The organism is Candidatus Palauibacter scopulicola (assembly GCF_947581915.1).
Classification (GTDB): Bacteria; Gemmatimonadota; Gemmatimonadetes; order Palauibacterales; family Palauibacteraceae; genus Palauibacter; species Palauibacter scopulicola.
This window is the reverse complement of sequence record NZ_CANPWG010000021.1, coordinates 57,672-115,342: the sequence shown is the minus strand read 5'-3', so window position 1 is coordinate 115,342 and position 57,671 is coordinate 57,672. Positions and strand designations below refer to the sequence as shown.

Sequence of the window (57,671 nt, the reverse complement as noted above, 5' to 3'; positions counted from 1 at the left end):
GACACGAACATGAGGTCCGGCATGACGCCTTCGCGCGTCTCAGGGAACTCGACGGCCGTCATGGTGATGAACATCTCGCCGTATCCCTGATCGTCCAGGATGTCGCCCAGCGCCGTGAGGAGACGCCCGCTGACAATCTGGTGGCGCGTGCTCGGAGCCGGCGTGCCGTACAACTCGCCATCGACCGCTTCGTGGCGACGTCCGTCCTCCGGCATCAGGAGGGCATCCTGCCAGGTGATGTAGGGAAGTGACATGGTCTACTCACGATAGGCCTGCTGGCGGACCGCAGCCACTTTCGAGTCGCGGCCTCCGGTGGCTCTGGGCGGGGCGGACGGGTCTTGTCAGCCGGGCTTGCCCGGCGCACCGTGCTTGCCCGGCACATTCCCGGCATTCGTTCAGCTCAACCCGGCGAGGCACAACATGCGCGTCCGACCTTTCTGCGCGTTCTTCGCGCTTCTCATCCTCTCGCTTCCGGCCGTCGCGCCGCTGGCGGCGCAGGCCGCTCCCGATCCGGCGGCCTACGAAACGCTCCGGTGGCGGAACATCGGTCCCGAGGGGAATCGCTTCAGCGCGGCGGCGGGGATCCCCGGCCAGCCGTACACCTACTACGTGGGCGCGGCCTCGGGCGGGATCTACAAGACGACGGACGGCGGCGTGAACTGGGACGAGATGTTCGACGACCAGCCGGTGCAGTCGATCGGCTCGCTCGCCGTCTCTCCGACGGACCCCAACATCGTCTGGACGGGGACGGGGGAAGGGAAGATCCGCAGCCACGTCTCGGTCGGGCAGGGCGTCTACAAGTCGACGGACGCGGGGGAGACGTGGACCCTCATGGGACTCGAACCCACGGGGCGGATCCCGCGGCTCGTCATCCACCCCGCGAACCCGGACATCGTCTACGTGTGCGCGTTGGGCCACTCCTACGGGCCGCAGCCGGAGCGGGGCGTCTACCGGACGACGGACGGCGGAGAGAGCTGGGAGCACGTCCTCTTCATCGACGAGGACACGGGGTGCTCGGACATCGCGATGGATCCGACGAACCCGCGCATCCTCTTCGCGGGCACGTGGCAGCTCGAGATCCACACCTGGGGGCGCACGAGCGGCGGCCCGGGCGGAGGTCTGCACGTGTCGCGCGACGGCGGGGATACGTGGGAGAAGCTGAACGGGCCGGACAACACGATCGGCCTGCCGAAGAAGCCCGTGGGCAAGGTGGCCGTGGCGGTCGCGCCCTCGAACCCGCAGCGGATCTACGCGATGCTGGAGACGGGGGACGGGATTCCCTGGGACGGCGAGCCGACCGAGGACGGCCAGCTGTGGCGCTCGGAGGACGGGGGCCGCACGTGGTCGCTCATCACGCGCAACCGGAACGCAATGGGGCGGCCGCACTACTACTCGCGCGTCGTGATCTCGCCGGATGACGAGGACGAGGCCTACTTCCTCACCGCCTCCTTCACGGTGTCGACGGACGGCGGGCGGACGCTGGATGTGACGCCGCGTCCGCAGGCGCCCGGCGGCGATCACCACGACATGTGGATCGACCCCACGAACCCGGACCGCATGATCGTGGCGCACGACCAGGGGCTCTCGATTTCGATCAACCGCACGAAGACGTGGTTCCGGCAGCGGCTCACGAACGCGCAGATGTACCACGTGACGGTGGACAACGCGGTCCCCTACAACGTGCTCGGGAACAAGCAGGACGAGCCGACCTATCGCGGCCCCAGCAACAGCCGGATCCTCGGCGTGCGGGGCATCAACCACATCCCGCGCGGCATGTGGCACCACGTGGGGGGCGGCGAGAGCGGCTTCGCCACCCCGGACCCGACCGACCCCGACATCGTGTGGTCCTCGGCCTCGGGGTCGGGGATGGTGGGAGGGATCGTCGTCCGCTACGAGGAGGAGCGGCGGCAGTACCGCGCCGTCGAGGTGTGGCCCGAGCAGAGCCGGGGGCCGGCCTCCGGCGTGCGCTACCGCTTCATCTGGGACGCGCCGGTCCACATCTCCCCGCACGACAACGAGACGGTCTACGTGGGGAGCCAGCACGTGCACCGCACGCGGAACCGCGGGCAGAGCTGGGAGGTGATCAGCCCGGACCTGACGCTGAACGACCGCAGCCGGATGGGCCTCTCGGGCGGGCTCACGGGCGACAACATCGGCGTGGAGTACGCGGGCACCGTGTTCGGCATCGCGGAGTCGCCCATCGAGGCGGGCCTCATCTGGGCGGGCACGAACGACGGCAAGCTCCACATCACGCGAGACGGCGGGGAAAACTGGACGGACGTGACGGGCAACGTCACCGGGCTGCCGGAGTGGATCGGCGTGCGCAGCATCGCGCCCTCGCGCTACGACGCGGGCACCGCCTACATCGCGGCGGACGGCCACCAGGTGAACATCCGCGACCCGCACGTCTACCGGACGCGCGACTTCGGCGCCTCGTGGGAGAGGATCGTCGACGGCATCCCGCCCAGCATGCTCAGCTACACGAAGATCATCATCGAGGACCCGGTGCGGCAGGGACTGCTCTACGTGGGGACGGAGAACGCGATCTACGTCTCCTTCAACGACGGGGACGACTGGCAGCCGCTGCAGAACAACCTGCCGGCGGCGCCCGTGTCGGGGATCGTCATCCAGGAGCACTTCAACGACCTCGTCGTGGGCACGTACGGGCGCGGGTTCTGGATCTTCGACGACCTGTCGCCGATCCAGCAGTTGACGCCCGAGGTGATGGCGTCGGCCTCGCACCTGTTCGCGCCGCGCGACGCGTACCGCTTCCGGCCGATTACGCCGCCCTCGATTCCGTACGACGACCCCACGATCGGAGAGGATCCGGAGTACGGGGCCTCGATCAACTACTGGCTCGCGGGGGAGACCTCCGAGACGCCGACGATCGAGATCCTGGATGGGTCGGGGGCGGTCGTGCGCACGCTGGAGGCGCCGAACCGCGCGGGCGTGAACCGGATCCACTGGGACCTGAGGGACGAGACCAACGAGCCGATCCGGATGCTCACGTCGCCGATGTATGCCGAGCACATCGAGGTCGGGGAAGAGGGACGGCCGGCGCCGGGAGGGGCGCAGATCTCGGTGCTGATGCCGCCGGGACAGTACACGGTGCGGCTCACGGTGGACGGGGCGACGCACGAGCAGCCGCTCACGGTGCTGAAGGACCCGCATTCGGCGGGGACGGAGGCGGACATCGCCGAGCAGCTCGCCTTCATCCGCGAGGTGCGCGAGGACGTCGTGCGGGCGGGCGAGGCCGTGCACCGCGTGGAGGCGATGCGCGTCCAGCTCGGGACGCTGTCGCGGTTCGCGGAGGACGAGGAACTCTCCGCGTCGGTCGAGGATCTGAGGCAGAAGCTGATCGAGCTGCAGGAGACGATGGTCGACCTGCGCCTCACGGGGCAGGGCCAGGACGGGGTGCGCTTCGAGGCCCGGCTCCTGCAGAAGCTCGGCTACCTGGTCGGCGCACTGGCGATCGCGGACTTCCAGCCCACGGACCAGCAGGTGGAGGTGAAGGCGCTGCTGCGCGAGCAGCTCGAGGCGCACCTGGCCGAACTGGAGGACCTGGTGAGGACGGACGTCGCGGCGCTCAACGAGACGCTGCGCGGGCTCGGCATGCTCATCATCACCGACGACGCCCCATGATAGACCGTCGAGGCTTCATCGGAGCCACCGTTGCTGGAGGACTCGGTGCGGTGGCCGCGGCCTCGGGCTGCGCGCCTGAGGGTGGGTCCGACGACCCCGCCGCCGGCGCGGCTGGCGACGCGGGCGCCGCAGCGGCGGTGCCGCCCTTCGAACTGGACGAGGTGACGGTCGACGAGCTCCAGGCGAGCATGGCGTCGGGCGAGCGCACGGCCCGCTCGATCGCGGAGATGTACCTGGAACGCATCGAGGCGCTGGACGGCCAGGGACCGGAACTGCGCTCGATCATCGAGACGAACCCCGACGCGCTCGCGATCGCGGACGAACTCGACGCCGAGCGCGCGGCGGGGCACGTGCGCGGGCCGCTGCACGGCATCCCGGTCGCGCTGAAGGACAACATCGACACGCACGACCGGATGACGACGACGGCGGGGTCGCTCGCATTGGAGGGCTCCATCCCGCCGCAGGACTCGTTCGTGGCCGCGCGGCTGCGCGAGGCCGGGGCCATCGTCGCGGCCAAGGCGAATCTCTCGGAATGGGCCTATTTCCGAGGAATCAGGGCGACGAGCGGCTGGTCGGCGCGCGGCGGCCAGTGCCGGAACCCCTACGCGCTCGACCGGAACCCGTGCGGTTCGAGTTCGGGCTCCGGCGTCGCGGCGTCGGCGAACCTCTGCGCGCTCACGGTGGGGACGGAGACGGGCGGTTCCATCATGTGTCCCTCGTCGAGCAACGGCATCGTGGGCATCAAGCCGACGGTCGGACTGTGGAGCCGGGCCGGGGTCATCCCCATCTCCCATTCGCAGGACACGGCGGGACCCATGTGCCGGACCGTTCGCGACGCGGCCGCCCTGCTCGGCGCCTGCACGGGCGTGGACCCGCGAGATCCGGCCACCGCCGCGAGCGAGGGCCGCGCGCACGCCGACTATACACAGTTCCTCGACCCGGCCGGGCTTCAGGGCGCCCGCATCGGCGTCGTGCGCAGCTTCCCCGGCTTCGACCCGCGCGTGCTGGCGCTGTTCGACGAGGCGATTGAGGCCATGCGGGCCGAGGGCGCGGTCATCGTGGATCCGGCCAACATGGACGCGGCGGCGTGGAACGACCCTCTTTCGCTCGTGCTGTTGGAATACGAGTTCAAGGCCGGCCTCAACGCCTATCTCGCCGGCCTGGGTCCGGACGCACCGGTGAAGAGTCTGGCCGAAGTCATCGAGTTCAACGAGCGAAACGCCGAGCGGGAGATGCCGCATTTCTGCCAGGAGCGTCTGATTGCGTCCGAGTCCAGGGGGCCGCTCACGGACCCCGAATACTTGAACGCCGTCGCCACCATCCAGCGCGCGAACCGGGAAGATGGCATCGACCGGCTGGCGCGGGAGCACGACCTGGATGCGATCGTCGCTCCGACGCGCGATCTCCCGTGGCCGACCGACCACATCAAGGGGGACAGGCTCGACGGCGGATCGTCCGCCGCGCCCGCCGCGATCGCCGGCTATCCCGACATCACCGTGCCGATGGGCTTCGTGCGCGGACTCCCGGCGGGCGTCTCGTTCTTCGGGCCCGCCTGGACGGAGCCCACGCTGCTGCGGATCGCCTACGCCTACGAGCAGGCCACGAACCAGCGCCGTGCCCCGACGTTCGCTACGACCCTCGGCTGAACGAAGCCCGAAGTTGCTTCGGGTGCCTGCTCGCCAGTAGGCTCCACCCTCAGATACCCGCCGGCAGCGTGCTGTCGGCTCAAGGGCCGCTCCTTATGGGGCGGCCCTTGCTTTTTTGGGGTGACGACCGCCGTTAGCCTCCGCGTACGAGGGCGATGCCGCCGTTGACCGTACCCAACGTGATCTCGGGGCCGCCGTCGCCGATCTCGCCGGAGGCGGACCTCGGTCCCCAGCGCCCGCGGATCGTGAGCGGGAACTCCGTGTCGATGGCGCCGTTGACCGTCCGGATTGAGACATCCGCATCGATCCCAGCGGGCAGGACGAGCCGGATTCCCCCGTTTACCGTGACGAAACGGAGATCGTCCGAGGGCTGACTCGCCAGCCGCGCCTCGATCGAACCGTTGACCGTGGTTGCGGACACCGGCCCCGCCCCCGCGACCGAGATGTTCCCGTTGACGGTTCGCGCCTCTACTTCGTCGGAGATGTCCTGCGTTTCGATCTCCCCGTTCACGGTCCGCGCCTCGAGGTCGACTCCAGGCGGGACCTCGACGGTGAAGTGGACCTTCACATCGTTGTCGCGGACGTTCATCTCGTAGTCGCCTTCCCGCCCGCACCGGTTCGGGTCGCGCCCGCGCCTCGACGGGTAGACGGCGCAGATGAGAACGCCGCGCCGGTCCTCGACGACCTCGATGCGGACCGCGTCCGGATCGTCGTCGTCCCACTGCTTCGTGGCACGAACGCGGACTTGGCCGCCGCTCGCCGCACTCGCCACGATCGAGCCGTTCACGCCCCGGATCGTGACCGCGTCTCCGGGATCCACCGACCCCTGCCATTCGAAGTCCTGGGCCCGCGCTTCCACCGCCCCCAGGCACACAAGCCATGCCGCCGCCGCGGCGAGTTGTCGCACTGTATTCCGCATCATGCTGCTCCCGATTTCGTGGGTTACTGGCTATTCGATTGAGTTCGTAGCTAGTCGAGGTCGGGGGTACGCTCGCCCGGTCGGACGAGAAGGATGTCTCCGTCGAACGACTTCAGCGTCACGGCGGCCGAGCCGTCGCCGACCGTGAACTCTCCTCCGCGCACGCTGCCTCCCCGGAACTGGATGGGGAACGAGGGGTCGAGTTCTCCGTCGAAGGTGGACACGGAGATGCGCGCGCCGGCGTTCTCCGGAACGGCGAACGTCACATCGCCATCGTGGGTGCTGAGCGAGTACGTGCCGTTGCCGTGAAGGGTGCCGTCGTACCAGACGTCGCCGTCCACCGTGGCGACGGAGATGGCGCGCGTATCGGCGTTCGTGACGATGATGTCGGCGTCGATGCCGCTGATGCTCATGGCTCCCGCGACCTGATCGAGCCACACGTCGCCGTCGGTCACGCTGACCGTCGCGGCTCCGGCGTTCGATATCCTCACGGAGCCGTCCAGCGTGGCAACGCTGACGCCGCCGGCGCCGTCGATCTCCACGTCTCCGTCGGCCGTCCTCACGGACACGGAGCCGCCGACGATGCCGGCGACCGTGACGTCGCCCTCCTGTCCGACCACGCTCACGTCGACGTCCTCGGGGAGGTAGATGAGGAGGTCCGCGCCGTCGCCACTCGGGCTCGAGCCGAGCCGGATCGTGCCGCCCGAGGATTGCACGCGAATCCGGCCGTCATCGTCGTCGAGCACGGCCCGCGCCTCGCGGTTGGCCGCGCCCATCACGCGGATATCTCCCTCGCGGTGTTCGATCTCGATGCGCGCGCCCTCGGGCACGACGAACGTCGTGTCGCGCGCGCCGGGGTTCGTCGCTGCGAGAGCGGCCAGGACCACCGTCGCCGGGGCCATCAGTCGGTCGCCGCGAGTTGAACGGCCTGGGCAAGGAACTCCGATTTACGCCGCATCGTGTTCTCCATGTGTTGCTGGATGTAGGGGTCATCGGGCAGTTCGAGCAGCGCCGCGCGGGCGTCCTCGATGGCCCGGTCGATCGTCACGAGCGCGCGGCGGATGCGCGCCACGGTCTCCGGCGGCAGCGGCCGCTCCGCGTCGAACAGCACGCGCTCAAGCTCGCCGATCAGACGGGCGTACTCCTCGGCGCTCGAACCGCCGTCCTCCAGCGTCGAGGCGCTTTGCGCGGCCGGGGGCAGGAGCGACGGGAGGCCGAGCCCCGGCGTCGAGCCCTGGGCGCCGGGCGTTCCCTCGACATCGTCCCGCGCCACGGCCGTCCACACGAGGGCCCCGGAGAGCCACGCCAGCGCGATGCCGGCCGCGAGTTGCGGCGCGAAACGCGTGATGAGGCCGGCGGGCGGTCGGCGCCGGGCCGGCGCTTTGGAGGTGTCGGGCGCCGCGCCCGCGAGGCCGGTGGGCCGGGCGCCGATCCGCGTCGCGATGCCGGGCCAGAGGTCCTCGGCCGGTTCGCGCGGCCCGAGGCTCGCGGCCCGCTCCACGACGGCTTCGAGCTCGGCGAGCGTCCGGGCGGAGTCCTCGCAACGCTCCAGGTGCCGCTCGATCAGGACCTCCTCCTCGACGCCGAGGCTGCCGTCGATGTACTCCGAGAGACGGTCCCGAAAGCGATTCTTCCGCTGTTCTCGATCTGTCATCGGCTCAACTACCTCTCCAGGTGCCGTCTCAGAATCATCCGCGCCCGGTGCAACTGGGATTTGGACGTGCCGGCCGTGATGTCCAACTGCTCCGCGATCTCACGGTGCTTGTACCCCTCGACGTCGTGCAGGACGAAGACCTCGCGCGCCCCATCCGGCAGCCGTTCGAGCGCGACCTCGAAGTCGAGGCGGATCTCGATGCTGTCGTGCCGCGCCCGGGCCACAGCCAGCGGAATCTCGTTCGCCATCTCCCGTTCCCGTTGCAGCTTCAGCGCTCGCAGCCGGCTGCACAGGAGGTTCACCGCCAGCCTGTACAGCCACGAACTGAAGGCCGATTCGCCGCGGAAGGTCCCGAGCTTCTCCCACGCCCGCACGAAGACATCCTGCGTGAGTTCGTCCGCCCGTTCGCTCCCGGCCATTCGGCACGCGAGTCCGTAAACCCGCGAGACGTGGGCGCGGTAGAGGCGCTCGAACGCCTCCGCATCCCCGAACGTCGCCGCCCGCACGTCCGCCTCGACGCCGGTGGAAGGCTGCCCCTCCGCCCGCGCGTCCGGCCCGTGTTCCCGGGGTTTTCCGTTCGGTTCGATCACGTCCTGGTCCGCGTTCCCGTTTCGATCTTGGGACGCGCCCTGTGTCCGAAAGGTTGGAGCGCCGCCCGGCCTGTCAGGGGTGGCCATCGGCGATGTCCGGCGGGATATCCGACTGTGGCTCCAGCCGGAGCGAGAGGACGCCGGCGAGGATGAGCGCGGCGCCGAGCCACTGACCGGCCGAGAGGCGGTCGCCGAGCACGGCCGCGGCGAGCGCGAGCGTCACGGCGGGCTCCATGGTGGCGGCGGTCGCCGCCCGGCCCGGGCCGATCCACTGGATCCCGATGAGGAAGGCCGTGATGGGGACGGCGGTGGAGAAGAGGCCGATCGCGCCCAGGAGGAGCAGCGGGGCGGGCGCGAGCGGCACGCCGATGCCCCCCGTGGCCAGCCCGGCTACCGAGATCGCGATGGCGGTGGACGTCAGCGCCACGGCCGTCGCGGAGATGGGCGGCAACCCCGCGAAGCCGCCGTGGCTCCTCACGATCCACAGGGCCAGGAACACGACCGCGAGCATGACGAGTCCCACGCCCAGCGGATCGCCCCCTCCGAATCCGGTTCCGACGGTCAGCGCGCACCCGGCGGTCGTGAGCGCCAGGGCGGCGATGCGGCGCGGCGTCAGCCGTTCGCCGACCCAGAGCCGGGCGAGGAGCACGGTCATCGCCGGATAGGTGAACAGGACGAGCGTCGCGACCGAAGCCGGCAGGCGGTCGAGCCCCAGCATGTAGCACGCCGAGTTGAGTGCGTACAGCAGACCGAGCAGGACGAGGCCGGTCCGCCGTCCGCGCGGGGGCCGGGGCCGCCCCGTGGCGACCACGAAGATCCAGAGCAACCCGCTCCCGAGCAGGAAGCGCCAGGCCAGCAGGGGCAGAACCTCGACGCCCTCCGCGAGCGCGAGCTTGGCGAAGATCGGCAGGGCCCCATACCCGAGGGAGGCAAGGAATACGACGAGGAGGCCCCGAGTGATCTTGCGCATGGCCGAATCTCGCTTCGCCAACCGCGAGTCGCCACTTTCAGGGCCCGGGCGACACCCCGTACGGCCCACCGGACGACGCCCCCGCGGGGCCCACCGGACGGCCCGCCAGGACGCCCCGCAACGGCTCGGCAGGGAACGGAGAGTCACATGACGATTTCGGAGCTTTCGCGCGCGGCGGCCGCCGCCCTCGTCGGGTGCGCGGCGGTGGCCTGTTCGGTGTGGGTGGAGACGCCCGGCGACACGCCGGCCGCCTCGGAAGACGCGGGCTCCGAAGCTCCGGGACCGCTCGACCTGGCGGGCTACGACCTCGTCGACCTCAGCCACGCCTTCGGCGACGAGACGGTCTACTGGCCGACGGACACCGCCGGGTTCGAGTTGCAGGAGCTGGCCTTCGGCGAAACCGAGGGCGGCTACTTCTACTCCGCCTACTCCCTGGCCACGGCCGAGCACGGCGGCACCCACATCGACGCCCCCATCCATTTCCTCGAGGGAGGGCCCGATGTCGCGTCGATCCCGCTCAGGCGGCTCATCGGCCCGGCGGCGGTGATCGATGTGACCGCCCAGGCGGCCGCGGACGCCGACTACCGGCTGACCGTCGCCGATGTGGAGGCGCACGAGGCGGAGCACGGTCCGATCGAGCCCGGGAGCATCGTCCTCCTCAGGACGGGGTGGAGCGCGCGCTGGCCCGACGCCCTCTCCTACCTCGGCGACGACACGCCCGGGGATGCGTCGCAACTCCACTTCCCGAGCTACGGCGAGGCCGCAGCGCGCCTCCTCGTCGAGGAGCGGGGGGCCGCCGCCCTCGGAGCCGACGTGGCTTCCATCGACTACGGGCCGTCCACCGACTTCATCGTACATCAAATCGTCGCCGCGGCGAACGCGCCCGGTCTCGAGAATCTCACGAACCTCGACCGTCTTCCGGCCCGCGGCGCGACCGTCATCGCCCTGCCGATGAAGATCTCGGGCGGCTCGGGCGGCCCCCTGCGCGCCGTCGCGCTCGTGCCGCCGGGAAATTGACCGCCCGCTCTTTCCGGCCGCGCGCAGTCGCCCGACATTGCGCGCGACTGCGCGACATTGCCCGCGAAACCCTCGAGGAGGCCCTTCGATGCCCAGGAAGCATGCGCTAATGCCCCGGAAGCAAGCGTTCGCGTTCGCCGCCCGCACCCTCGCCGTGTGCGTGTCCGCCAGCATGGTTGTCCTCGCGCCGCTCGCCGCCCAGTCGGGCCGCATGGCGGCGCCGTCGCGGGGAGGCATGGTCGTGAGCAGCCACTACCTCGGCTCGGAAGCGGGCCAGGAGATCCTCGACAAGGGCGGCAACGCGGTCGACGCCGCCGTCGCCACGGCCTTCGCCCTCGCGGTGACCCTGCCCTCGGCCGGCAATGTGGGTGGCGGCGGGTTCCTCGTATACCACGGGGCGGACGGGGAAGTGACGACGTTCAATTTCCGCGAGAAGGCGGCGCTCGCGGCGACGGAGCGCATGTACCTGGGCCCGGACGGCGAAGTCCGGGACAACTCGAACCACATCGGCCTGCTCGCCGTCGGCGTGCCGGGCACCGTGGCCGGGATGTGGAAGGCGCACCAGCGCCTCGGCCGCCTGCCCTGGGCGGATCTCCTCGAGCCGGCGATCCGGCTGGCCGAGGACGGCATGCCCTCCACGTGGGCGATGCAGAACTGGCTCCGCTCCCTGCCCGGCCGGGCGGGGCCGCTCTATGACGCGACGCGCGCGGCCTTCCTCAAGGACGGCGTCCGCATGTACGAGCCGGGGGAGACCTTCCGGCAGCCGGACCTCGCCGAGACGCTGCGCCGCATCCAGGCCGACGGGCACGACGGCTTCTACCGCGGGGAGACGGCGAAGCTGCTGGCCGATTTCATGGCCGAGCACGGCGGGCTGATCACGGAAGAGGATCTGGCGCGTTACGAGGCGGACGAGTTGACCCCGATCCACGGCACGTACCGGGGCTACGACGTCTACTCGATGCCGCCGCCGAGTTCGGGCGGAACGGGGCTCGTGGAGATGCTCAACATCCTCGAGGGGTACGATCTCGCGGAGATCGGACACAATTCGGCGCTCTACCTGCACCTGCTCACCGAATCGATGCGGCGCTCGTACGCGGACCGGGCGCTCCATCTCGGGGATCCGAAGTTCAATCCCGACATGCCGATCGAGCGTCTGACCTCCAAGGAATACGCCGGCAGCCTCCGGGCGAGCATCGACATGGAGAAGGCCTCGAAGAGCGATTCGGCGGCCTTCAACGGGGCCTTCCTGCAGGCGAGCGAGGAGACGACGCACTACTCCGTGGTGGATTCCGAGGGGAACGCGGTCTCGGTCACGTACACGCTCGAGTTCGGCTACGGGTCCAGCGTCGTCGTCCCCGGCGCGGGTTTCCTGCTCAACAACGAACTGGGCGACTTCAACGCGGTCCCCGGCCGCACGAATTCACTCGGCACGATCGGGACGCCGCCCAATCTCGTGGCGCCGGAGAAGCAGCCCCTGTCCAGCATGACGCCGACGATCGTCGCGCGCGACGGCCGGCCGGTGCTCGCGATCGGGAGTCCGGGGGGGCGGACGATCATCAACACCACCCTGCAGGTGGTGCTCAACGTCATCGACCACGGGATGACCGGATCGCAGTTCGGCCGGGCCATCGAGTCGCCCCGCATCCACCACCAGTGGCTGCCCGACGTGACCTCGTTCGAGGAGTGGGGCTTCTCGCCCGATACCAAGCGTCTCTACGAAGGCATGGGACACGTGACGCGGACCCGCGGCGGGCAGGGGCAGGCGATGGGGATCTACATCGACTGGGACACGGGACTCCGCTGGGGCGCCTCCGACAGCCGCGCCTTCGACGGCGGCGCCCGCGGGAACTAGCGCCGGGTCACGGCCTGGCCGGAAGCCGGGCGCCGCGTGCGCGCCCCGCGGTTGAACTTCCGCCGGTACTTTCGGGTCCAGATGACGATGGCCGGGACGCCGATTGCGGTCGGGAGCAGCCACGGGACAAGCGCGAACGGCCCTTCGATCGCGTAGTCCCACAGGCGCGGCGCGCCGAAGACGGCGAAGGCGGTGTGGAACGCGATGCCGCCCGCTAGCATCGACGCCATGTGGCTGTAGAACCAGCCCATGGGCTCCTGGCCGGGCTTCCTCATGAGTCGCAGCATGCGCGACCCCGTGAGGAGGCCGATCGGACTCAGCCCCAGCAGGATCGGCGAGACGCTGGACCACAGCCCCAGCGCGAACGCGATGACGGCGACGCTCCCCGCGATGGACGCCCACGCGAGGACTTCGTGGAACGGCGTTCGCAGCGTTTCCGGCGCCCGTCGTGTGGCCACCGCCCGTATCGCCTGGCGCACCGCCGCGAACGTCGTCACGCCGAGGTAGCCGAGAAAGAGCGGGAGGCCGTAGAGGTCGGGCCGTTCCGCCACGCCGATACCCTGACTCAGCTGGTACGCGAACCGTCCCGCCGCCAGGACGACTGCCGACAGCGTCACCACGTAGGCGCACCAGGTGTAGACGAGCCCCGCCCGCACGTGCGCCCGGCCGCCCTTGCGGGCGAACACCGGAACCCAGAACGCCACGAGGCCGACGAAGCCCGCCGCCACGTGTATCCGGAGGAGCGCGTCGAGCAGCGGGTTCATGGTGCGGCTTCCGGCGGGCAGGCGAGGCGCCGGTCGATGGCCGCCAGCGTCAGGTCGCACCAGTTCACCTTCGCCCCGATGGAATCGATCCCCATGCGCAGCGTCGCGAAGCGGTGGAACCCGTCGTCGCTGTAGCGCTCCGGCCGGTCGCCGTGAGCCGCGAAGATCCTCCGTTCGATCGCGCGCAGTTCCGCGAGCCGGTCCGCCAGGTGGTCGCGCAGGTCCACCATGAAGGCACGCGTCTCGCGGAGGTCGTCGACCGCGCTCATGAAGTAGAGCTGGGCGAGGTAGGCGAACCGTTCCGCCCCGACTACCGGCCCGCCGCGCACCCAGCGGCGCAGTTCCGCCCGCCCCTCCCCGGTCAACGCGTAGACGCGGCGGTCCGGTCCCCTCGGGGAGGGTTCGAGTCGGCTTCGGAGCAGCCCGCGCTCTTCGAGCCGCTTGAGGGTGGGGTAGATCTGGCTGAGTTCGGCCGACCAGAAGTGCGCGACCGTCTCATTGAAGGCGGCCTTCAGGTCGTACCCGCTCGCGGGCTCCCGCAGCAGGCCGAGAAGGATGTGATCGAGGCTCATGGCACCGTCCGGGGCACGCTATATCAAGAACGATATACCTACTATATAAACGCCGTCATACCGAGTCAAGGCTGCCCGGAGCTCACGAATGATGCTCCCGCGCGGGGTGTAGCAGACCGTGCGGTCGCGCCGCGAGGTGGGAAGGGCGCGAGCGCGGGCTTATCTTGTAGTGAACGCAAACAAACACCGTCCGCGCGGCCCTGCGCCCGCGGGCACTGTCTCGGTTTTGGGAGGACGAGAATGGCTCAATCAGTGAAATCGCTCCGCATCGGCACGGTGGCCGCCGTCGCCGGGGTTCTCTTCGTGCTCATCCTGTTCGTGTTCGGCTTCAACCGCGTCGACGAGTACGAGGTGGCGGTCAAGCGGAACCCGGTGACCGGCGCCGTGGCGCCCCGCCCCTACACGCAGGGGTTGTACCACAACGTCCTGCGCTCGTGGACGAACTATCCGCTGCGCGAGGTCCAGTACCCGGCGGGCGGACAGGCTGAGCGCCTGGACGCCCTCACGTCGGACCAGCTCCAGATCGCGGTCGACGCGGCCTACCGCTACCGCATCAACCCGGACAGCGCCGTCCATCTCTATCTCACGGTGGGGAACGAGAACGCCGTCGCCTCGTTCGTCTACAACACGTATCGCTCCGCCATCCGCGACGCGATCGCGGAGATCGAGGCTTCGGACATCCTCTCCACCAACCGGACGGGCATCTCCGGCCGCATCGAGGCGCTGATGACGGACCGCCTCAACCCGCGCGGGCTCGAGATCACCGATTTCTTCGTGCGCGAGGTCGTGCCGCCGGAGACGATCCGCGAGGCGATCGAAGCCAAGCTGTCGCGCGAGCAGCAGGTGCAGTCCGAGGAGTACCAGACCCAGGTCGTGGTCGAGCAGGCGAACCAGCAGCGCGCGGAGGCCGAGGGGATCCGGGATGCGCAGGACATCATCGCGGAGAGCCTCGCCGGCATCTCGGGCCAGCGCTACCTGTACTGGCGCTACCTGGAGATGCTCGGACGGATCGGCGAGGGGAGCAACAACATGGTCATCGCGCCGACCGAGGGAGGCATCCCCCTCTTCTTCGCCCCGGACCGCTAGCGGCGCCCCCGCAGCCGGGTCTCGCCACGGGTCGCCGGAGTCGGGCAACCGGCGGCCCTCTCCGGAGTGTCCGACCCCTCAGGAAAAGAAGGCCGACACGAAGGCCGTGATTCACAACCTGGGGGAACGGTCCCGAGGGAGGATACATGAAGAACTGGAGAGATTCGCTCGCCGTCGGGCTTGCGTTGGCGCTGGTTGCCGGGTTGTCCTCGGGTTTGGCCCCGGCCGCGGCCCAGGAGGAGGATGAGGACGATCGGCGCGAACAGGTCCGGATCGCCTTTTCCGGGGGTGGGGCATACCTCGGGGTGCAGATCCTGGATGTCGACGGGGAGCGCGCCTCGGAACTCGGGATGTCTCGCCCGTACGGCGTCTATATCGACGGGGTCATGGACGGTGAGCCGGCGTGGGAAGCCGGCGTCGAGGAGGGCGACGTGGTCGTGGCCTGGTATGGCGAGCGCGTCGAGAGCGTGGCGGAACTCCGGCGGCTGCTGAGCGAGACCCCGCCCGGACGCGTCGTGGATCTGACGGTGCTGCGCGACGGAGCGGAGCGCGACGTATCCGTCGAACTTGGGGAGCGCATGGGCGTCTTCTCGGGCGGCCGCGGTTTGACGTTCATGTCCCCGCAGATCGACCTGTCGAGCCGCGTAGTGGACGCTTCGCGGGAGCGGGTGCGCGCCGCGGAGCTCGCCGAGCGAGCGCGCGAACTGGAGGTACGGGTCCGGGAGGCGCAGGAAGGCGTGGCGGAGGGGTTGAGTCGCGTCGTCTACCTGTCGTCGGGGCTGCGGCTCGGCGCGAACACGCAGCGCCTGGGCGATCAGCTCGCGGAGTACTTCGGCGTGGAAGGCGGCGTCCTCGTCACCTCGGTGTTTGAGGACACGCCGGCGGAGGAGGGCGGTCTGCGGGCGGGAGACGTGATTGTCGGACTCGGCGACGAGGAGGTCGACGACCCCAACGACCTGCGCCGGGCGCTCGTGGACCTGGAGCCGGGGGAGGTGTCGCTCCGCATCGTCCGCGACGGCGTGGAGCGGACGCTCACCGTCGAGTTGGAGGACGAGCGTCCGTTCAGGTGGCGGCGCGGCCTGGACGACCTCGGCAGCTAGCGCGGTTCGCCGCCGGACTCGTCGAACAGGCCCAGTTGGGGCCCGGCCCGCGGCGGCCGGAAGTGCTCCGCCGAGAGGTCGTAGTCGCGCGGCTCGATCCCGTGCTTCGCACGCGCGAGTGAGAAGAGCCGCGCGACCTGTTCGGCGAACGGGCCGCGCCCGCGCATCCGCTCCCCGAAGGTCGACGCATAGAGGCTCCCGCCCCTCAACTCGCGCATGCGGTTGAGCACCTTCCCCGCCCGGTCCGGGCAGTTGCGTCGCAGCCAATCCTCGAACAGGGCCGCGACCCCGAACGGCAGGCGAAGCATGATGTAGATCGCCCGCCCCGCCCCCGCCTTCGCCGCCGCCTCCAGGATGGCCGGGATCTCATGGTCCGTGAGTCCGGGAATCACCGGCGCGACGTTCACGCCCACCGGGATGCCCGCATCCGCCAGCCGCGCGATCGCGTCGAGCCGCCGCTCGGGGGTCGAGGCCCGCGGTTCGAGCTTTCGCTGCAGCGAGCGATCCAGCGTCGTGATGGAGAGTTGGACCCGCACCGCGTTGTAGCGCGCGAGTTCGCGCAGGAGGTCGATGTTCCGCGTCACCCGGTGGTGCTTGGTCACGATGCCCACCGGGTTCCGGGCTTCGGCCAGCACCTCGAGGCAGCGGCGGGTGATCCCGAGGCGGCGCTCCACGGGCTGATACGGGTCCGTGACTCCGCTGAGCACGAGCACCTGCGGCTTCCAGCGGGGCGAGGCCAGTTCCCGCCTGAGCAGCGCCGGGGCCTCCGGCTTGGCCAGAATCCGGCTCTCGAAGTCGAGTCCCGCGGAGAGCCCGAAGTACTCGTGCGTGGGTCGCGCATAGCAGTACGAACACCCCGTCTCGCAGCCGCGGTACGGGTTCAGGCTGGCGTCGAAACCGAGGTCGGGACTGTTGTTGTAGGAGATGATCGAGCGGGAGCGGTCCTCCAGAATCTCCGTCCGCGGGTCCGGATCGGACGCGAGTGTCCAGGCCTCCCGCTCGACCGCGAGAGGGAGGAAGCGGTTCGCCGGGTTGTGCGCGCTTCCGCGTCCCCGGATCGAGCGTCGCGGCTCCGAAACCCCGAGCATCGTCTCCCGTGCGACATATTTCGGTGTTTATTCGGTATTCGGAGTCATAATGGCGAAGGTGCGGTCCAAGGGTCAAGTGGCGCGAGTCCCCCCGGCCGCCGCGCCGGGCGGACCGCGGCACGAAGCTGGCCGCGCCTTGCCGCTAGAAGCTGATGCCGAGCCGGAGAGTCAGGGCGTCGTGCCGCGGCTCTCCATCGCCCCGAAGCACCTGCGACCCGACGGCGACATCGGACTCCATCAGCGCACCGAGCCCGAAGCCGTACCGCACCTCGGGCCAGAGCCGGAAACCGACGTCGAGTTCGAGGCCGACGCCGAACTCCGCGCGAACGGGACGTGCCGCGAGGAGGTCGTCCACGCCCGAAAACGTGCTGGACGGGAACGTCAGGACGGGCCCGCCCAGCACGTAGGGCTGAACGGCCGGCAGGGGGAGCCGGATGCGGAAGTCCAGCGGGATTTCCAGCAGGTCGATGTCGAACCGGACCCGTTCGTCCCCGGCCATCGCGACGAGTTCCGGCATGCGATGGTAGATCAGGGCCGGACGGACGGAGAAGGTCGCGAGATTCACGTTCAGGAACACCCCGACGTGATACCCATCGGTGAACTCCGTGAGATCGAATCCGTTCTCCGGCAGAAACTCCGCGAGCGTGTCGCGATTGTAGCCCGCGAGGATCCCGATCTGGGCTCCGGCCTCAGCCGGAAGGGCGCAGGCGAGGCCCAGCGCGAGGCTGGCTCCCCATCTTCGAGCGGTGCGTCTTCCCCCCATAGCGTTGGCCTGCTCTCACCTCGTTTGCGGAAGTTCCGGGGAGCGCCCGGGCGCCCGGCGGACTCCCGTGGAACGTACCCGCGCGGGCTCGGGCGGGGTAGCTGGGAGGACGGCTCCCGGCCGCGGCCTGTGCGCCGTCGTTAGCGCGCCGCTATGATGAGCCGCACCGCTCCAGGCGAGGCCAGTGCAGTACACGAGGGATACCATGATTCGACATCGCGAAGTTCCGTCCGTTTTCGTGCAATCGTTTCTTCTTCTGGCCCTCGCGGCCTGCGCGACCGACGCCGGGGACTCGGCGGCAACGGGCGGTGCGGCGGCCGGGGATCCGCCGGCGGGGGCGGCTGAACTCGTCCTCACGAATGGGAAGATCGCGACCCTGGCGGGCGAGGGAGGGGAGGTGGTCAGCGCCCTCGCGTCGAGGGAGGGGAGGATCGTCGCGCTCGGGGCGGACGACGAGGTCTCCGGATGGATCGGGGAGAGCACCGAGGTCATCGATCTCGGGGGCCGGCTCGCGATCCCGGGGTTCATCGAAGGCCACGGTCATTTCATGGGTCTGGGGAACGCGCGCATGATTCTCGACCTGACGACCGCCGACACCTGGGACGACATCGTCAGCCTGGTGGGCGAGGCGGCCTCGAGCGCGGAGCCGGGCGCCTGGATCAGCGGCCGCGGATGGCACCAGGAGAAGTGGAGCGAGCCGCCGGATCCGATGGTCGAGGGGCAGCCGGTCCACGACGGCCTCAGCGCGGTGAGCCCCGCCAATCCGGTCATTCTGACGCATGCGAGCGGGCACGCCTCCTTCGTGAACGAGAGAGCGCTCGAGTTGGCCGGAATCGACGCCGACACGCCCAACCCTCCGGGCGGCGAGATCGTGCACGACGCGACGGGACGGCCCACCGGCGTCCTGAGGGAGACGGCGCAGCGTCTGGCGCGGGCGGCGTTCGCCGAGGAGGAGGCGAACCGCTCCGAGGCCGAGCGCGACGAGCGGGCCCGCGAACAGGTACGGCTCGCGAACGAGGAACTGCTGCGGAAGGGCGTCACGAGCTTCCAGGACGCGGGTTCCGGATTCGGGACGGTGGACCTGCTCAGGACGCTCGCCGACGAGGGCGCGCTGCCGGTGCGGCTCTACGTGATGCTGCAGGGCGGGATGGAGACGCTCGAGGGGCGGCTGGACGACTATTACATGGTGGGATACGGGGGCGACCGGCTCACCGTGCGGTCGATCAAGCAGGTCGCGGATGGGGCGCTCGGGTCGCACGGCGCCTGGCTGCTCGAGCCCTATGCGGACATGCCATCCTCCATCGGCCTTCCGACGACGCCGCCTGAGGAGATCGAACGCATCGCGCGGCTCGCGATCGAGCGGGGCTATCAGGTCAATACGCATGCGATCGGCGACCGTGCGAACCGCGAGGTGCTCGACCTGTACGGGCGCACATTCGCCGACCACGCGGAGATGAGCGACCTGCGCTGGAGGATCGAGCACGCGCAGCATGTGAATCCGGCGGATATTCCGCGCTTCGCCGAACTCGGGGTCATCGCCTCCATGCAGGGCGTCCACGCCTGCTCCGACGGTCCCTGGATCATCCTCCGGCTCGGGCCGGGCCGGGCGCGCTCGGGCGCCTATGTGTGGCGGGACTTCATGCGGGCCGGAGTCATCGTGACGAACGGCACGGATGTCCCGGTCGAGGACGCGGACCCCCTGGCGAGCTTCCACTGCACGGTCACGCGCGTGATCGAGGGGGGCGAGACCTTCTTCGAGGGGCAGGCGATGACACGCGAGGAGGCGCTGCGCTCCTACACCTGGGCCAACGCGTACGCCGCGTTCGAGGAAGACCTCAAGGGGACGCTCGAAGTCGGGAAGCTGGCGGACATCACGGTCCTGTCCCGCGACATCCTCACGATTCCCGCGGACGAGATCCTGGAGACCGTGGTGGACTACACGATCATCGGCGGTCGCACGGAGTACAGCCGGGGGAGCTGACGGCCCCGTGTTCGACCTGACTGCGGAGGACCCAGTCGTAGTCGGCGGCGAATAACGCCTCCCGGGGATCGGCGGCGGGCCAGGCCTCGAGCGGGATGAAGGCGCCGGCGACGGAACCCATGCCGCCGTCCTCGATCACCGCATCGAACGGGTTTCGGTACTCGACGGTGATCCGGTAGCGGTGCTCCGGGACGACGAGCGCGCCCACGCCGCGCCCCCGGTGCGTGAGCGCCGGGATGTCCACGACGTGTCCATGCTCGTCGAGCCGGGGCCGGATGTCGTACAGCACCTCGCCCGTCGACAGGTTCTCGAACCGGAGCCGGGAGGCGTGCGCGTGCAGATGCCCGCCGAGACCGACGATGAGCCCGCGGATCGCCGGACTCGCATCCCACGTCTTGACCGAATGGCCGGGCGGAAGGTCCCATGCTTTCGTCGCGGAGACCTCGGGGTACATCGCGTCGAGATGAAACGGCGCCACCGGGTAGATGGGCAGGCGGGCGAGGCGCTCGTACTCGAGCGTCAGGTGGACCGTGACGCCCTGGTAGTCCACGTCGCTTGGATTGTGCAGCATCGTGAGCGCGAGGAATCTCGACCCGCCCTCCATCGGAATGCCGAACAGCCATCCGGGAAAGCTCACCGGCCTGGTCTCGTGGCTCGCCGCCAGGACCCGCAGCATGATCGGCAGGAACAGCTCCCGCCGCCCCGGGTCGAGCAGGTTCATGTGATGCAGCACAACGCGCGGGACCGGCTCGCCGTCGCCGTCGATGATGTGCGTGCGATAGCCGCGGATGGTCAGGTCGAAGGGGATGACGCCTTCCTGCACGGGCAACTGGGCCATGTGATGGGATGAGCCGGCGGGGAGGTCGATGGGCCCCAGGATGACCGCGAGTTCCTTGCGTTCCGGGTCATCCACGACCCGGATGCTCGCCGTCGACGCGGTCGGCCGGCCACCTTCGGGCGCTACGCCGTGGCCCGCATGCATCGCCTGCGCGCACACGGCGGGGACGACGCTTGCGAGCGAGGCCGCCGCCAGCATCGCGGCCGCCGCGGCCCGTCCGCCCCGCGGCCGGGATGTTGGCGGGCGCGTCATGGGTTCCGGTGCCGTTGTCCCGGCTCCGGGCGTTAGCGGCCGCCCTCGAACTTCTGCAGATCCTCCAGCAGATCGAGGAGCTTCTCGATCCGCTCCTTGATCTTCTTTCGGTCGAGGTTGGCATCGACTTCCAACTGGACTTCCGCCTCGTTCAGCGCGGATCCCACCTCCGCGGCCTTGAGGGAGAACGTCTCCCCGTGTCGCGCGGCGCGCAGCCTGACATCCCCCGCGGACGACCCGGCCGGGGCCTTCACGGTCTGGTCGATCCACAGTCCCCCTTGGCTCGCCGGCGACGGGGCTCGCGCGGCGAGGCGCAGCGCACCGAGTCCCTCGACATGAGCGATCCGTGCGCCTGCCACATTGGATGTCACGTCCATCCGGATCGTGATGCGGCCATCGTCGCTGACGGCCACCCGCGGAGTCGGTTCGGCGACCAGCACGGCGGAGCCGACCCGGTGGTTTCGAACGTGGGCGTCGTCGTGCCCGAGGCGGTCCAGCCACGCCCCGATGGCGCGCTCGACGCCTCCGTTGATCCGCCCGGCCGTGTGCGCGGTGCGGCGCAATTGCTCGGCGGCGAATTGGGGGGTGCGAAGCGAGCCCGGCGGATCGGCCCGTTCGACGAGGTTCGCGATCCCCTCCAGAGTCGCCGTACTCGCCTTCGCCGGTCCGGGCACGCTCGTGAGGTGGGAAAGGGCGGCCCAGACGCAGATCGCGAGGGCCCAGAGGGTGAAGGCGGCGGCGACTCTTCGAATGAACATCACGTCGGCTCCAGGGGGAGGTTCGAGTGTCCGCGATCTTCTAACGTACGCTCACGCGCGGGCTCAGGTTCCAACCCATACGACCGGGTCCCGAGCCGAAAGGTTGTCCACGGCACGGCCTGCCAGCAGTCCGTGGCACGGCCTGCTACGGCGGGGAGTCCTCGGCGGGCCCGAGGAGCAGCGTGCCGGTCACGCGCGTCGGCCGCAGCCCTCCGTCGCCGTCGAAGAGCCGGAGCAGCGTGACCTGGACGCGAGCCGTCACCTCCGCCCCGGAGATGTCGAGCCGCAGGGAGTCCGGCGGCAGTTGCACCCTTCCGGGCGCCGTCGTGGTCCCGGAGCGCCCGGCGCGCGCGATGAGTTCGGCGAAGGACACCGTGGCCAGTGCGGCGCCGCCGAGCCGGATCGTCGTTCCGAGGCTGTCCGCGGCGGCCTCGAAGGTGAGGGAGTCGCCCTCGAACGGGTAGCGCCCCCCGAGGAGGTTCCGCTCGAACACGGCCCGGTCGAAGCCGGACACCTCGACCGCCTCGTTCCGCCCCCCCGGCGCCGAGATGTCGACGAACCCGAAGGGATCCGCGAGCAGCCCCTCGGAGGGCGCGAGCCCGAAGTGGTCCGCGATGGCCGTCGCCCGCCGTCCGGCCTCCGCAACCCTCGACGAGGCCGCCATTCCGTCGCCGACCGTATCCACCGTCGCCACGCCGCCCTCGAACCACTCGTCGATGGCCGAGGTCCCGTGCCACGAAATCAGGTAGAGGAGGACATCGTTGATCTGCTGCCAGTTCTCGGGCGGGATCTCGACGGCGGCCGGCGAGACGCGGCCATCGGCCAGCACGCCGTGCGTCGAAAGTAGATCCTCGAGCCGGCCCACCTGGCTCCGTTCGGCCACGGCGTAAGCGGACCAGGGGCCGACGAAGGTGACGGCGCCGATGACGGCCAGCGTCAGCGGAATCCCCTTGATCTCGCGCGACCGCGTCACCGTGTAGAAGACGGCGGCTCCCGCAAGCCAGACGCCGAGGAGGAGCAGGAGATACCGGCGCTCGGTGATCCCGTACTGTTCGATGCGCTGCCCGATGGCGAGCAGGAGCATCACGATGGAGGGGATGATGAGAATCCAGAAGATGCGGGCGTACGTGTCGATCCACGCGTGGCCTTCCCGCCCGCGGCGGGGATGCACGAGGAGGAGCGACAGGATGCCGAAGGCGGCGAGGGCGGACACGAGGAGGCCGATCCAGCCGCTGGGCCAGGTCGTCGTGATCACCACGCGCCCGAGGTAGGCGGTGAGGATGATCAGGTAGACGGCGACGAGCGGGAGGAGCACGTACTGGGCGAAGACGCGCAGGCCCGCCGGATAGTCGTCGCGGCGTTCCAGTTGCTCGAAATCGTCCGGCACGCCCGCGAGCACGAACCACGTCTGGAAGACGAAGCCGAGGAAGAAGAAGAGCCGGCCGTAGTTCTCATCGGCGATGTCGACGTTGAACAGGTTCTCGATGCCGAACATGGCGATCGAGAGTCCGGCGAAGAGGACGCCGGTGTAGATCGCCCCGAGGCCGAACCGGAAGAAGAGCGTGCGGTTGAAGTGCCAGAAGCCGTTGGGCTCGCGGACGCCGACGTAGGCGATGAAGGCGACGAGCAGATGCAGGGTCGCGGTCAGGTGAAAATGGCGCAGGCCGGCGATGTTCTCGCCCCAGTTCGGCCACTGCCAGTAGTAGAGGGCGAGCACCGCCACGCCGAGTCCGCGCAGCGCCCAGTGCCGCGGCCAGGCGAACTTCCAGCGCTCCGCCAGCAGGGTGAGCCCGGTGATCAGCGGGAGGCCGAGAGCGGCGGTGGCGACGAGGCGAAGTTCGAGCGCCGTTTCCGCGTTGATCGCCCGCATCGCGGCGATGGCGGCGACGACGGCGCAGGTCAGGACGACGGGGAACCGCCGCGCCGTCACCCACGCCGCCGCGGCGAGCCGTTCGACCGAGGGGAGCTTCACACCCGGGCCCTGACCGTCACGAGCCGCTCGGCGGCCTGTTCGAGCAGCGCCTCCGTCTTGCAGAAGGCGAACCGCACGAGCTTGCGCCCATCTTCCGGGTTGTGGAAGAAGCTGGATCCGGGGACGGGGGCCACGCCGACGGTGCGCGTGAGCCAGAACGCGAATTCGTCGTCGGGAAGATCCGAGAGGTCCGAGAAGTCGGCGAGGACGTAGTACGCGCCCTCCGGCTTGCGGCACTGGAACCCGGCCTCGACGAGCGCGGGATAGAAGAGGTCCCGTTTCGCGCCGTACACGTCCGCGAGCCCTTCATAATAGGAGGGCGGAAGCATCTCGAGGCCGGTGGCCACGCCTTCCTGGAGGGGCGCGGCGGCCCCCACGGTGAGGAAGTCGTGGACCTTGCGGATGGCGTCCGACAACTCCGGGTGCGCCACGACCGTCCCCATCCGCCAGCCCGTGACCGCGAACGTCTTCGAGGCGGCGCTGATCGTGATCGTGCGGTCCCGCATGCCGGGGAGCGTCGCCATCGGAATGTGCCGCGCCCCATCGTAGAGGATGTGCTCGTACACCTCGTCGGTGATCGCGTAGGCGTCGAACTCCTGGCACAGGATCGCGATCTTCTCGAGTTCGTCGCGGGTGAACACGCGGCCCGTGGGGTTGTTCGGCGTGTTAACGATGATCGCGCGCGTCCGGTCGCTGAACGCCGCCCGCAGGCGGTCGAAGTCGATGCGCCACTCCGGGGTCAGCGGCACGAACACGGGGGTTGCGTCGCAGAGCGTGGTGTCCGGCCCGTAGTTCTCGTAGAAGGGCTCGAAGACGATGACTTCCTCTCCCGGGTCCACGACCGCCAGGAGCACCGCCATCATCGCTTCGGTCGCCCCGCACGTGATGGTGAGGTGCGCCTCCGGGTCGACGTCGAGCCCGTACCAGTCGAGATAGCGCGCGGCGAGCGCGTCGCGGTACCGCTTTGCGCCCCACGTGATCGCGTACTGGTTCACGTCGTCGTAGATCGCGCGCGCCGCGCCGATCTTCAACGTGTCGGGCGACTCGAAGTCGGGAAAACCCTGCGACAGGTTGATGGCCCCGTGTTCGTTCGAGAGACGGGTCATCATCCGGATCACGGATTCCGTGAAGCCGTGCGTACGGCGGGCGGTATGGATTTTCATCGCTCCGAATCTGGCCCCTCGCCCGGAAGCGTGCCACCGGCGTCGGGGGCGTCTTCTTCGGCCGTCTCCCCGCCGCCCTCCGGACGTTCAATGTCCGGGCGCCGGAAGCCGGCCCGCGCGAGCCGCGATTCCGCGAGTTCCGCCTGTCCGCGCAGCCAGCCGAACCAGACCACGTCGCCGGGCTTCAGCATCGTGCCGCTCGACACCGGCTGCTCACGTCTGCCGCGGCGATGCACGAGGGCGAGGGCGGGGAACCGGCGGTCGGCCAGCGTCTCGATCTGGGAGATGCGCCGCCCGGCGAGGCCCTCGAAGATGAGAGGTTCGATCTCCACGCGGTCTCGCCGGAACTCGTGCGCCCAGCGCTCGTGGTCGAGCCCGAGCCCGAACAGCACGGAAGCGCCGCTCTCGTCGACCTGCTCGGGTTCGACGCCCGGCGTGAGCGGATCGATGGCCACGAGGCGGCTCACGCCCGGGCAGCTCTCCTCGACCCGCTTGGCGATGAGCAGGTTCACGCCTTCGTTCGGCGTGAGGGCGACGAGGGCGTGCCGCGATTCGACCCCGGCCTTGAGAAGCGCGCGCGAATCGTTCGCGTTGCCGAGCACGACGCGGAAGCCGTCGCTCTCCGCCGCCCCCGCCTCCGTCGGGTTCGTGTCGATGAGAACGATGGGGGCATCGCCGCCGCGGGCGGCGCGCAGGGTGCGGGCGAGCGCGCGTCCGATGGGGTTCGCCCCCACGATGGCGAACCCGTGGTTGGACGGTTTGCGTACGCCCAGCAGGCGCGCCACGAGCCCGCCCGTGCCGCCGAGGACGACGACGGTGACGGCGATGACGAGGAAGACCATCGCCCTCAACTGGTTGCCTTCCACCTCCATCCCGCTGTGCGCGAGTTCCGCCGCGAACAGCGACGAGACGGCGAAGGCGACGATCCCGCGCGGGGCCAGCCAGGCGAGAAACGCCTGCTCGTTGCGGCTCAGGCCCGCGCCCCGGGTACAGAGGAGAACGCAGAGGGGGCGGATGACGGCAACGAGAACGATCACCGTGACGATTCCGCCCGCCCCGAGCGCCCGCACGTCGGCGAGATCCACCGCCGCCGACAGGAGGACGAAGAGGAGCCCGACGAGCAGAAAGGTGAGTTGCTCCTTGAACTCGACCAGTTCGCGCGCGTGCCGGGGTCCCATGTTGCCGACGACGAGGCCGGCGATGGCGACGGTCATGATCCCGCTCTCGGGCAGGATGGCGTGCGAACCCTGGTAGAGCGCGAGGACGCATGCGAGCGTGAAGATGTTCCGGAGATCGGAGGGGATCGCGCGCCGCATCCTCAGCAGTCCGCCGATGATGAACCCTCCCGCCACGCCGATGACGGAGCCGAGGCCCAGGCGCGTGACGAGGCCGAGGAAGCCGGCCCCCACGTCCCCCGCCGTCGACGCGAGCGCCAGTTCGAACGCGACGACCGCGAGGATCGCGCCGACCGGATCGATGAGCACGCCTTCCGCCTCGAGGATCGTCCGCAGGTTGCTTCGGAGACGGATCCGGCGCGTGAGCGGGTTGATCACGGTCGGGCCCGTGACCGAGACGAGTGCCCCGAACAGCAGCGCGATGCGGAGGCTCCAGCCTAGCGCAAGCATGGCGGTGACGGCGGCCCCGGCGATCGTGACCAGAGCGCCGAGCGTGATCAGCCGGCGGATCGTCAGCGCCTCGCGCCGCAGCCGGTCGAGGTTGAGTTGCAGCGCGCCCTCGAAGAGGATCACCGCGACCGCCAGCCCGACGATGGGATTGAGGCCATCGCCCAGCGTGTCGGGCCGCACGATATTCGCGAACTCGGGTCCGAGGAGGATGCCGGTCGCGAGCAGGAGGAGGATACCGGGAACGCGCGCGTGCCGCGCCAGCGACTGCGCCACGACGCCCGCCGTGATGGCGAGGGCGAACGTGAGTGCCGGATCCTGGAGGTTCACGACGCGGCGGTTTGCTCCATCGCGAGGAGGAAGTTCGTGAAGCCCTCGTCGTAGTCGGAGAGGCCGTTCTGCCCCGTGAGCTTCATGCGGGCGTCGTAGGCGTTCTTCATCAGCGGACCCACGACGCCGCTCACCGGACCCTCCGCCGGGTGGCGCACGGCGAACGCGTCCTTCAACTCCTCCCGGAGTCCGAGGTCGTCGAGGAGGCCGTTGTAGGCGGCGGCGTCCCGCTCCGCCAGCACCCAGAGGTGGCGGTCCAGGCGTTCGGCGTGCGCCGACTGCTCGAGGACCGGTTCACCCGAACGCACGAGGGCGAGATAGCCGAGCACCTGCGCCTCGACCTCCTTCAGGTATCCCTTGCGGTGGCAGAACTCGTGCGCGATCACATGGGGCTCGAAGATGCCCGTGCTCCTGAAGATCGCGACGTCTCCCGTCAGCGGGTCGGCCGCCCCGAGCGCGAAGGGAAAGACGATCTGCGCGAGCATGAACTCCCGGACCTGCGAACTCGTCTCCAGGCGCTGGCCGGTGAGTTCCGCGAGGAAGTCAGTGAGGCACAGGTCGACCTGCTTCGCCAGTTCCTTCCGCGGCGTATCCATCGGCACGTAGTTTGCGTTCAGCCGCTCCACGAGACCTTCGACATCGCGTCGCCGCTCCTCCTCCGGCGCGGCTGGCGGGGAGAGCGGGTCGAAACCGAACGCAGCCTCGAAGTCCACGCGGCGGGCGTCCGCCCGAACCGCCCAGTCGATGAGCGCGCTGCCCGCGTACACGCCGAGCGCGGCCGCCTGCACCGCGCGTCCGGCCGGGCTCAGACCGAAGAGCACCCGCGCCGCGACGGGGGCGGCGAGAAGGAGGTCGGAAGGCGCGACCGGGAGGTACGTCGCCAGGTTGGGGATGCGGAGTCTTTCCATGGGTCCTCGTACGGGGGTCGGTGGACGAAAGTTCGGGATCGACGGGCCGGGTGCAACCGTCCGGCCCTTCGCGGCGTCCCACTCCTGTCGAAGGCGGGGAGGAGACCGGGACCGATGGCGGGGAGGAGGCGGAGGCCGATGGCGGGAATGAGAGACGGAGGGGGGTACATGCGTCGAAGCGGACCGGGATCGCTTGTCGTCCTGTTCGGAGTCGTCCTGTGCGGGGCACCGCTCGCCGCGCAGGAGGTCAAGGCCGGGGGTCAGGTCACCTTCGGCGACGACGCCGACTTCGGCATCGGCCCGCGCGTGCAGATGTCGCTGCCCTGGATCGCTCCCGGGATCCGGGTGGCCGGTTCCTTCGACTACTTCTTCCCGGACTCGGGTCTCGGCGACCCCGGCGGCGATTACGATTACCACGAACTCAACTTCAACGTCCTCGGGGACCTCTCGTTCCGCGACGTGACGAACCTCGTCCCCTATGTCGGCGGCGGGCTGAACGTGGTCTGGCAATCGGTCCCATCGGACGGGGCGGCGGATCCTGACGAGCGGCTCTTCGGGATGAACCTCGTTGCGGGCTTCCGGTTTCCGCTCGAGGGGTTCACGCCCTTCGTCGAGGCGAGGTACGAACTCGAGGGAGGACAGCAACTCCTCATCGCCGGCGGCATTCTCCTACCCTAGCGGCGCCCTTCCACCCTGGAAGGGCTGCTAGAATCGTAAGCCGCCACCGGCGCTGAAGGCCCACCTCGATCTTTCGCTGTCGCCGATCCCGCCGCCGAAGCGGTAGCCGATATTGAGGTTCGTTACCTGCGCGAAAGAAGAGAGCGGGGACCCTCCGAACACAGTTATTCCGACGTTCCCGCCCAACCTCCGATCCTGGTCCGGATACCAGGCGCCTCCATAGTCGACGAACGCGCCCACGCCGAGCCCGAACAGGTTGTAGAAGTTGTCCACCAGGTAGGAGCGATGTTCGAGCGTGGCCCGCATCGTGCGAGTCCCGACGAAGGCGTGCGGACCCCAGAGTCGCGGCAATACCTGGAAGCCGATGTCGTGCTCGGAGCCGGGGCGAGGCCTTTCCTGAATCCCCGCGGACGCTTGCAGGAACGTCGTATTCCGCTCCGTCTCCCGAACCGCCGCCGTTCCCGTGCCGAAGACGTAGCCGGAGTCGAGGCCCGCCGAGTTGAAGAGGCCGCCGCCGTCAAGCGCACCCTTGAGAATCGCCGGGCCCGCTCGCCTTCCGGACGACAGGAGGAGGCGCGTTCCGATGCCCGTCGACCTGTATCCCAGCCGTTCGTGCGCGAGCTTGAAGGACACCCACACGCGGTCGCTGAGGTCCTGGTCTTCCTCCGAGAATCCGTTGAAGCGTTCCACGCGCTCGAAGCGGGCGCGTCGCCACTCGGCATACACGCCGATGAGGCCGTACACCGAGTCCGGCACCGTGGCGTCCAGGCTGTCCAGGTTGACGCCGGGATGTTCGATCCGGAGGTGCTCTTCGTGCCGGACCTCGAGCGTCGCCCCGATGCGGAAGACCTCCCGTGGATTCGCGACCGGCGCGATCGCCCCGGTCAGGCGGTGGATCTGGGCTCGCCGCCGCCATTCGATCGTCTGGAGGTCGTCGGGGTTGTGCCGCACATACTGCGGGATCCGTCCACGGAAGTCCCGCCCCTCGTAGTAGAACGCCGAGCGGTCCGAGAGCGCGCGGAAAGGACTCGACAGGTACCACGCGAGGACATCGCGGTCCGACAGGTTCAGCCACGTCGCGTTGGCCGCGAGCCGGGTGGAGGCCAGCCGATTCGAAGTCAGCCGGAGGTCCATTCCGTCGCGGTCGGTTTCGCGGACGTACCACACCCGCATGGCGTTTCCGCTGCCCGCGAGGTTGATCTCGGTGACCCCGAAGGTGCCCGTCAGCGTGCCGTCCGCTGCGAGTCGCCCCGTGAAGCGGGGCTGAAGGCTCCACGCGTCGCGCGTTCTCACGTTCAGCGCGAGTCTTCCGTCGACCCGCGTCGAATCCACCCGGACCCGGCGAAAGAGGCCGAGGCGCCGGAGGTTTCGTTCGCTCTCGGCGGCCAGGAGCGAGTCGTAGGGCGTCCCCGGCCCCAGGAGCAGTTCACGGCGGATGACCCAGGGCTGTGTCGTGCCGTGCAATCCGTTGCCGAGCCGGTAGATGATGTTTCCGGCGGCGGCTTCCTCCGGGAAGACGTCCTGCCGGCTGATGACGATGGTGTCGATGGTCGTGGTCGCGGTGCTGCCGGTCCCCCCGGCGGGAGGGGATGCCTGCGCGTGCACCGCGGGTGCGGCGACGATGCCCAGAAGAAGCAGGGTGTGGGCGACGTTCTTGCCCCGGACCGGGGCTCGGCGGGTCCCCCGGATCGGGGGCGCCGTGGACGGAATCATGGGGCCGGAAGGTACGGTCGCGCGGGGTTCACGGCCACCGGACATCGTCGCGTCTCGCGAGCCCCGGTTCGTCGCGGAAAGGGGCCGCGATTTGACCCAGGGTGAGTCCGAGGCGGGGATGCCGGAACTCCGGCGCCACATCCGCGAGGGGCACCGCCAGATGCGCCCGCGTCGGGATCTCCGGGTCGGGCAGCTTCAGCTCGTCCTGATCGACGACCAGACCCTGCACGGCGGCGATGTCGATGTCGATCGTGCGGGGGGCGTTGGGGTCGGCGGTCCGGACACGTCCCAGGCGGCGCTCCAGCGGCCGGATGACCTCGAACTTCAGTTCTCCCGGGGAGAGGTCGGTCGTGATGCGCACGGCCGCGTTCAGGAAGCGGGGCATCCCCGGGTTCCCGACCGGGTCCGCTTCGTAGATGGGCGATGCTCCCTCGATGCCCAGCAGTTCGTCGAGCGCTTCGAGGGCCGCGACGATGTTCCGCTCGGGATCGATGTTCGAGCCCAGCGTGAGGAGGATGGCGCGGGGGGAGGCGTTCACGCGTAGTCCGCCGCCGTCCGTTCGACCTCGACCCCCACGGAGCGCGCGTAGCGCAACGCGCCGGGCTTCTCCACGCGGACCTTCGCCTTCGCCGCGCCGAAGTCGACGATTGCGATCCGCGCGATCTGGTGCGCGAGGGCTTCCACGAGATACGGCTCGGCGGTTTCGACGTGCGCGATGATGCGCTTCGTCAGCGTCCGGTAGTTCAGCACATCCGCGACGTCGTCGGATTCGCCCGCGGCCCGGGCGTCCACCGATAGGGACAGGTTGATCACGATGTCCTGTTTCTTCTCTCGTTCCCAGTCGTTGACCCCGATGATCCCCCGGATGAGGAGATCGCGGATGAGGACCGTATCCGACGCCATCAGCGCGCCCCTCCCGTCAGCAAATGTTCGCCGCCGTCCACGTGGATTGTCGCTCCCGTCACATAGTCGTTCTCGGCCAGGAACCGCGCCGCGTGCGCCACGTACCGCGGATCGCCCGTCCGCCCGAGCGGGATCCTGCGGCCCTTCTCCCGCCAGGCCGGGTCCTCCGCCGTCTCCCCGGGAGGCGGAAGAATCGGACCGGGCACGATCGCGTTCGCGCGCACCTCCGGGCCCAACTCGCGGGCCGTCAGCGCCGTCAGGTGCAGGAGTCCGGCCTTGCTGACCCCGTGCGGCGCGAACCCCTCCCAGGCGGCAAGCGCCGACATGTCCGACATGTTGATTATGACGCCGGGCGCTCGATGTTCCCCCTGCGTTCCTCGCCGCTCGGTCGCGGTGCGCATTCGGACGGCGGCCCGCTGCGTCATGAGGAATGGAGCGCGCAGGTTGAGCGCCAGTGCGGCGTCCCACTCGGCGACCGTCGCCTCGCCGAAGGGAGTGCGCTCGAAGCTCGCGGCGGAGTTCACGAGGATGTCGAGACGCCCGAACGCCGTGTCGAACACCTCGAACAGGTCGTCGACCTGCTCCGGGTGCGAGAGGTCCGCCGCGGCCGTCGCCGCGTGGCGCCCCAGGGCGCGCACGTCGCTCGCCGTGCGGCCGGCCGCCCCGGCGGAGCTCCGGTAGTGGATGAAGATGTCGCATCCCGCCTCGGCCAGGCCCAGCGACAGCGCGCGGCCCAGCCGGCGCGCGCCCCCCGTCACGAGTGCGACGGCGCCCTCGAGTTTCACGGCAGTCCTCCGTTCACGAGCGTCTCCCCGGCAGCCCCACGCCGGCGAAGCCGGGAATGTACAAGGTTCGAGAACGGATGGGGCGTTGCACGCACGGGCGCCGCGCGCCCCATTGGCGGCACCACCCGCGTCGTGCGAGGGGATGCAACCCGGAGGAGACGCGTGAAAGCGATCTGGTACGAGCGGACCGGCCCCGCGCCGGACGTGCTCCAATTCGGGCGGCGGGACGCGCCCGTTCCCGGAGCCGGAGAGGTCCGGGTGCGGCTGGCCGCCTCGGGAGTGAATCCATCGGACACCAAGCGGCGAGCCGGCTGGATCGGCCTGTCGATGCCTCACCCGCACATCGTACCGCACTCCGATGGGGCGGGGACGATCGATGCGGTGGGGGCGGGGGTGGACGGGTCTCGCGTCGGCGAGCGCGTCTGGCTGTGGAACGCCCAGGGCGGCGGGCGTCCGTTCGGCACGGCGGCGGAGTACGCGGCGGTGCCGGCCGCGCAGGCCGTGCCGTTGCCGGACGGCGCATCCTTCGCGGACGGAGCGGGGCTCGGAGTGCCGGGCTGCACCGCGCACTACGCCGTGTACGGGGACGGGCCGGTGGGCGGCAAGCGGATCCTCGTGCAGGGCGGCGCCGGGGCCGTCGGCCACCTGGCGGTGCAGCTCGCCACGCTGGGCGGCGCCGAAGTCATCACCACGGTGAGCGGCGCCGCCAAGGCGGAGGTCGCGCGGGGCGGCGGCGCGCGGCACGCGATCGACTACCGGCGGGAGGACGTCGTCGGCCGGGTGCTCGACCTCACCGATGGGGAGGGCGTGGACCGCGTCGTCGAGGTGGACCTCGCCGCGAACCTCGAGACGGATGTCGCGGTCTTGCGGGAGAACGGGACGATCGCGTCGTACTCGTCAACCTCCGGCCCGGAACTGCCGCTCGCCTACTATCCGCTCGCCTTCAAGGACCTGCGCATACATTTCGTGCAGGGCTACCTGCTCCCACCCGCCGCCCGCCGCGCTGCGGTCCGGGACCTCACCACCTGGCTCGCGGCCGGACAACTCGACGTGCGGATCGCCGCCACGTTCCCTCTCGCGGAGACGGCATCCGCCCACGAGGCCCTCGAGTCCGGCCGCGCGGACGGAAAGATCCTCGTCGAGATCCCGCTGTAGTCGCCAGCCGACGAAGAGGTCGCGCTACTGCACCCGTTCGAAGCGCAGGTCCCAGACGCGCCCCTGGCTCAGGCTCGCCTGCGTGACCCGGCCGGCCTCGTCGCGCCGGAAGATGAACGTGCTGCCTCCCTGCCTGAACGCATCGGGATAGACCGGCTCCAGCGACGGTCCGTCCCCGTACCGGTCCCTCAGTACGAGCCCGCCGTCTTCGACCTCGACCCAGTAGGTCACTTCCGCCTCGTCGCTGTGGTAGGCGCCCACGTAGGCGGCCAGGTCCGACGCGCTGGGCTCGAATCCCTCCACCGGTTCGATCCTCACGTCGTCCGCTACCGGCGTGTCCATGGTGGCCCCCGGCCTCGCTCCGTCACCGGTCGCCGCGTCGAAGACGATGGACACGCCCGCCGGGGAGGCGAACTCGGTCTCGCTCAGGGCCGCGAGGGACATCCCGCCCGGTCCCATGCCCAGGCGGAGCGCGGCGCCGTCCGCCGTCAACTCCATGAACTGGCCCGTGCGCGTGTCGCGGTATCCGCCCGCGAACGCGGCGACGCGGGCTGGATCGACGTCCGCCCCCGCCGGATCCTCCGACGCCTCCTCGTCGATGGCGTCGCCGAGGTAGAGTTCGGCCACCGCGCGGGCGAGCCCGCCGGGGTTGGCCTCGCCCACGTTGCACATCACCGACACCGCGAGCCCGTGGTCGGGGAAGCGGGTGAGGAAGCCGCGGTACGCCGCGGTGCCTCCCGAATGCTGGACCTCGCGCACGCCCTTGTACTCGCCGACGAAGAGCCCGCCCGCATAGCTGATCTGCCGCCCGGAGTCGAGCATCCCCTGCTCATGCATGAGCCGGATGAACTCGGGCCCGCCGACCTCGCCCGTGTCGAGGTTGCGCGTGAACCTGAGGAGGTCGCCGACGGTCGTGAGCAGGCCACCGTTCCCGTGCACGTTCTCGAACGGCATCAGCATGTGCCATTCGCCGTCGTCGCCTCGCCGGTATCCGATCGAGCGCTCCTCGACGATCTCGGTGAAATCGTCCCGCCACTGCGTCTTCGTCATGCCGAGGGGGCGGAAGATCCGCTCCTGCGAGAACTCGTCGAACGTCTGTCCGGTCACCCGCTCCACGAGCATCGCCTGGAGGTTGTATCCCGTGTTCGTGTAGGAGTAGTAGCGGCCCGGCTCGTAGTTGAGGGCGCGCTGGCGGCTCGCGATGTCGAGCGCGTGCTTGTGGGTGTGGATCCGGGTCGTCCGCGCCCAGCCGTGGATGCCGGCGACCGACCCCCAGTCGCGGAGCCCGCTCGTGTGATGGATGAGCATCCGCACCGTGATGGGCTCGCCGTAGTCGGGCATCTCCGGGAAGTACTCCCGGATGTCGTCGTCGAGGTCGATACTTCCGTCCAGCGCGAGCAGGATCGTGGCCGCCGCGGTGAACTGCTTCGAGACCGAGCCCGGCTCGAACACCGTCTCGGGCGTGTTCGGCAGGTCCCACTCGAGGTTCGCCCTGCCGTACGCGCGGGTCATGACCTGCTGCCCATCCCGCGAGACCGCGAAGGCGCAGCCGGGGCCGTCCGAAGCGCCGTAGTCCGCGAACACCGCGTCGAGCGCCGCCAGTTCGACGGTGCCCGAGGACGAATCGTCCCGGCTCGCGTCCGCGCAGGCGAGTCCCGCGGCCAGCGGAAGGATGAGGGTCCAGGGTCGTGTCTTCATCGTCTTCATCGACTGCCTCCTGACGAAACTGCAGAAACGCGATTTCATGTCGCTATTCCGCCGGCGCCGCGGCGAGAATGCGTGCGGGATCGAGGGGGCGTCCGGCGCGCACTACGGTCCGGATGCGCCTCGTGTTACGGATGTCCTCGAGAGGGTCCGCTTCGAGGAGCACGAGATCGGCCTCGAGCCCGGCCTCGACGGCGCCGCGGTTCTCCTCCTCCTTCAGAATCCGCGCGTTCTCGAGCGTGGCGGCGGAGAGGACCTCTCGTGCCGGCATGCCGGCCTCGACCAGAAACTCCATCTCGTGGTGCAGCGACGCGCCCGGCGCGACCTGCGGCTCCGGGGCGTCGGTCCCGACGAGCAACTGCACGCCGGCTTCATGCAGCATGCCGGTGAGCCGCAGGTACTTCTCCCACGTCCCCTGGCGCACCGAGACCGGGGCCGCGCCCCAGTCCAGGCTTCGCCGCTCCCGATCCTTGTCCCAGAACGCCTTGAGTCGGGCCGGCATGGGGTCGTGGTCGGGGTGTCCGTAGACCTCCGGGAGGTCCATGAACAGGAGCGTACCCCAGAAGACCATGAGCGTCGGGTCGACGCGCGCGCCGTGTTCGGCGATGATGTCGATGAGGCGGCGCGCCTCGTCCGAGTCGAGGTTGATCGAATGGCGGTCGTCGGGGTCGTCGAGCAGGAAGTTGGACACCGTGTAGATGTGCTCGACGCAGTCGAGCCCGTCGCTCACGGCGTCCGCCGTGTGATAGTCGAGGAGGTGTCCGCTCACGACGAGACCGTGTTCGTGGCCGACCTCGATCACGCGGCGCCCGATCTCGCGCCCGGCGCCGACATAGAGCTTGAGCGTCTTTACGCCCCACGCCGCCATGTCCGCCACGAAGGGCTCCACGTCGGCGGGGGTCGCCAGGTACCAGCCGACATCGGGGTGCCAGGGCGGGTTGCCGTCGATGAGGAAGCTGCACCGGAAGACGTTGGGGGAGATCTCCGGGTGGTCGTCGGCGTAGCGCTCGATGAGGCGCTGGGCCGGGACGTTGTCCCCCGTGCTCCGGATCGAGGTCACCCCGTGTCCGAGGTAGAAGGGCAGGACCTCGTCGCCGGTCATGTACGACTGGTAGAGGATGTGGGTGACGTGCACGTGCGCGTCGATGAGGCCGGGGAGGACGAAGATGCCGGCCCCGTCGATGCGCGCCGCGCCCGCGGCGGCGTCGGCATCGGCGTTCAGCTCGGCGGCGGGGGCGACGGCTTCGATGCGGCCGGCCCGGACGAGGACGCTCGTGCCCGGGCGCATGGCGCCGGCCCGGACATCGAAGACGCTGGCCCCGTCGATGAGCAGAGGAGGAGCCGGCGCGCCGCCGGCCGATGGGTCGGCGGCCGATGGCGGTCCCGCGCGACGGCCCTCCCCGCCGCAGCCGAGGGCGAGCCCGGCGCCGGTCAGCGCGGCGCCCCGCACGAAGTCGCGGCGGTCGATGGCGGCCACGGGCGGCTACGCGGAGACGAAGCGGTACGGGAGGGTCATTTCTGAGGATCGTCCGCGGCCCTCGGCGGCGTCAAGCAGTGCATCGTTCGCGGGGCGTTGATGGCGCGTTGCGATCGCGGCGATAGGTTGTGGACATGTCTGCTCCTTCCGCCCGCTTCATCGTCTCCCCGACCGCCGCCGTGCGCTTCGGCGCCGCGCGGAAATGGCTCGAAGAACAACCCTCCGGGGCGGGCGCGACGGTCATCGGCGAGACGCTGTCCGGGCCGCACGAACTGCTGCTGCGCGGGGCGCGGACGGCCGGGGCCGCGATGGGCTGGCGCCGCACTACGCTCTCCCTCCTGGCCCGCGACGTCGCGCTCTCGCGGCTCGCCGCCGATGGAAGGGCGACCGGAGAGGCGGTGGCGCGCGACGCCATCGTGGCGCGGGCGCTGACGGGGCTCGATCGGCGGCAACTCGGCCGCCTGGCCGCGGTGTCGGACACGCCCGGGTTCGTTCGCGCCGTGGGAGACGCCGTGGACCGCCTTCGCATGGCGGGGGTGGCGCCGTCCGGGGTCGCTCCCGTCGACGGGGACCTCGCCGCCCTCTGCGAAGCGGTCGAGGCGGAGTGGAGGGCGGCGGGACTGGCGGATCGAGCCGCCGTCTTCGAGGCCGCGCGGTCGGCGCTCCGCGATCCGGACGCCCGGCGGGGCATCGTGGACGACCGGTTCCTGATTCTCGACGCCCGGATCTGGACGGAGCTGGAGGGACGGTTCGTCGCGGCCCTCATCGAGCGCGGCTGCGACCTGCTCGCGACCGTGCCCGAGGGGGATGACCGCACGCTGCGGGCGCTGAAAGAAGCGGGTGCGCACACCTCCGAGCCCCCCCGGACCGATGGGGCCTCCGTGGGGGCGATCCGGCGCCTTCACGCGAACCTCTTCGGCCCGGCGCCGCCCGAATCCGTCGCGGACGATGCCGTGACCGTGTTCTCCGCTCCCGGAGAGGGCCGGGAAGCCGTGGAGATCGCCCGGCGGCTCACCTCGCTCGCCGAGGCCGGAACGCCCTTCGACCGGTGCGCGATCCTCCTCCGGCAACCCGAAGACTATCGGCCGTACCTGGAGGAGGCCCTCAATCGTGCGGGAATCCACCCCTGGTTCGCGCGCGGCGTCCGGCGTCCGAATCCGGCGGGCCGGGCCTTTCTGGCGCTTCTCCGTTGCCGGGCCGAAGACTACTCGGCGCTTCGTTTTTCGGAGTACGTCTCGATCGGCGAAGTGCCGGACGAGGGGGAGGACCCGGATCGGGTGCCGCGGCGGTGGGAGCAACTGCTCGTCGACGCGGCCGTCGTCGGCGGCTTGGAGCGCTGGGAGCGGCGACTCGACGGTCTCGACGCGGAGCTCGAGTCCAAGCGCGACGCGCTTGAGGCGGAGGACGGCGAAGACCCGCGTCCCGCGCGGATCGATGGGACGCGCGCCAATCTCGCCTTCCTCCGGGCATATGCGCTGCCACTGCTGGCCGAGCTGTCCGAACTGCCCGCTGAGGCCCGCTGGGCGCGCTGGCTGGCCGCGCTGAACGCCCTCGCCGCCCGCGCGCTGCGGCGGCCCGGCCAAGTGCTCGGCGTCCTGTCCGACCTCACGCCGATGGGGCCGCTGGGCCCGGTCGAGCTGGACGAGGTCCTGCGCGTGCTCACGCCCCGGCTCCTGGAGGTCGCCGAACGTTCGCCCGGGAATCGCTACGGCCGCGTGTTCGTCGGGCCCATCGACGCGGCACGGGGGCTCGCCTTCGACGTCGTGTTCGTCCCCGGCATGGCCGAGCGCGTGTTTCCTCCCAAGATCGGGGAAGACCCGATCCTGCTCGACGAGATGCGCGAACGGCTGGCCCCCGGCCGCCTCGAGACGAACCCCGGCCGCGTGCGGCGGGAGCGGCTCGCGTTCAGACTCGCGGTCGGGGCGGCGCGGAAGCAGGTCGTCCTCTCCTACCCGCGCATCGACGCGATGAAGACCCGGCCCCGCGTCCCCTCCTTCTACGCGCTCGAGGCGATGCAGGCGGTGGAGGGCCGGCTGCCCGGCTTCGAGGAACTTGCGCAGCGGGCGGAAGAGGTCTCCGAAGCGCGGATCGGATGGCCGGCGCCGAAATCCCGCGCGCAGGCGATCGACGAGGCGGAGTACGACCTCGCGGTGCTCGACGAACTCGACAGGCACGATCTCCGCGGCGAACGCGCGGTGAAGGCCGCGGGTCATCTCCTCCACTCGAACCCCCATCTCGCGCGTGCCCTCCGTTTCCGCGCCTACCGCTGGGAGGTGCCGCGCTGGACGTGGGCGGACGGACTCGTTCAGCTCTCGGAGCGAGCCGCGGAAGCGCTGGCGGAGCAGTCGCCCGGCGCGCGTCCCTACTCGGCGACGGCGCTGCAGCACTTCGCGGCATGCCCGTACCGCTTCTATCTGCAGGCGATTCAAGGCCTGCGGCCGCGCGAGGCCCCGCTCGGGATCGAGGCGCTCGACCCGCTGCAGCGCGGTTCGCTCGTACACCAGGTCCAGTTCGAACTCCTGACCCGGCTCCAGGCCGAGAGCACGAAGGACCGGCCCCTCCTTCCCGTGGGACCGGAGAACGATGCGCGGGTGTCCGAACTCCTCGAGGAGGTGCTAGAGAAGGTGGCGGGGGACTTCCGCGACCGTCTCGTGCCGGCGATCGACCGGATCTGGGACGACGGCATCGAAGCGATCCGGCAGGACCTGCGGGAGTGGCTGCTGCGCGAGCGCGACAGTCGGTCGCCCTACGAGCCGTGGCGCTTCGAGCTCTCCTTCGGCCTCCCCCGGGACCCCAACCGCGACGCGCACTCCGTGGGGGAACCCGTCGACCTGGCGGTCGGGCTGAAGCTCCGCGGCGCGATCGACCTGATCGAACGGACGCCGGCCGGCGTCCTGCGAGTCACGGACCACAAGACGGGTCGGCACCGGGCCAAGGCGGGCGCGACGATCCAGGGAGGCGAACTCCTGCAGCCGGTCCTCTACGCGCTCGCCGCGCAGTCGCTGTTCCCGGAGCAGCGGGTGGAATCGGGCCGGCTCTACTACTGCACCGCGGATGGCGAGTTCCGGGACCACGTCGTACCGCTCGACGACCGCGCGCTCGAAGCGGCGGGGCTCCTGAGCGAGATCGTGAGCGGGGCCTTCGAGGCCGGGAGTTTCCCGGCGCTCCCGCGGGAGGACGCGTGCCGCTGGTGCGACTACCGGCAGGTGTGCGGGCCCGACGAGGAACGCCGCACCCGGCGCAAGCCTCCGCCGGTCGAGCTGCGGCGCCTGAGGGAATACCCGTGACCCGGCCCGTCGGACTTGCCGACCAGGAGGCCCGCGACGCGATCCGGTACGATCTCGATGACACGCTCTTCGTCGAGGCGGCGGCCGGGACGGGGAAGACGACCGCGCTCACGGACCGAATCGTCGAGGTGCTGAGACGCGGACCGGACACGCTGGAGGACATCGTCGCCGTCACCTTCACGGAGAAGGCGGCCGGCGAGATGAAGCTCCGACTGCGGGCGGCCATCGAGGAGGCCCGGCAGGCTGAGGGCGAGGGGGGCGCCCGTGACCGTTTCTCGCGTGCGCTCGGCCACCTGGAACTCGCGCACATCGGCACGATTCACGGCTTCTGCGCCGACCTGTTGCGCGAGCGGCCGATCGAGGCCGGCGTCGATCCGGCGTTCCGGGTCGCCGCGGACGACGAAGCCGGCCGTCTCCTCGATGGCGCCTTCGAGGGCTGGTTCGAGGGCGCGCTGGCGGACCCCGGTCCCGGCGTGAGGCGGGCGCTGCGCCGTCACTATCGGCGGAATTCGGGCGGTCCGCGCGCGGCCCTGCGGGCGGCCGTCGGCAGTCTCGTGGACCAGCGCGACTTCGATGCGCCGTGGTCCAGACCCGAGTGGGACCGGGAGGCCCAACTCGACCGCGCGCTCGACCTTCTGCGGGAACTCGCCGCGTTCGCCCCCTTGGCCTCCCGCCCGGACGATTTTCTCACGAAGAACCTGCGCCACATCGAACGCGGCGTGCGCGAGATCGAACGGCGGGAGCAGACTCGCGGGCGCGATCATGACTACCTGGAAGCCTGGTTGCGGTCCTTCGTGGGCGCCCGCTGGCGCGGCTGGTTCTGGCGCGGGTTCCGCTCGCGCGATTTCGGCGGCGGCCTCGCGAAGGCGGATGTCGTCGCCCGCCGCGACGAGGTCAGGGCGCAGGTCGAGGAGATCCTGCAGACGGCGGACGCGGACCTGGCGGCGCACCTGCGGGGCGAACTCTGGCCCGTGACGGAGCGGTACGAGAGGGCGAAACGCCGCGACGGTTGCCTCGATTTCGTGGACCTCCTGCTCCGGGCGCGGGACCTCCTGCGCGACAATGCGGAGATCCGGGCGCACTACCGCAAACGATTCATGCGGTTCTTCGTCGACGAGTTCCAGGACACCGATCCGCTGCAGGTCGAGATCCTCCTCCTCCTGTGCGGCGAGGACCCGACGGAGACGCGGCCGGAGCGCATCGTGCCCGCGAGGGGCAAGCTCTTCGTCGTCGGCGATCCGAAGCAGTCGATCTACCGCTTCCGCCGGGCGGACGTGATGCTGTACGAGAAGACGAAACGGCGCCTGCGGGACGCGAATGCCCGCGTGCTGCACCTGTCCACGAGCTTCCGGTCGCAGCCGCGCCTGCAGGCCGCGGTGAACGGGGCGTTCGAGACCCGCATGAAGGCGAGCGAGGACGGCAGCCAGGCGGCCTACGTGCCGCTCGCGCCCTTCCGCGCGGACACCGCAAGCCAGCCCGCCGTCATCGCCCTGCCGGTCCCGAAACCGTACGGACGCTTCGGCAAGGTGCGGGGCATCGAGATCGAGGAATCCCTCCCCGTCGCGGTCGGAGAGATGGTGCGCTGGCTGGTCCGCGAGTCGGGCTGGGTCGTGACGGAACGGGAGCGCCCCGAGGATCCGGTTCCGGTCCAGGCCCGCCATATCTGCCTCCTCTTCCGCCGCTTTCAGAAGTGGGGAGAGGATGTGACGCGCCCCTACGTGCGTGCGCTCGAGGCCCGCGCCGTTCCCCATGTGCTGGTCGGTGGCCGCTCGTACCACGATCGCGAGGAGGTGCTCGCCGTCCGGAATGCGCTCACGGCCATCGAGTGGCCGGACGACCGGCTGGCGGTCTACGCCGCTCTCCGGGGTCCGCTCTTCTCGCTCGGCGATCGCGCACTGTTCGAGTTCGGCGTCGATGTGGGTCCGCTGCATCCGCTCGCCGGGTGGCGGCCGGACGGCGAGACCGGCGGAAACGGACGAAGAGAGGACGGAACGGCGCTGAAGCCCGAACTGCGGGATGTGGCGACGGTGCTCGGGCTCCTCGGCGACCTCCATCGGCATCGGAACCGGCGCCCGATCCCGGAGACGGTCCGGCGCCTGCTCTCGGCCGCCCGCGCCCACGCGGGCATCGCGATCTGGCCGACGGGCGAGCAGGCGCTGGCCAACGTCCTTCGGCTCGTCGACCGGGCGCGTGCGTTCGAGCGCCGGGGCAGCGCTTCCTTCCGGGCGTTTCTCGACCGCCTCGAGGACGAAGCCGAACGCGGGCAGTCCGAGGAGGCGCCGATAGTGGAGGAGGGGACCGAGGGCGTGCGGATGATGACGGTACACAAGGCCAAGGGGCTCGAGTTCCCGGTCGTCATCCTGGCGGACATGACCTGCGCCGCGGCCCACGATCCGCCGTCGCGCTACGTGGACCCGGCCCGGCGCCTCTGGGCCCAGCGGCTCTGCGGCGCGACCCCGCGCGACATCCTGGACAACGCCGAGATCGAGCGGCGCCGGGAAATGGCCGAGGCGGACCGGCTCGCGTACGTGGCGGCCACGCGGGCGCGCGATCTGCTCGTCGTGCCGGCCCTTGGCGACGGCCGAGACGGGCTCGGAGGCTTCTCCGGGGAAGACGGCGAATGGTGGCTCGAGTCTTTGAATCCCGCAGTATATCCATCACGCGGCGCGCGGCGTCAACCGTCCTCCGCCGAGGGCCTGGGAGCTCCGGCCTTCCGCGCCGAGTCGGTCCTCGATCGCCCGGATCGGAAGGGTGGTCAGCGCCCGACGCCCAGCGACTCGGTCGCGCCGGGGCTGCATACCGCTGAAGCGGACACGGACATCGTGTGGTGGGATCCCGCCGCGCTCGATCTGGACCCGGATCCGCGGGCGGGCGATCGCCAGCGCCGATTGCTCGAGGTGGAGAGGGAGGAACAGCCCACTCTGGATGTCGAGGCGGGGCGCGGCGCGCACCGGGAGTGGCAGGCGTCTCGCGCGGCGAGGTTGAAGGCCGGGGGAAGTCGGACGATATCCGTTACTACGGCCCGGGCGATCGCGGGCCGCGCCGCCGAAGCGGCCGATGCCGGCGAGCCGCCCCCCTCCGACGTCCGGGTCTCGTGGATCGACGTGCCGAGGCCGGAAGCCGAGGGGCCGGACGGGGCGGGGCGTCCGGGCGGCGAGCGGTTCGGCGATCTCGTCCATCGCATGCTCGCCGCGGTCCGCCTCGACGCGGACTCCGGCGTCGTCGAAGCGCTGGCCGGTACGCTGGGTCGCACGCTGGGGAGTCCCGAAACCGAAATCGTCGCGGCGGCGGCGCTCGTGGCGCGCGCGCTGGACCACGAAGTGCTCGACCGGGCGCGTGCCGCGCTGGCCTCCGGGCCCGGTGCGGTTCAGCGCGAGGTCCCGGTCTTCCACGTGGGTGAGGCCGTGGCGCCGGATGGAGAGCAGGGCCGGGAGCGAGGCGCGGGCATCGTGGAGGGGGTCGCGGACCTCGCCTTCCGCGAGGTCACCGGATCCGGCCCCCGGTGGACGGTCGTCGACTACAAGACGGACCGCCGCCCCGCCGCGGCGCGTACCGAGTACGAGGTGCAGGTCGCCTGCTACGTCGAAGCGATCGAGCGGGCCAGCGGAGAGCCGGCCCGAGGCATCGTGCTGGCGCTCTAGTTCGGAGATGCGCCGATGCTACGTACCGTACTTCCGGCGATGGAGTTCGGCCGCCCGCTCGGACCACTCCTTGAGCCGGATCCGTGCGCCGAGCCCCCTGCCGAGGGCGTCGAGGTCTTCGGAGGTCCACCGGGCCAGATCGAGGTACGTCCGGTAGCCCATCGCGTTCAGGCGTGCCTCGAAGGTGGGGCCGATTCCCTTGATGCGCGTCAGATCGTCGCGCTCGCGCGTGGCCCCGACGCCCACCCCTTCCACGGCCAGGGGACGCGCAGTGCGCCTGCGACCCGCTCGCGTCCGGGGGAGGCCGGCGCGCCGCGCCGGAGCCAGCATCCGGCCCACCTCGGGGTCCAGCTTCGAGAGGCGGGTGTAGAGGCTGTCCCGCTCGGCCTCGACCTTCTGCCGCGCCGCCTCCGATTCGATCCGCGCGCGCTCCAGCACCCGCCGCGAGTCCTCTTCAATGGCGGAGAGGCGGTTGTCGAACCGACGCTTGAGCGTCAGCTCTCTTCCGGCGATCTGTCGGCCTCGGATCCACCAGCCGACGAAAAAACCTGCCAGCGCGGCCAGCATCAGCCCCAGAACGACGATCGGGGTCAGGACATCCATCATCTTCGATCGGACTCCCGGTTCCGGCGTATTCCCGCCGCGAGGTGACGCGAAGGGGAACCCAATGTAGGGTGACGGAGGACACCGCCCAACCCCGGCGCGACCGGGAGCGGGATCCGGATCCGCCGGCCGGAAAGGAGAGGCCGATCGAGACCCCGCTGACAGCACGGTTCGACGGCATCATGGCATCCCCCGACGTTCCCGCGGGTGCAGGGTGCGTCCTCGGGTCGTCCCGCGAAGGGCGGCCCGTGCCGGGCTACCGCTTCGGGCGGGGGCCCGAGGCCGTGAGTCTGCTCGGCGGCTGCCACGCCGACGAACCGGTGGGTCCGCGCCTCCTGCGTCGTCTCGCCGGCTACCTCGCGGGACTCGACGCCGAGGATCCGATGCTCACCCGCCATCAGTGGTGGATCATCCCGCACATCAATCCGGACGGCGAGCGCCGCAACGCGCCGTGGCAGGATCCCGATACGGCAACGTACGACCTCGGGCGATACCTGGCGGGCAAGGTGCGGGAACTGCCCGGCGACGACATCGAATTCGGCTTCCCGCGCGACGACGCCGATCCCGGCGCCCGGCCCGAGAACCGCGCGGCCTACGACTGGTGGCGCACCTGCGATCGACCGTTCGCGCTGCACGCCTCCCTGCACGGGATGGGGTTCGCCGCGGGTCCCTTCTTCCTCATCGACCGCGCATGGGAGGACCGCTGCGAAGCGCTGAAGGCCTCCTGCCGCCGGCGCGCACGGGCGCTCGGTTACCGGCTGCACGACGTCGAGCGTCACGGCGAGAAGGGTTTCTTCCGCTTCGAGCGGGGATTCGCCTCACGGCCCGACTCGAGACGGATGGCCGCCCACTTCGAAGCCCTCGGCGACTCCGAGACGGCGTCGCGCTTCTGGCCGAGTTCGATGGAAACGCTGCGCTCCTTCGGCCACGACACGCTCACGCTCGTCTCGGAGATGCCGCTCTTCATCCTCCCGGGTGTGGGCGACAGGCCCGGCCCGCCGGATCCGGTCGCCGAACGCTGGAAGCGACGGCTCGACGGCTGGAGGCACGACCTGTCCGAGGGGGCCGCACCGGACGCCGTCTCCGCCGACGCGAGGAAGAACGGACTGGTCCCCATGCCGGTGCGCGACCAGATGCTGCTGCAGTGGACGTTCATCGCCGCGGGGTTGCGTCAAATGCGCGCTTCGGCGTCGTGACCGCCCCGGGCCGCCGGGCGTCCGGCTTGCTCATGATGCGGCGGGCGAACAAGGTGGGCAGCGTGAACAGGCGATTTCTACTCGCGGTCCTCGCGGCGGCCGGCTGCAGCGACCTGGCATCGCAGCCCGAACGGGTTCCGGGCGCGCTCGAGCTTCTCCCCGCCGACGCCACCGTCCTCGAAGGTGAGGCCGTCCGGTATCGGGTGCGGGTGCTGGACCAGAGCGGCGCGGCCTTCAGCAGTATTCCGGCCTGGGCGTCTCCGCGCTGGTCCGCGGCCGATCCGTCCGTCGCCTCCGTCAGCTCGGACGGGGAGGTCATCGGCCTCGAGGGGGGGTACGAGACGCGGGTGGCCGCGGAGGTGGCGAGCCTGCAGGCCGGAGCCTGGGTAAGGGTGAACCCGTTGAGCGTGAAGCTCGAGGCGTCCGCCGTGCACCTGACGCAGGCGGTCCAGACGCTGGGCGGAGATATTCCTCTGATCGCGGGCCGGCCCGCACTCCTTCGCGTCTTCGTCACGGGTGACAAGACGAGCTTCTATCGTCCCCGCCCGCTGGCGACCTTCCATCACGCTGGCGCACCGATCCACACGATGCGGCTGGACCCGGCCTCGGACCGGATCCCGCTGGAGGCCGAGGAAGGCAGGCTGGACCGATCGTTCAACGGAGTGGTCCCGGGCCGGGTCCTCCAGCCCGGGGTCGAACTCGTGGTGGAACTGGATCCCGACGGCATCGTGCCGGCGGATCCGGGAAGCGACCGGCGCGTGCCCGCCGAAGGGCGCCTGAAGCTGGATGTGGTGGCCGTTCCCCCGCTGGGCCTGACGGTGGTGCCGGTGTTGCACTCCGCGGATACGCAGGCGGCGCTGAGCTGGGTCGACGGGATGACCGCCACAGACGCCAGGATCGGGTTCGTGCGCTCGATACTCCCGATCGGTGAACTGGAACTCACGGTACACGAGCCGTACCAGACGACAGTGGACCTGAAGACGGCGGAAGGCTGGTTGGGGCTCCTGCGCGAGATCAGCGTGCTCCGGCTCACGGAGCGGCGGCGCGACTACTACTACGCCGCCCTTGCGGCGCCTCCCGACGCCCCCTTCAAGGGCCTGGGCTACATCGGCAGGCCGGTCGGCGTGGGGATCCTCGATCTCGACACGTTCGCCCACGAACTGGGGCACAACATGGGGCTCCGGCATGCGCCCTGCGGTTTGGCCGTGAACCCGGATCCGGACTTCCCGTACGAGGATGGCTCCATCGGGGTCTTCGGATACGAAACCCGGCGCGGGAACACGCGGATGGTCGATCCGGCCGAGTATTGGGACCTGATGACCTACTGCGACCCGAGTTGGATCAGCGACTATCACTTCGTCAAGGCCATGGAGTTCCGGCGGGAACACGAATCGCTGATCCTGCGGGACGTCGATCCCGAACCGACGCTGCTCCTGTGGGGGAATGCCGGCGCCGGAGACCTTCTGCTCGAGCCCGCCTTCGTCATCGACGCGCCCGCGACGACACCGACCGCGGAGGGTCCGTATCGCCTGGAAGGGTTCGACGTGGCGGGCCGGTCCCTGTTCTCCTTCTCCTTCACGCCGGACGAAGTCGAGTTCGGCGGTGGTCAGTTCGCCTTCGCGATTCCCTGGGAGGGCCGCTGGGGCGGTCCCGATGGGCTGAATCGGGTCGAACTTACCGGTCCGGACGGCGCGGCCGCGATCGGACGCTCCGGGGGACGCGCGACGGCCCTGGCCCTGGACCCGGACACGCGCCGCCTGCGCGGCATCCTGCGCGACCCGGGGCAGGCGCCTCCGTGGGCGGAAGGGTTGGATCTCATGGTCAGCGACGGAGTCCCGCGCGAGGGGATCCCGCGGCCGCGGCAGTGAACGGCCCTGGGCTCCGCGCCGGCTTCGTCCTGGCGCTGATCATGGCCGCCGGAATGTTGATCGCCGGCCGCGCCGCCGCCCAGACATCCGTCGAAGCGCGGAGCGGCCTCGCGGTGGGGAGTCACACGTCCACCGCGGCGGGTCTCGAATGGACTCCCGCCCTCTCGTACGAAATCCGGATTGCGCGACGGCTGCGCCCGCGGGTCGCCGTCTCCGCCGGGTATGTCCGGACCGCCTTCGGCTGCAGGGAGGGGTTCTGCCGCGGGAGAGAGCCGACCGTCACCGGCAGTCACGCCGCCCTCGGTGCGGAACTGTCGCGAGGCTGGCTGTGGGGCCGGGTCGGCATCCTCTACGGCACGACGCGCGTCGGGACGGAAGGCGAGACCCCGCGTGCGGGCCCCGGTCTGGAGGCGGGCGCCGGACTCCGATTTCGCCTCGGCCGCGCGCGCATCGGGCCGGGCCTGTCGTGGCGGCGCATGTCCGCCGACACCCCGTCAAGTACCGACCACGCCGTCGCGCTCGGCTTCGATCTGGGCGTCGTGTTCGAATTCGATTAGTCTCAACACCACGCTGGCGTCGCTTGGCCCACAGATCCCGGAGGCTCGGATGCGCCGCCCACACCGCCGGTCCTGCGCCCCCCGCCGCCGCTTCCACGCGACGGCAGTCGTCTCGATCCTGATCCCGGCCGCGTGCGGGGCGCCCGGAGGTGCGGCGCCCGGCGGGGGCGCGGCGGTGGAGCTTGACCTCACGCTCGACAACATCCACCGCAGCAACACGGGGGTGCGCGGCGTCTCGATCTCGCCGGACGGACGTCACCTCGCGGTCTCCGGCTCGGGGCCGGACGGTGCGGGGCTGTATCTCGCGACGCGCGGCGAGGAAGGCGGCTTCGGGACGCCGCGATTCTGGCTCCAGGGTTCGAATCCGGCCTGGGCGCCCGGCGGCCAGCGAATCGCCTTCTCGGCCGGCGGCCAGGTCCACGTCGCGGAGGTGGGCGATGTCGAAGCGCGCCCGCTGATGGACCGCATGGAGGGGGTGCGGGCGCCGGCCTTCTCCCCGGATGGACGGACGATCGCCTTCTACTCGACCGCCAGCGGCCACCAGGACATCTGGCTCGTGCCGGCCGACGGCTCGACCCCGCCGCGCCAGTTGACCGAGGCCGCGATGGCCCTCGACGATCCGCGCTTCGCGCCCGCCTGGCGGCCGGACGGCCGCGAGATCCTCTACGTGTCGAACGCCTCCGACTACTGGCACGACGACCTCTGGGTCGTCGACATCGAGACCGGAGACCGCCGGCAACTCACCCGCACGCTGATGGCGATGTCCACCCCGGTGTGGTCGCCGGAGGGCGACCGGATCGCCGTGTTCGGCACGGCCAAGGATGAGTACTGGTACGAGGACCTCTCCTACATCTACGTGGTCGAGGGCCTGGAGGCGGGCGCCGGGGCGTCGGAGCGCATCGTGGACATGCAGGTCTATGCGACCGACGCGGCCATGCGGCACGCTCCGTCGTGGTCGGCGGACGGCGCGTTCATCTACTTCCCCTACCTCGAACGCGGCACCGTCAACGTGTGGGCCGTGCCGGCCGCCGGAGGGGTAGCCACCCGCGTCACGCACATGGAGGGGACGATCTCCTCCGTCAGCCACACCGCGGGCGCCGGGACCGTCGCCTTCGTCCACTCGTCGCCGACGGGGGGAGGGGAAGCGTACGCCCTCGATCTGATCGGAGGCATCCCCCGGCGTCTGACCTCGTTCTCGCCGTCCTGGCGGTCCGTCGCGGCGCCCCGGGAGATCGCCTTCCCGAGCTTCGACGGACTCCGGATCCAGGGCTTCCTCTACGACCCGCCACAACGGGCGGCGGGGGCCGTGTGCCCGGCGCTCGTCCAGGTCCACGGGGGCGGGACGAACTCCTACCAGCGGGGCCTGAACCTCACCGAACAGTACCTCGCCTCGAAGGGGTTCGTGGTCCTCGCCATCAACTACCGGGGCGGTTCGGGCTTCGGGCGCGAGTTCCAGGATCTCTCCGTCGAGGACTGGCTGTGGGACCAGGCGCGCGATGCCGGCGCGGCGGCCGATTTCCTGCGCACGCTCCCCGGGGTGAACGGGAAGGTGGGGATCTACGGCGGCAGCTACGGCGGCAGCATGTCGCTGTCCGCGATCAGCCTGACGCCGGACAGGTTCGATGCGGCCGTCCCCATGCGCGGCGCCTACTCGAAGCTGAACACGCTCGAGTACACGGACCGGCTGGGGAAGATCTTCTCCGTCACCGGACACGGCGGGACCCCGGAGGAGCGCCCCGACACGTACGCCAAGAGCAACGTTGTGTCGCGCATCGCCGACATCACGGCGCCAGTCCTCCTCATGCACGGAGAACTCGACCGCCGCGTGCCGATCCAGAACTTCGAGAACGCGGTGGCCGAATTCGAGCGGCTCGGCAAGAGCGTCGAGGTGAAGACGTACCCGGACGAAGCGCACGGTTTCCGGAACCCGGACAATCGCGTCGACACCTGGTCGCGCCTGGAGGAGTTCTTCACGCGGCACCTCGGCGGCTGCTCCACGGGCTGAAGGCCGCCGGTCCGGAAACCCGTATCGCCGACCCCGCGTAGGAGGTCACGGCGCGGGCGTTGTCCCGCCGGTCGAGGAACCCGGATGATGCATGGGGAGGAATACGTGAAGAACCCGCTGACAGCCGCCGTGCTGAGCTTTCTCGTGCCGGGCGTCGGCCAGTGGTACAACGGCAAGTTCCTGCGCGGACTCTTCTGGTTGCTGGTGACCCCCGGCCTGTGGCTCGGCACCGGCGGCACACTGGGCTGGGTTTGCCACATCGTGTCGGCGGTCACGGCCTACAGCTACGCGAACCGGCTCTACGTCCGCTGACCCGTCAGGGCATGCGGTCGAAGCGGCCGTAGTAGTCCAGCTCGACGCCCGTCACGCGCGCGGTGTCGTCCAGCAGGAACGAGACGCCGATCCGGACGTCGCCGAACCACATGTCGAACCGGTCGACGTGCCAGTGCTCGAGCGGCATGCGCACGGGACGTTCCCGACCATCGAACTCGGCCACGAGCCGCAGTTCGCCGGTCGACTCGCCGGTTCCGGTCGCGGATCCGTTACGCGCCCCGTTGCGTGCGGCGCCGGCCGATGCGCTCGCGGCCGGGCGTTCGTGTACGCCGGGCGTCCCGTCCCACCGGCCCAGCCGGCCCTCGGCAGGCATGAGCGGCGGGATCGCTTCGTCCGTCAGGCGAATGCGCAGCTCACCGGCGTAGCCGTTGCGGTACGTCCCGGCGTAGGCCTCGAGCGGCACCGAGGGACCCTGGTCCAGCCGGGCCGCCTGCCGTGCCTCCTCCGCCTCGAAGGTCCGCCGGTTCCCCTCGGCGACGCTCCGCTCGAATTCCGCGTGCCAGTCGCGGTTCCGCAGCTCCTCCGTGCCCACGAAACGCGCCATCGCCCACTTCGTGAGCACCCACGGCAACTCGGAGTTCCGGTTCGTCGTCGCCCACACGCCGAAGCCCTGTTCCGGCGCCAGCGCGATCGAGCAGTTGAACCCCAGAGCGTTCCCCCCGTGGCCCACGCCCGTGACGTCCCCGAACCTCCCCGTCGACCAGCCCATCGCGTACGCGCCCGGCCCCTCGAACGGCATCCAGCTGCTCGGGTTCCGTATCACGGTGTGCGGCGTGTGCATGAGTTCGACCGATGCCCGGGAGAGCGGCGGATTCGGATGCGTGCCGACGTGGAACCGCATCCACTCGGTGATCTCGTCGGCCGACGTGATCACGCCGCCCGAGGGCACGGTGACGTCCTCCGCGTACTGCCACGGCACGGGCTCCAGCGGCATGCCCGTGGTCGCCGCGTTTCCGATGAACCGCCGCTCAATGATGGCGTGCGGCTCGGCGTGGTTCGGGCTCGCGTTTGCGGGCGCCATGCGCGCGGTCGTCGTCGTCATCCCCAGCGGATTCCAGAGCTTCGCGCGCGCGTAGGAGTCCCAGTCCGTTCCCGAGACGGTTTCCACGAGGTGGCCCGTGAGGACGAACATGTCGTTCGTGTACCCGTAGCGGTCGCGGAACGCGTGGTCCGGGTCGGTGTGGGGGAGGCGCATGAGATAGTCTCGCCGGTCCGTGACGAGCGGGCGCAGCGGCTGATTGCTCCCGGTTCCGACGCGGTGCGTGACGATGTCGCGTACGCGGATCTCGCGCGTCGTCCACGGGTCGTGGAGACGGAACCACGGGATGTGGTCCGTGATGCGGTCATCCCAGCGCAGCTTCCCCTCTTCGACCAGGGACGCGATGGTGGCGGCTCCGAACGCCTTCGAGCAGGAGCCGATGCTAAACAGCGTCCCTCCGTCGACGGGCGTGTCCCGACCCAGTTCGCGCACGCCGTAGCCGGTGGACACGTAGCTCTCGCCCTCATGCACGATGGCCAGACCCAGCCCGGGCACTTCCCACCGGGCCATCGCGTCCTCGACCCACGCGTCGATCTCTTCGACCGTGGGGGGAGGCGGGGCGGGAGACTGCGCCTGCGCCGCTTGGGCCGCGAGCAGGAACGCTGCTCCGAGAAGCACCGTGGCCGGTACGCCGCGGCGCCGCGCTGGCTGCATGGAAAGACGATTCCGGGATGTCATTACGGCCTCCTGCTCAAGTCGCCGGACGGTCGACCGGCGTTGTCACTCAAACCGTTAGGGGAGTCCGAAGACCCACAGGACTCCGCCCGCGGCGGTCGCGATGCGCTGTTCGCCGTCTACCTCGAACGACATGGGGCCGGTGCGGACGCCGGCGCCGGCTTGGAAGTCCCACAACGCCTCTCCCGTCTCCGCGTCGAGGGCGAAGATGTTGCCTTCGTTGCTTCCGCCGAAGACGAGGCCGCCCCGCGTGGCCATCACGCCGGCCCACGGCGGGGAGAGCAGCGGGAACTCCCACTTGAGCTCCCCCGTGAGCACGTCGAGCGCCTTGACCGCCCCGCTCGCGTCGTCGCCGGACAGCGCCTGCTCGCCGCCGCCGAGAAACGGCTGGCCGGGCTCGTACTCGACGTCGGCCTTGTAGTAGACGGCGCCCATGATCCGGGTCGCCTGGTAGAAGAGCCCGGTGTCCGGGCTGTACGAGGGGCTGAACCAGTTCGCCGCCCCCTGGAGGCTGGGCCAGACGAGGTTCCCCTCCTCGGTGGGTTCGGTGCCGGGAATCACGATCGGGCGGCCGTTCTCGTCGAGGCCCTCGGCCCACGTCTGCTTCGAGTACTCCGCGCCGTGCAGGAACTCGCCGGTCTCGCGGTCGAGCACGTAGTAGAAGGCGTTCCGGTTCGCCGTGACGACCAGCTTGCGGGGTTCGCCCTCCCATTCGGCGTCCACGAGCACCTGGATCTGGTTCGCGTCCCAGTCGTGCGTGTCGTGCGGCGTGTACTGGAAGTACCACTGCATCTCGCCCGTGTCGGGGTCGAGGGCGAGGATGGAGTTCGTGTACAGGTTGTCGCCGGGCCGCAGGTCCCCGTTCCAGTCGGGGGCCGGGTTCCCGGTGGGCCAGTAGAGGAGGTCCAGCTCCGGGTCGTACGAGCCGGTGAGCCAGGTCGAGCCGCCGCCGTGCTCCCAGCTGTCGCCGCCCCACGTCTCGCTCCCCGGCTCGCCCGGCCGGGGGATCGTGAACGTGCGCCAGAGGAGATCTCCGGTCTCGGGGTCGTAGGCGTCGACAAAGCCGTTCGCGCCGGCCTCCGCGCCCGACACGCCGACGATGACCTTGCCGTCGAGCGCGAGCGGCGCCGTCGTGATCGAGAAGCCGAGGAAGTTGTCCGCGACGTCCACCTCCCAGCGGACGGCGCCGGACCGGGCGTCGAGCGCCACGAGACGGGCGTCGAGCGTGCCCACGAATACCGTCTCGTCGAGGATCGCGACGCCCCGGTTCACGCGCGGGAAGCCGATGTTCTTCGTCGAGGCGGGGACTTCCGCCGACCAGTGCCAGAGGCGGCGCCCGGTGCGCGCGTCGAGCGCGCTCACGTTGCTCGGCGGCTCCGTCACGTACATCACGCCGTCCACCACGACCGGCGTCGTCTCGATGAGCCCGCCGCTCATCTGGTAGGCCCAGATCACCTTGAGGTCCTGGACGTTGTCGCGGTGGATTTCGTCGAGCGCGGAGAAACGGTGCGAGGCGTAGTTGCCCGAGTACATGAACCAGTTGTGCGGCTCGTCGTCCGCGTTCACGAGCCGTTCGAACGGCACCTGCGCGCCCGCGCCCGCGAAGGCGCCGCCGCACAGGAGAGCCACTGCCGCGAGCGCGGGAGCCGCGACGGCGGAAGGGCGCCGTGGTCCAGGTCTCATGATCCCTCCCCGAGGTCGACGAGGAAGGCGACGAGGTCGTCGATGTCCGCTTCCGTCATCTCTTCCACGGCGGGCATCAGGGAGTGGTCGAACTGTTTCTCGAGTTCCACGAGATCTTCCTTGCGAAGCGAGACCGTGCGGCCGGAGATCGACCGCAACTGGATCGTGAAGGCGTCCTCGTTCACGCGCATGCCCGTGATGACGCGGCCCTCGCGCGTGACCGCGCGGATCGGCAGGTATCCCCTGAACCCCCGCAGCAGACCGCGCCGGGAGACCGGCAACTCCGAGTCGGGCGTCTGCAGGGACGCGTAGAGGTAGTCGACGCCGCGCCGCAGCCCGATGCCGGTGAGTTCAGGGCCGATCCCCGTGCCGCGGCCCTCGACGACGTGGCAGGAGTAGCAGTCGCCGGCGGTGGCAAATACTTCACCGCCGCGCGCGGCGTCGCCCGTGACCTCGACGACGGCGTCCTGTCCCAGCGTGCGGACGTAGGCCGCGATAAGGTCGACTTCCAGATCCGACACCAGGTTGGATCTCGTCCCGGGCATGCCGGTACCGGGGATCCCGCTGCGGATCACCTCCACGAGCGATTCGTGGTCCGGTGCGCGGGGCAGGGTGGGGCGCGCCAGGCTCGGCCCTTCTCCCCCGTGGCCGAGCATGCCGTGGCACCGGCCGCAGTGGGCCTGGTAGAACATCGCGCCGCGCGCGAGACCGGCTTCGGTGACCTCGGTCTCATCCTGGGCCGCCGCCTGGCCAGCCGCCGCGAGCGCGCTCGCCACGAGCGCGAGACCGCACAGACTCGGACGGAGCCGTCGCATGATCCTCCTCCTCCGCGGGCGTCCCTTCTCGCCACTAATCAACGTAGCCGCCCGGCCGGGCCTTACGGAACCAGCGCCTCCGGTTCCAGAACCCAGCGCGTGAGCCACTCCACGTTTCTCGACATGAGATCTCGCTGGAGACGCGGAGACCTAACGCCATGCGGTTGATCAGGGTACAACACAAGGGTCGTCGGCGCTTTACCGATGGCGCGGACGGCCTCGAAGAACTGGATGCTCTGTTCGGCCGGCACCCTCTCGTCCCTTTCTCCCACCTGGATGAGGAGCGGTGTCGTCACGTTTTCAACATGACGGTAGGCGGAGCGCTCCTCGTAGAGATCCCAGTCCTCCCACGGTTTCGAGCCCAGGTAGGTGTGGTAGAACTCGGGGATGTCCGTCTGCGAGTACATCGAGATCAGGTCGTTCGCGCCGGCGCCCGCGCTCGCCGCCCTGAAGCGGTCGGTCTGCGTGATGCCCCAGTAGGTGTGGTGCCCGCCGAAGCTCCATCCGCTCACGGCGAGCCGATCGGGATCCGCGATCCCGCGGTCGACCATGACGTCCACCCCGGAGTCGATGTCGACCCAGTCCCGGCCGGAGATGTCGCCGCGGTTGAGTCCCCGGAAGCGCTCGCCGTAGCCGCTCGAACCGCGGTAGTTCGGCTGCAGGACGGCGAACCCCATGCCCGCGTACACCTGCACCGGGTAGGCGCCGCGCGTCGCGTTGAAGCGGTCCGACGAGATGCCGGACGGGCCGCCGTGGATCACGAGGACCAGCGGGACACGGTCCCCCTCCGCGTACCCGACGGGAAGCGTAAGCACGCCTTCGATTTCCTCGCCGCCGGCGCGTGAAGGCCACGACTCGACGCGCTGTTCGCCGAGCGCGAGGCCGGCGACCTGCGGGTTCAGGTCGGTCAGGCGCTCGGGGCCGAAGGCGTCCACCGGAGTGATGAAGAGGTCCGGCGGCGCCATGCCGTCCTCCGCGGTGAACGCGAGGAAGCGCCCGTCCGCCGACATGGAGGCGCCGGAGTAGTAGTGCCGGCCATCGGTCAGGTCGCTCGGCGGCCCCGCTGCGGCGCCATCGGCGAGCGGGACGCGGTACACGGTCGCTCCGGTGCGTCGGGCCGCCGAGACGATGAGCCGCGAGCCATCGATGTGGACGAGGTTCGCGTTCGCGTCCAGACCGGCGGTGAGCGACACGGGCTCCATTGCCGCGCCGTCCGCGCCGAACGGCACGCGCCAGAGCTGTCGATTGAAGGTGCCGAGGAGTTGCCCCGTTCCGGACACGACGAGGCCCGACTCATCGTCCCACGCCACCGGGTTCTCCCCGCCCGCCATCGACGTCACGCTCCGGGCCTCGGCCTCCGCGCCCTCCTGCACGTAGGTCGCGCCGTAGTAGGTCGTCCTCAGCACGGGCGACGACCGCGCGCCGAACGCGAGCGCCCGGGAGTCGGGGGACCACACGAAAGACGTGACGTGGAGGCCGTCCGGCGACCATCTCACCGCTTTGCCGGCCACGTCGTCCTCGAGTTCGGCGACGTGGAGGCGCGACCACTGGTCCGTGTAGACCGAGTCCCAGACCATCGGGCGGCCGCGCACCTCCTCGAGTTCGCGGTCCGCCTCCGTCGCGGCCGGGCTCGCCACGAAACCGAGCCGGCGGCCATCGGGCGCGAAGCGGAAGCTCCCGACCGAGGTCTCGTGGGACGTCACCTGCCATGCCTCGCCGCCGTCGGGCCGGATGCCGTACACCTGCCTCACGCCCTCCCGGTCCGAGGAGAAGGCGAGCCATTCCCCCGATGGGTGCCATACCGGCGCATCGTCGGAACCGGGACGGAACGTGAGCTGGCGGGCATCGGCCGGGCCTCCCGCCGCGGGCACGACCCACACGTCGGTTTCCTGGCGGTCCTCCTCCATGTCCCGTTCCGTGACGACGTAGGCCACCCACCGTCCGCCCGGACTCACGGAGATCTGCGAGAGGCTCCTGAGGGCGAGGACATCCTCGACCGTCATGGGCCGGCGCTCCTGGGCGTCCAATCCGGCCGAGAGGGCGACGGAGAGGAGGACAGAGAGGAGGACAGAGAGGACGGAACCCGTGGCGAGAACCCGGGAGGCGGGGAAGGTCGCGGCACGCATGGCACACCCCTGACGTTGAAGAAGCATCGTTATTCTTCGCCGCTCACGCCCAGATAGAGCAGGACGAACGCCGCCGCCTGCACGACGTGGTACAGCGCATTGTGGTCGAACCACACCGGGTGGATCGGGATCTGCAGTTGCTGGATGGCGGCCGCCGCGAAGGTGAGACCGAAGCCGATCAGCGCCCGCCGCCGGCTTGCGGTGGGGCGGCGGCGCCAGGCGAGCGCGAAGCGCACCGTGAGATAGATGACGGCGGGCAGATAGAAGGCGACCGCGACGGCGAACGCCTGCCACCCGGCAAGGACGACGGCGACGTAGGCGACGTACGCGAGCCCCGCGATTCGCGTGATCCACCGCGCACCGATCCCCCGACCGCCGACGCGGGCGCCCAGCCCCCAGGCCGCGAGCCCGGTCGCGCCCACCGTGAGGATCGTGGCCGGCCACAGGACGCGGTAGCCGAGGGTTGCGGCGTCCCCGAAGAAGCCGTGCACCGTCCCGGCGAAGAGGGCCGCGGCGCCGGAGCCGGCGAAGAGTCCCATCGCCCACGGGCGGAGGTCGGCCCGCACGTGCGAGCGCGCGCGCCAGACCAGAAAGGCGCAGAGCAGGGTGAGCCCGTAGTCGGTCAGCGTGACGGCAGGTTCGGTCAAGGCGCTTCGACCTCCGGTCGCGGAATGGGTTTTTTCCTCTCTGATCGGTATTGTCCGACCATCGCCCGGGGCAATACTCACACCACGCCACCGCGAAGAAGGAGGAGCCGTGCCTCGATCCCCGCGAACGGTCCGAATCGGCTATCTGCTGCCCGCGGTCATGGGGTTCCTCGCCGCAGGCTGGTCGCTCCCCGGAGGCGGAGTCGTCAACGACGGCCGGATTCCTCTCACGCTGGAGAACGTCTTTACCGCCGGAGGGGGCGCGGGACGCGCGGTGCTCTCGCCCGACGGATCCACGCTCGCCGTGTCCGGACCCGCCGAAGGTGCGGGCGGATCCGGGGTCCACCTCGTCCCGATCCCGGCGACGGCGGAGGGGGTGGCCGCCGCCGACGCCTCGACCTTCCGGGTCGCCGGGCGCGCGCAGACGTGGTCTCCGGATGGAGGGCGGCTGGCCTTCATCGCGGGAGGGAACCTCCTCGTCGCCGCGACGGGAGAGCCGGGCCGGGTGGTGGTGGAAGGCGCGAGCGGCCTGCGGGCCCCGTCGTGGTCACCGGACGGGGAGACGCTCGCCTACTACTCCACGGCGTCCGGTTCCCAGGACATCTGGCTCGTCAACGCCGCCGGGGCGGCGGCGCCCCGGCAGCTCACGACCGGCGCGGCGGAGGCCGAGGACAGCCGCTTCAGTCCGATGTGGTCGCCGGACGGCCGGTGGATCGCCTACGTCTCGAACCGGGCCGACTGGTGGCACGACGACGTGTGGCTCGTCGGCGTGGCGTCCGGAGAAGCGCACCGGGTCTCCACTTCGCTCATGGCCTCATCCAGCCCCGTCTGGTCGCCGGACGGGTCGAGCCTCGCCCTGCTGGGGACGGCCAAGGACGAATACTGGTACCAGGATCTCGCCTACCTGTATCGGATCGACCTCGATCTCGCCGGCCCCGCGCCCCGCGTCCTCCGGGAGGCGCCGCTCGACATGCAGGTCTACGCGACCGACGCGATCATGCGTTTCGATCCCTTCTGGTCCGGCGACGGCGCGCGCATCTACTTCCCGTACCAGCAGCGCGGAGCCTTCGACCTGTGGTCCGTGTCCGCCTCGGGCGGCGTCGCCACGCGGGTCACGAACGTCGGAGGGTCCTGGTCGTCCCTGCACGCGACGCCGGACGGCCGCCGCGCCGCGTTCACGCGCGATGCCGCGACGGAGGGCAGGGAAGCCTGGCTCGTCGACCTCGACGGCGGCGTCCCGGCCCGCCTCACGGACTTCTCGCCCCACTTCGAGGGCGTCCAGCGGCCCGCGGAG

Annotated in this window: 45 protein-coding genes (2 of these 45 cut by a window edge); 17 read left to right on the top strand and 28 right to left on the bottom strand. The window is 70.3% G+C overall.

The features are described from left to right. Positions 1-254 carry the beginning of a Uma2 family endonuclease gene (locus tag RN743_RS04470; RefSeq protein WP_310776693.1) on the bottom strand. The gene continues 970 nt to the left of window position 1, outside the view, so only the first 254 of its 1,224 coding nucleotides appear in the window; its start codon is at positions 252-254; the stop codon falls past the left edge of the window. A 166-nt stretch (positions 255-420) separates the two neighbouring features. Between RN743_RS04470 and RN743_RS04465 the strand changes: the two genes are divergently transcribed. Together RN743_RS04465 and RN743_RS04460 are read left to right on the top strand one after the other, a co-directional pair. Then, complete coding sequence (locus RN743_RS04465) at positions 421-3,642, top strand: hypothetical protein (protein ID WP_310776688.1); 3,222 nt, start codon at positions 421-423, stop codon at positions 3,640-3,642. Beyond that, positions 3,639-5,288, top strand: coding sequence for an amidase (locus tag RN743_RS04460; protein ID WP_310776686.1), 1,650 nt, complete (start codon positions 3,639-3,641; stop codon positions 5,286-5,288). Before RN743_RS04465 ends, RN743_RS04460 begins: the two co-directional genes overlap by 4 nt. A 133-nt stretch (positions 5,289-5,421) precedes the next feature. Here RN743_RS04460 and RN743_RS04455 read toward each other — a convergent pair whose 3' ends face one another. The 5 genes from RN743_RS04455 to RN743_RS04435 all read right to left on the bottom strand — a co-directional run bounded on the left by RN743_RS04455 (position 5,422) and on the right by RN743_RS04435 (position 9,421). Then, on the bottom strand, positions 5,422-6,210 hold the full coding sequence (locus tag RN743_RS04455) for a hypothetical protein (protein WP_310776681.1): 789 nt from the start codon (positions 6,208-6,210) through the stop codon (positions 5,422-5,424). Between the two features lie 47 nt (positions 6,211-6,257). Further along, the gene (locus RN743_RS04450) at positions 6,258-7,109 is read right to left on the bottom strand and encodes a DUF4097 family beta strand repeat-containing protein (protein ID WP_310776679.1); all 852 of its coding nucleotides are present in this window, start codon (positions 7,107-7,109) and stop codon (positions 6,258-6,260) included. Beyond that, the gene (locus RN743_RS04445) at positions 7,109-7,861 is read right to left on the bottom strand and encodes a zf-HC2 domain-containing protein (protein WP_310776676.1); all 753 of its coding nucleotides are present in this window, start codon (positions 7,859-7,861) and stop codon (positions 7,109-7,111) included. Before RN743_RS04445 ends, RN743_RS04450 begins: the two co-directional genes overlap by 1 nt. Positions 7,862-7,869: 8 nt before the next feature. Then, positions 7,870-8,451, bottom strand: a complete 582-nt coding sequence (locus tag RN743_RS04440) for an RNA polymerase sigma factor (RefSeq protein WP_310776672.1) — start codon at positions 8,449-8,451, stop codon at positions 7,870-7,872. 73 nt (positions 8,452-8,524) lie between these two features. Next, the gene (locus tag RN743_RS04435) at positions 8,525-9,421 is read right to left on the bottom strand and encodes a DMT family transporter (protein ID WP_310776669.1); all 897 of its coding nucleotides are present in this window, start codon (positions 9,419-9,421) and stop codon (positions 8,525-8,527) included. Positions 9,422-9,568: 147 nt separating this feature from the next. Between RN743_RS04435 and RN743_RS04430 the strand changes: the two genes are divergently transcribed. Both RN743_RS04430 and ggt read left to right on the top strand, forming a co-directional pair. Next, positions 9,569-10,438 carry a cyclase family protein gene (locus RN743_RS04430; RefSeq protein WP_310776666.1) on the top strand — a complete coding sequence of 290 codons (870 nt, stop codon included), beginning with the start codon at positions 9,569-9,571 and terminating at the stop codon, positions 10,436-10,438. Between the two features lie 88 nt (positions 10,439-10,526). After that, positions 10,527-12,290, top strand: a complete 1,764-nt coding sequence (gene ggt, locus RN743_RS04425; RefSeq protein ID WP_310776663.1) for a gamma-glutamyltransferase — start codon at positions 10,527-10,529, stop codon at positions 12,288-12,290. Here ggt and RN743_RS04420 read toward each other — a convergent pair. After that, a complete protein-coding gene (locus RN743_RS04420; RefSeq protein WP_310776660.1) occupies positions 12,287-13,054 on the bottom strand; it encodes a hypothetical protein in 768 nt (255 codons plus the stop codon). The genes ggt and RN743_RS04420 overlap by 4 nt on opposite strands. Then, complete coding sequence (locus RN743_RS04415; RefSeq protein WP_310776655.1) at positions 13,051-13,626, bottom strand: PadR family transcriptional regulator; 576 nt, start codon at positions 13,624-13,626, stop codon at positions 13,051-13,053. Before RN743_RS04415 ends, RN743_RS04420 begins: the two co-directional genes overlap by 4 nt. Before the next feature lie 240 nt (positions 13,627-13,866). On the opposite strand from RN743_RS04415, the gene RN743_RS04410 reads away from it, so the two are divergent. Then, positions 13,867-14,712 (top strand): prohibitin family protein, encoded by an 846-nt coding sequence (locus RN743_RS04410; RefSeq protein ID WP_310776653.1) that lies wholly within the window; start codon positions 13,867-13,869, stop codon positions 14,710-14,712. A 146-nt stretch (positions 14,713-14,858) separates the two neighbouring features. Beyond that, positions 14,859-15,812 carry a PDZ domain-containing protein gene (locus RN743_RS04405; protein WP_310776651.1) on the top strand — a complete coding sequence of 318 codons (954 nt, stop codon included), beginning with the start codon at positions 14,859-14,861 and terminating at the stop codon, positions 15,810-15,812. On the opposite strand, the gene RN743_RS04400 is transcribed toward RN743_RS04405, so the two are convergent. Together RN743_RS04400 and RN743_RS04395 are read right to left on the bottom strand one after the other, a co-directional pair. After that, a complete protein-coding gene (locus RN743_RS04400; protein ID WP_310776649.1) occupies positions 15,809-16,900 on the bottom strand; it encodes a PA0069 family radical SAM protein in 1,092 nt (363 codons plus the stop codon). The two genes, RN743_RS04405 and RN743_RS04400, sit on opposite strands and share 4 nt — an antisense overlap. A gap of 142 nt (positions 16,901-17,042) precedes the next feature. Continuing rightward, positions 17,043-17,663 carry a hypothetical protein gene (locus RN743_RS04395; RefSeq protein ID WP_310776647.1) on the bottom strand — a complete coding sequence of 207 codons (621 nt, stop codon included), beginning with the start codon at positions 17,661-17,663 and terminating at the stop codon, positions 17,043-17,045. A gap of 205 nt (positions 17,664-17,868) precedes the next feature. Here RN743_RS04395 and RN743_RS04390 point away from each other — a divergent pair, with 205 nt between their 5' ends. Beyond that, entirely contained in the window at positions 17,869-19,644 is a 1,776-nt protein-coding gene (locus RN743_RS04390; RefSeq protein WP_310776645.1) for an amidohydrolase, read from the top strand. Here the strand turns inward: RN743_RS04390 and RN743_RS04385 are convergent. The 6 genes from RN743_RS04385 to RN743_RS04360 form a co-directional block, all read right to left on the bottom strand. Further along, positions 19,607-20,734, bottom strand: a complete 1,128-nt coding sequence (locus RN743_RS04385; RefSeq protein WP_310776643.1) for a hypothetical protein — start codon at positions 20,732-20,734, stop codon at positions 19,607-19,609. The two genes, RN743_RS04390 and RN743_RS04385, sit on opposite strands and share 38 nt — an antisense overlap. Positions 20,735-20,766: 32 nt before the next feature. Further along, entirely contained in the window at positions 20,767-21,492 is a 726-nt protein-coding gene (locus RN743_RS04380; protein ID WP_310776640.1) for a hypothetical protein, read from the bottom strand. Between the two features lie 145 nt (positions 21,493-21,637). Beyond that, positions 21,638-23,464, bottom strand: coding sequence for a DUF4153 domain-containing protein (locus RN743_RS04375; protein ID WP_310776638.1), 1,827 nt, complete (start codon positions 23,462-23,464; stop codon positions 21,638-21,640). Beyond that, on the bottom strand, positions 23,461-24,627 hold the full coding sequence (locus RN743_RS04370; RefSeq protein WP_310776635.1) for an aminotransferase class I/II-fold pyridoxal phosphate-dependent enzyme: 1,167 nt from the start codon (positions 24,625-24,627) through the stop codon (positions 23,461-23,463). The genes RN743_RS04375 and RN743_RS04370 overlap by 4 nt, the downstream gene beginning before the upstream one ends. Next, on the bottom strand, positions 24,624-26,579 hold the full coding sequence (locus RN743_RS04365; RefSeq protein ID WP_310776632.1) for a cation:proton antiporter: 1,956 nt from the start codon (positions 26,577-26,579) through the stop codon (positions 24,624-24,626). The genes RN743_RS04370 and RN743_RS04365 overlap by 4 nt, the downstream gene beginning before the upstream one ends. Further along, positions 26,576-27,487 carry a DUF3810 family protein gene (locus RN743_RS04360; RefSeq protein WP_310776630.1) on the bottom strand — a complete coding sequence of 304 codons (912 nt, stop codon included), beginning with the start codon at positions 27,485-27,487 and terminating at the stop codon, positions 26,576-26,578. Before RN743_RS04360 ends, RN743_RS04365 begins: the two co-directional genes overlap by 4 nt. Positions 27,488-27,655: 168 nt before the next feature. On the opposite strand from RN743_RS04360, the gene RN743_RS04355 reads away from it, so the two are divergent. Beyond that, positions 27,656-28,165 (top strand): hypothetical protein, encoded by a 510-nt coding sequence (locus RN743_RS04355; protein ID WP_310776627.1) that lies wholly within the window; start codon positions 27,656-27,658, stop codon positions 28,163-28,165. A 27-nt stretch (positions 28,166-28,192) separates the two neighbouring features. Here the strand turns inward: RN743_RS04355 and RN743_RS04350 are convergent, their stop codons facing one another. The 4 genes from RN743_RS04350 to RN743_RS04335 are packed head-to-tail and all read right to left on the bottom strand — an operon-like array spanning position 28,193 to position 31,566. Next, positions 28,193-29,878 (bottom strand): hypothetical protein, encoded by a 1,686-nt coding sequence (locus RN743_RS04350; protein ID WP_310776625.1) that lies wholly within the window; start codon positions 29,876-29,878, stop codon positions 28,193-28,195. Between the two features lie 28 nt (positions 29,879-29,906). Then, complete coding sequence (gene folK / locus RN743_RS04345) at positions 29,907-30,416, bottom strand: 2-amino-4-hydroxy-6-hydroxymethyldihydropteridine diphosphokinase (RefSeq protein WP_310776622.1); 510 nt, start codon at positions 30,414-30,416, stop codon at positions 29,907-29,909. Beyond that, positions 30,413-30,781 carry a dihydroneopterin aldolase gene (gene folB, locus RN743_RS04340; protein WP_310776619.1) on the bottom strand — a complete coding sequence of 123 codons (369 nt, stop codon included), beginning with the start codon at positions 30,779-30,781 and terminating at the stop codon, positions 30,413-30,415. Before folB ends, folK begins: the two co-directional genes overlap by 4 nt. Continuing rightward, entirely contained in the window at positions 30,781-31,566 is a 786-nt protein-coding gene (locus RN743_RS04335; protein ID WP_310776617.1) for an SDR family oxidoreductase, read from the bottom strand. Before RN743_RS04335 ends, folB begins: the two co-directional genes overlap by 1 nt. A gap of 162 nt (positions 31,567-31,728) precedes the next feature. Here RN743_RS04335 and RN743_RS04330 point away from each other — a divergent pair, with 162 nt between their 5' ends. Next, positions 31,729-32,721: an NADPH:quinone reductase gene (locus RN743_RS04330; RefSeq protein ID WP_310776615.1), complete on the top strand. Its 993-nt coding sequence runs from the start codon at positions 31,729-31,731 to the stop codon at positions 32,719-32,721. A 24-nt stretch (positions 32,722-32,745) separates the two neighbouring features. Here RN743_RS04330 and RN743_RS04325 read toward each other — a convergent pair whose 3' ends face one another. Both RN743_RS04325 and RN743_RS04320 read right to left on the bottom strand, forming a co-directional pair. After that, the gene (locus RN743_RS04325) at positions 32,746-34,428 is read right to left on the bottom strand and encodes a serine hydrolase domain-containing protein (protein ID WP_310776613.1); all 1,683 of its coding nucleotides are present in this window, start codon (positions 34,426-34,428) and stop codon (positions 32,746-32,748) included. Positions 34,429-34,471: 43 nt separating this feature from the next. After that, entirely contained in the window at positions 34,472-35,902 is a 1,431-nt protein-coding gene (locus RN743_RS04320) for an amidohydrolase family protein (RefSeq protein WP_310776611.1), read from the bottom strand. Between the two features lie 134 nt (positions 35,903-36,036). Between RN743_RS04320 and RN743_RS04315 the strand changes: the two genes are divergently transcribed. Further along, complete coding sequence (locus RN743_RS04315) at positions 36,037-39,189, top strand: PD-(D/E)XK nuclease family protein (protein ID WP_310776609.1); 3,153 nt, start codon at positions 36,037-36,039, stop codon at positions 39,187-39,189. Continuing rightward, positions 39,186-42,830, top strand: a complete 3,645-nt coding sequence (locus RN743_RS04310) for a UvrD-helicase domain-containing protein (protein WP_310776607.1) — start codon at positions 39,186-39,188, stop codon at positions 42,828-42,830. Before RN743_RS04315 ends, RN743_RS04310 begins: the two co-directional genes overlap by 4 nt. 18 nt (positions 42,831-42,848) lie before the next feature. Here the strand turns inward: RN743_RS04310 and RN743_RS04305 are convergent, their stop codons facing one another. Further along, positions 42,849-43,436 (bottom strand): hypothetical protein, encoded by a 588-nt coding sequence (locus tag RN743_RS04305; protein WP_310776605.1) that lies wholly within the window; start codon positions 43,434-43,436, stop codon positions 42,849-42,851. Between the two features lie 68 nt (positions 43,437-43,504). Between RN743_RS04305 and RN743_RS04300 the strand changes: the two genes are divergently transcribed. From RN743_RS04300 to RN743_RS04280, 5 genes are all read left to right on the top strand, one after another. Beyond that, positions 43,505-44,629, top strand: coding sequence for a M14 family zinc carboxypeptidase (locus RN743_RS04300; protein ID WP_310776603.1), 1,125 nt, complete (start codon positions 43,505-43,507; stop codon positions 44,627-44,629). Positions 44,630-44,691: 62 nt separating this feature from the next. Next, positions 44,692-46,497, top strand: a complete 1,806-nt coding sequence (locus RN743_RS04295; protein WP_310776601.1) for a M66 family metalloprotease — start codon at positions 44,692-44,694, stop codon at positions 46,495-46,497. Next, complete coding sequence (locus tag RN743_RS04290; RefSeq protein WP_310776599.1) at positions 46,494-47,054, top strand: hypothetical protein; 561 nt, start codon at positions 46,494-46,496, stop codon at positions 47,052-47,054. Before RN743_RS04295 ends, RN743_RS04290 begins: the two co-directional genes overlap by 4 nt. 49 nt (positions 47,055-47,103) lie before the next feature. Beyond that, a complete protein-coding gene (locus RN743_RS04285) occupies positions 47,104-49,059 on the top strand; it encodes a prolyl oligopeptidase family serine peptidase (RefSeq protein ID WP_310776597.1) in 1,956 nt (651 codons plus the stop codon). An 87-nt stretch (positions 49,060-49,146) separates the two neighbouring features. Beyond that, positions 49,147-49,371: a hypothetical protein gene (locus tag RN743_RS04280; RefSeq protein WP_343218985.1), complete on the top strand. Its 225-nt coding sequence runs from the start codon at positions 49,147-49,149 to the stop codon at positions 49,369-49,371. Between the two features lie 4 nt (positions 49,372-49,375). On the opposite strand, the gene RN743_RS04275 is transcribed toward RN743_RS04280, so the two are convergent. The 5 genes from RN743_RS04275 to RN743_RS04255 all read right to left on the bottom strand — a co-directional run bounded on the left by RN743_RS04275 (position 49,376) and on the right by RN743_RS04255 (position 56,377). Then, positions 49,376-51,085, bottom strand: a complete 1,710-nt coding sequence (locus RN743_RS04275) for a serine hydrolase (RefSeq protein WP_310776594.1) — start codon at positions 51,083-51,085, stop codon at positions 49,376-49,378. A 78-nt stretch (positions 51,086-51,163) separates the two neighbouring features. Beyond that, complete coding sequence (locus RN743_RS04270) at positions 51,164-52,789, bottom strand: PQQ-dependent dehydrogenase, methanol/ethanol family (RefSeq protein ID WP_310776592.1); 1,626 nt, start codon at positions 52,787-52,789, stop codon at positions 51,164-51,166. Next, on the bottom strand, positions 52,786-53,604 hold the full coding sequence (locus tag RN743_RS04265) for a c-type cytochrome (RefSeq protein ID WP_310776590.1): 819 nt from the start codon (positions 53,602-53,604) through the stop codon (positions 52,786-52,788). The genes RN743_RS04270 and RN743_RS04265 overlap by 4 nt, the downstream gene beginning before the upstream one ends. Before the next feature lie 62 nt (positions 53,605-53,666). Further along, positions 53,667-55,757: a S9 family peptidase gene (locus RN743_RS04260; RefSeq protein ID WP_310776588.1), complete on the bottom strand. Its 2,091-nt coding sequence runs from the start codon at positions 55,755-55,757 to the stop codon at positions 53,667-53,669. 2 nt (positions 55,758-55,759) lie between these two features. Continuing rightward, positions 55,760-56,377 carry a hypothetical protein gene (locus RN743_RS04255; RefSeq protein WP_310776586.1) on the bottom strand — a complete coding sequence of 206 codons (618 nt, stop codon included), beginning with the start codon at positions 56,375-56,377 and terminating at the stop codon, positions 55,760-55,762. A 109-nt stretch (positions 56,378-56,486) separates the two neighbouring features. Here RN743_RS04255 and RN743_RS04250 point away from each other — a divergent pair, with 109 nt between their 5' ends. Beyond that, positions 56,487-57,671, top strand: the 5' portion of a protein-coding gene (locus RN743_RS04250) for a prolyl oligopeptidase family serine peptidase (RefSeq protein ID WP_310776584.1). It continues 807 nt past the right edge of the window; 1,185 of the gene's 1,992 nt are visible here — the first part of the coding sequence; the start codon lies at positions 56,487-56,489; the stop codon falls past the right edge of the window.

Excerpts from the sequence above, each read along its gene's own strand:
- RN743_RS04460 (WP_310776686.1), top strand. The coding sequence starts at position 3,639 with ATGATAGACCGTCGAGGCTTCATCGGAGCCACCGTTGCTGGAGGACTC.
- RN743_RS04350 (WP_310776625.1), bottom strand. The coding sequence starts at position 29,878 with ATGATTCCGTCCACGGCGCCCCCGATCCGGGGGACCCGCCGAGCCCCG.
- RN743_RS04355 (WP_310776627.1), top strand. The coding sequence starts at position 27,656 with ATGCGTCGAAGCGGACCGGGATCGCTTGTCGTCCTGTTCGGAGTCGTC.
- RN743_RS04270 (WP_310776592.1), bottom strand. The coding sequence starts at position 52,789 with ATGAGACCTGGACCACGGCGCCCTTCCGCCGTCGCGGCTCCCGCGCTC.
- RN743_RS04455 (WP_310776681.1), bottom strand. The coding sequence starts at position 6,210 with ATGATGCGGAATACAGTGCGACAACTCGCCGCGGCGGCGGCATGGCTT.
- RN743_RS04370 (WP_310776635.1), bottom strand. The coding sequence starts at position 24,627 with ATGAAAATCCATACCGCCCGCCGTACGCACGGCTTCACGGAATCCGTG.
- RN743_RS04325 (WP_310776613.1), bottom strand. The coding sequence starts at position 34,428 with ATGAAGACGATGAAGACACGACCCTGGACCCTCATCCTTCCGCTGGCC.
- RN743_RS04390 (WP_310776645.1), top strand. The coding sequence starts at position 17,869 with ATGATTCGACATCGCGAAGTTCCGTCCGTTTTCGTGCAATCGTTTCTT.
- RN743_RS04465 (WP_310776688.1), top strand. The coding sequence starts at position 421 with ATGCGCGTCCGACCTTTCTGCGCGTTCTTCGCGCTTCTCATCCTCTCG.
- RN743_RS04265 (WP_310776590.1), bottom strand. The coding sequence starts at position 53,604 with ATGCGACGGCTCCGTCCGAGTCTGTGCGGTCTCGCGCTCGTGGCGAGC.
- RN743_RS04305 (WP_310776605.1), bottom strand. The coding sequence starts at position 43,436 with ATGATGGATGTCCTGACCCCGATCGTCGTTCTGGGGCTGATGCTGGCC.
- RN743_RS04395 (WP_310776647.1), bottom strand. The coding sequence starts at position 17,663 with ATGGGGGGAAGACGCACCGCTCGAAGATGGGGAGCCAGCCTCGCGCTG.
- RN743_RS04445 (WP_310776676.1), bottom strand. The coding sequence starts at position 7,861 with ATGACAGATCGAGAACAGCGGAAGAATCGCTTTCGGGACCGTCTCTCG.
- folB (WP_310776619.1), bottom strand. The coding sequence starts at position 30,781 with ATGGCGTCGGATACGGTCCTCATCCGCGATCTCCTCATCCGGGGGATC.
- RN743_RS04385 (WP_310776643.1), bottom strand. The coding sequence starts at position 20,734 with ATGACGCGCCCGCCAACATCCCGGCCGCGGGGCGGACGGGCCGCGGCG.
- RN743_RS04400 (WP_310776649.1), bottom strand. The coding sequence starts at position 16,900 with ATGCTCGGGGTTTCGGAGCCGCGACGCTCGATCCGGGGACGCGGAAGC.
- RN743_RS04275 (WP_310776594.1), bottom strand. The coding sequence starts at position 51,085 with ATGCAGCCAGCGCGGCGCCGCGGCGTACCGGCCACGGTGCTTCTCGGA.
- RN743_RS04415 (WP_310776655.1), bottom strand. The coding sequence starts at position 13,626 with ATGAGCCTCGATCACATCCTTCTCGGCCTGCTGCGGGAGCCCGCGAGC.
- RN743_RS04450 (WP_310776679.1), bottom strand. The coding sequence starts at position 7,109 with ATGGCCCCGGCGACGGTGGTCCTGGCCGCTCTCGCAGCGACGAACCCC.
- RN743_RS04380 (WP_310776640.1), bottom strand. The coding sequence starts at position 21,492 with ATGTTCATTCGAAGAGTCGCCGCCGCCTTCACCCTCTGGGCCCTCGCG.
- RN743_RS04360 (WP_310776630.1), bottom strand. The coding sequence starts at position 27,487 with ATGGAAAGACTCCGCATCCCCAACCTGGCGACGTACCTCCCGGTCGCG.
- RN743_RS04405 (WP_310776651.1), top strand. The coding sequence starts at position 14,859 with ATGAAGAACTGGAGAGATTCGCTCGCCGTCGGGCTTGCGTTGGCGCTG.
- ggt (WP_310776663.1), top strand. The coding sequence starts at position 10,527 with ATGCCCAGGAAGCATGCGCTAATGCCCCGGAAGCAAGCGTTCGCGTTC.
- RN743_RS04435 (WP_310776669.1), bottom strand. The coding sequence starts at position 9,421 with ATGCGCAAGATCACTCGGGGCCTCCTCGTCGTATTCCTTGCCTCCCTC.
- RN743_RS04430 (WP_310776666.1), top strand. The coding sequence starts at position 9,569 with ATGACGATTTCGGAGCTTTCGCGCGCGGCGGCCGCCGCCCTCGTCGGG.
- RN743_RS04280 (WP_343218985.1), top strand. The coding sequence starts at position 49,147 with ATGCATGGGGAGGAATACGTGAAGAACCCGCTGACAGCCGCCGTGCTG.
- RN743_RS04285 (WP_310776597.1), top strand. The coding sequence starts at position 47,104 with ATGCGCCGCCCACACCGCCGGTCCTGCGCCCCCCGCCGCCGCTTCCAC.
- RN743_RS04410 (WP_310776653.1), top strand. The coding sequence starts at position 13,867 with ATGGCTCAATCAGTGAAATCGCTCCGCATCGGCACGGTGGCCGCCGTC.
- RN743_RS04260 (WP_310776588.1), bottom strand. The coding sequence starts at position 55,757 with ATGCTTCTTCAACGTCAGGGGTGTGCCATGCGTGCCGCGACCTTCCCC.
- RN743_RS04420 (WP_310776660.1), bottom strand. The coding sequence starts at position 13,054 with ATGAACCCGCTGCTCGACGCGCTCCTCCGGATACACGTGGCGGCGGGC.
- RN743_RS04315 (WP_310776609.1), top strand. The coding sequence starts at position 36,037 with ATGTCTGCTCCTTCCGCCCGCTTCATCGTCTCCCCGACCGCCGCCGTG.